A 57,074-nucleotide genomic window follows, 5' to 3' on the forward strand; every position below is an offset into this window, starting at 1 on the left:
AGCCTTCGCCAGCAGGCTGGCTCCCACCGTTGGATTTTTGCCGGGCGCGGACTTAGTGTGCGACGCCGATCCAATGTGGGAGCGAGCCTGCTCGCGAAATGGGTTGTCCCAGGCGATATCAATCGTGAATGCCAGTCAGCCTTCGCCAGCAGGCTGGCTCCCACCGTTGGATTTTTGCCGGGCGCGGACTTAGTGTGCGACGCCGATCCAATGTGGGAGCGAGCCTGCTCGCGAAATGGGTTGTCCCAGGCGATATCAATCGTGAATGCCAGTCAGCCTTCGCCAGCAGGCTGGCTCCCACCGTTGGGTGTTGTTCCGCTCTGTGCCTTCAATGCTCCAACGCATAGCGGCGACAGTGCTCCAGATAACCCTTTTCATGATTGCCGACCAATTGAACAACACTCGACCATAGCCACGAAGGTGCGTCGAGTGTCTGGGTACGGTTGGTCTGCAAATCATGAATCCAGGATCGGCGTGTGGCTTTGTCCATCTGCCGGGCATGCGCAATGCCGACCACTCGCGCCAGATAACCCGCAGCACGCATCGCGTCTCGCTGGCTCAATTGATCGAGTTCAAGCTTCATGTCTTGCGGGAGCAGCTCACGAATAAAGAATCCATTGTCGAGCAACCGTGTCGCCATCATCCGGTTACCCAGTCCAGGCGAAAGATGCTGTGCGCCCTCCACTACGCGCTTGGCGTTATCGCGTGGCATGGCGGCCCGGGCCGCGCGGGGTGCGGCGGCCGCGACCGCTTCCTTGATATCGAGCAGGCAATATTCCTCATCCTCCTCATCACCCACACCCAGTAACACCGCGTAGCGCTTCAACCCGAGCGAACTGCAGCCTTTTACCCAGTACGCCGAATCAAGCAGCTCAACGTTGTCATTCTTCGACCTGCCCTTCAGCGAGGTCACCAACGAATGAATCTCGGGCGTTGCGCACAACGATTTGAGGGCTGCACGCTCTGGGCGAGACAGCGACCAAAAATGCTTGCCCAACGGGATGGTCGGCCGTGTGTCCTCGATCCGCTCTTGCGCCAGATGCTTCCAGGTACGCTGCACGGCGCTGCGCATGCCAGCCTTCACCTGAGCCGGACGAGGTGGCTCTTCATCGACATCGTCTTCAAACGCCTGCTCGTAACCCACCATCATTTCTTCGAGCATGCGTGCCGTCGCAACGCCGGGCAAGTCCGAACCACGGGCCGCCGTGGCTAACGACAACGCCAGCCTGACCAGGTCGTGCGCGGGATTGCCGATCACCGTTTGATCGAGATCACGAATATGGATGTCGATTCGTCCCTTCGAATCGCCCGTTGGACCCAGGTTACCGGCGTGGCAATCGCCACAGATCCACACGGCCGGGCCATGCGGCAAGCGTCGGCCGGATTGGCTGTGCAGCCACTCGTAAAACTGCACCGTACTGCCGCGCACATAAGCGTGCGCAGAACGCGCCATCTTGAGGTTTCGAAGTTGCGAAAGGGGTTCGAGTCGAGCGGTCGGGCGAGGTGTTTTCATGAGCAATTCTTGGAGGGGCCGAACAGTGTTGACCCCTCGCGACGCTCAGATGTTTCAAAATATTACAGAATTATTCAAAGGCTCATCCAGTGAGCACTAAATGACCGTCAAGGATCGACCTGGCCCATCAGTTCTGCCACCGATTCCTGGCGTTTTGCGTAGCGCTGAGCCAGTACCGCACACACCATCAGTTGAATCTGGTGGAATAACATCAATGGCAAAATCAACACGCCAATCGTGCTGCCGCCGAACAGCACCTGCGCCATCGGCACGCCGGTTGCCAGGCTTTTCTTGGAGCCGCAGAAGAGGATGGTGATGCGGTCTTCCATGCTGAAACCGAAGGCTTTGCCCAGCACCGTCGCAGCAGCCAATACCAGCGCCAGCAACACACAGCAGGCAACCACCAGCCCACCCAGTTCCCACAGCGGAATCTGATGCCAGATGCCCTCGTTGACCGCCTCGCTGAAAGCACCGTAGACCACCAACAGAATCGAGCCCTGATCCACGAATTTCAGCCAGCTCTTGTTGCGCCCAACCCAGGCGCCGATCCAGCGACGGGCGATCTGCCCGGCAATAAACGGCAGCAACAATTGCATGCTGATTTTCAAAATGGCATCAACGGTCGAACCGCCATCGCCGTGCACATTCAACAACAACGTCACCAGCAACGGTGTCAGGAAGATCCCGAACAGGCTGGACGCGGCCGCGCTGCATATCGCCGCCGGAATATTACCCCGGGCCAATGAGGTAAAGGCAATCGCCGACTGCACAGTGGCGGGAAGTGCGCAGAGATAAAGCATGCCCATGTACAAATCTTTGCCGATCATGGGCGACAGCACCGGTTTAAGCGCCAGGCCCAGCAGTGGAAACAGGACAAATGTAAGCCCGAATACCAACAAGTGCAGGCGCCAGTGACCGGCGCCGGCAATGATCGATTCGCGAGACAGCTTCGCACCATGCAAAAAGAACAGCAGCGCAATCGCGATGTTGGTCAACCAGCCAAAGCCGACTGCGACTTGACCCGTGGCCGGCAGCAGGCTGGCCAGGATCACCACGCTGACCAGGGTTAGCGTGAAATTGTCGGGTAAAAAACGAGGGCGAGTCATAACGATCATCATCCGGGAGAGCCAAAAACGTAACTTGGACTCTACGCTGCATGCCGATGTCCGGCTAACGCCAATGAGCCACTAGATATCGACTAAAGGACATGCCGGCCATTGCTGCTCAATAAACAGCCCCGAATACCGTTTTTAGTTCCTCGATTGCGGCATCGCTCAACGGCGCAGGCCGTGGTTGTGTCATCAGCCACAGGCGCGCGGTTTCTTCGAGTTCTTCCAGCACATGACTGGCTTTGGAAATAGAGCTTTCCCAGACCACAGGCCCCAAGCGTTCGAGCATTACCGCCCGCACCTGGCTGGCCAGCCTTGCAACTTGTTGCGCCACACCTGGCGCGCCCGGTCGCTCATAATTGATCAGCGGTACACGCCCGACCTTCATCACTTGGTAAGGCGTGATCGGCGGCAAAATGTTGTCCTGGCTCCAGACACCGGCCAGGGTCAACGCCACCAGATGCGTGGAGTGGGTATGCACCACGCCTTGAGCCTGTGGATTGTGGTCGTAGATCTGGCGATGCAACGCCAGGGTCTTCGAGGGTTTGTCCCCACTGACCCACGAACCATCGGTGGCGACTTTGGCAATGCGCGCCGGGTCAAGATTACCCAGCGAGGCGTCTGTCGGCGTGATGAGCCAGCCATCGGCTAGCCGTGCGCTGATATTGCCCGCCGTGCCTACCGTATAACCGCGCTCGTACAGGCTACGCCCGACGGTGCATATTTCTTCGCGCAGCGCGTTTTCAATACTCATGAGGTCGCCCCTTGCATCAGGCGCAGGGCTTTACTGAAAAAGTCCACGCTGCCGAAATTTCCGGATTTCAACGTCAGTGAAATCGGGTCGGCGCTGCCCAGCGTTACCGTCAAAGGCACACCCGGATCGATCTGCCGTCCGATGCGCAGGGCCTTGACGTTAAGTGCCTTGACCACGGATCCCGAGGTCTCGCCACCCGCAACGACAAAACGACGAAAGCCTTTGTTGTACAAGCCAGAGGCAATACTGGCGAGTGCTTGCTCAACCAACGCACCGGCACGCTCGACGCCCAATCGCTCCTGAGCCGCACGCACCGCCCCTGGGCTGCCGGTCGAATAGATCAACGCAGGTTCGTTCTGTTCGGCGAAGGCGATCGCTTCGCCGACCACATCCTTGCCGTCGGCCAAGGCCAGCGGGTCAACGTGATACGCCGCATTGCCGGCCTGTAACCAATCAGCAACTTGCCCGTTGGTGGCCTTCGAAGCACTGCCCGCCAATACCACCGCCCGGCCGTTGCCGACCTCCATTTGTGCAGCGTCAAGCTGTCGCAATGTTCCTGCACGCAGGAAATTGGCGGGCAGCCCTTGGGCGATACCCGAGCCGCCGGTGATCAGCTGCAATGAGGCACACGCTTCGCCGAGGGTAATCAAATCTGCATCCGATAGCGCATCGGCGATAGCCATACGCACACCTTCGCCACGCAACTCATCGAATCGCGCGCTGACCGCAGCAACCCCTTGAGCGACCGCGTCGTATCTCACCAACCCGACTGAAGAAGGCGTTTGTTGGCTCAACACGCGAACCAGGTTGGGGTCTTTCATCGGCGTGAGCGGGTGATGTTCCATGCCCGACTCGCTGAGTAATCCGTCCTGAACGAACAGATAACCACGGAACAAGGTGCGCCCGTTTTCCGGAAACGCCGGGCACGCAATCGTGAAGTCACTGCCCAGCGCGTCCAGCAAAGCGTCCGTGACCGGACCGATGTTGCCGGCGCTGGTGGAGTCGAAGGTCGAACAATATTTGAAGAAAAACTGCGTGCAACCCCGCAGACGCAACCACTCCAAGGCCTCCAACGATTCGCGAATGGCTTCAGCGGCCGGGCTGGTACGCGATTTCAAGGCGATAACCACAGCATCGGCGTTCAGCGTCTCGGCCAGCTCAGCATCCGGTATGCCGATGGTTTGCACGGTACGCATGCCGCCGCGTACCAGAATGCTGGCCAAGTCGGTGGCACCGGTGAAATCGTCAGCGATACAACCCAGTAAGGGGGCGGTTACAGGACTCATACAGTTATCTCCAGCGGGGCCGGTCAATGGCCGGCCCGCGTAATCCCCTGCTGACACGACAACGCTCAGCAGTGTTAGAAAATGATAAAAAATCACATCGTCTGATTTGGCACGGCCAGATCATAGGGCAAAAATCCGCAATGATGTTAACCATTGTTAAATTATTTGACCTTCGTGTGAATTTATAACAAGGTGCAGAGACTCGGTAGCCACGAATCCATAACAATTATTGTTCATCCGGTGGTTGCTACCGACTTCACCCTTCACCGAGGACGAACCATGAATTTCGAATTATTGTTTGCTGACCAATCGCAACCCGTGCGCTATGCACTGACCGGTGCGAAGGGTGGATTTTCCCGAACCCTGCTGGCTCAGACATTGAAGATGCCACGTCTGGAGGCTGCGGCGCTGTGTGATCTTGATGTGGCGGGTCTGCACGCGCTGTGCCTGGAATTGGGCTTCGCTGCCGAACGCCTGATCGTCTGCACCGACGCCAAGCAAATCGCCGCCGCCCCCGCCGACGCTATTGTGTTGGTCGCGGACGTCGAACTGCTGGCCCACGCGAACTACGACATTCTGGTCGAAGCCACTGGCAACCCGGCGATCGGCTATCGCACCGCCCGCCGAGACCTCGAGGCCGGCCGACACGTGGCGATGGTCAGCAAGGAAGTCGATGCCGTGAGCGGTATCACTTTATCGCGCCTGGCGGCCAAACATGGCGTCGTCTACACCACCGCTGACGGTGATCAACCGGCCAATCTCATCGGTTGGGTCAGTTGGGCACGGGTGTTGGGCCTGGACATTGTCGCGGCCGGCAAATCCAGTGAATACGACCTGGTATTCGACCCGTCGAACGGCACCATCACCCAACTCGAAAACGTCATTCACGCACCGGCGATGGGCGATTTCCTGACCTTGAGCGACGATATTCCGGCGACCCTCGCCGCCCGCCGCGCGGCGCTGGATGGCCTGAAAACATCTGCCACTGCCGACTATTGCGAAATGTCGGTGGTCGCGACCAACACCGGGCTGATCCCAGACGTCGAGTTGCTGCATTACCCCATCGCCCGCGTCAATGAACTGGCCGACATTTATGCCCTGCGCGAAGACGGCGGCATCCTCGGGCGCGAAGGCGTGATTGAAGTGTTCAACGTGCTGCGTTTGCCGGACGAAGCCAGTTTTGCGGGTGGCGTGTTTGTGATCGTGCGTACCCATGACCAACCGACGTGGCAGCTGCTGGCTCAAAAAGGCCATGTGGTGAGCCGCGACGGCCGCTACGCGTGCATGTACCTGCCTTATCACTTCATGGGCGTAGAAACCCCGATCACCCTGCTTAACGCGGTGCTGCACAAGCGTGCTTCAGGCACCAACACGCCAAGCCAGTCCACGGTATTGGCCGGACGCGCGACGGTCGATATTGCTGCCGGCACCGTGTTGAAAATGGGCGGCCACCACCATGACGTCACCGGTGTTCAAGCCGTGCTATTGGCCGCCGCCGACGCGGACGAAGACGTCGCGCCGCTGTACCTGGCCGCTCACGCCACCGCAGCACGGGACATCAAGGCCGGGTCATTGCTGCACATTGCAGACCTCACCGGCTACGACCTGGACCTGCACAACGCGTGGTGCGCCGGTCGCCTGCAAGCCTGAGTCCGGGTGCCTCGGGGCACCTACGAGGACGCAGCATCAACATTTTTCGCGTGAGAACAGGTTCAACAAAAATATGAATAGCGAACTGTTTATTTTCTCGATGGCGGCAGGCGCCATCGTCGTGCTGATCTTTTTGATCACTCGGCTCAAGCTCAATCCATTCCTGGCGCTTACGCTGACGGCCATCGGGCTGGGCATCCTTAGCGGCGTCAGTTCGGCAGACACCATCGACAGCTTCGCCAAAGGCTTCGGCTCGGCGCTGGCCAAGACCGGTCCGGTGATCGGTCTCGGCACACTGCTCGGCGGCATTTTGCTGGGTTCCGGTGGTGCGGATCGCATCGCCAACGCCTTCATCGGCAAACGCCCGGTGCAATACGCGCCGTGGGCTATTTGCGCCGCTGCCCTGCTGATCGGCATGCCACACCTGTTTGATGTGAGCTTCATCATGCTCGCACCTTTGGTTTACACCGTGGCCAAACGCACTAACAGCCATTTGCTGTACATCGGTTTGCCGTTGGCTGCGGGCCTGTATGTATCGCACGGTTTGCTACCACCCCACCCGGCGCCGACCCTGGCGGTTGCTGCGTTTCATGCGAACACCGGCCTGACGATTTTTTACGGCCTGCTGATCGCCATTCCGGTGGCGGTCATTTGCGGCCCGGTGTTCACCAAACTGATCAGCCCATGGTTCGGCCCCGCGCCTGATTTGACCGCGGGCCCGGTCGGCGCTCGCGAGGCGGTGGAAGGTCAGCCGCAAGCGTCGCTGGCGGCGTCGATCACCAGCGTATTGTTGCCACCCGGTTTGATGTTGATCGGCACGCTGGGCATTGCCTACAGCACAAAAGGCACCGCGCTGTACGGCTTCTTCAACGCGTTGAACAACCCGATCCTGTCGTTGTTGGCTGCCGTTATCTTTGCGTTTTTTGCGCTGGGCCTGCGTTCCGGTTTCAACCTCGGCCAGGTCCAAAAAATGGCCGGCCAAGGCCTCGCGCCGCTCGGTGCAATCGTGATGATCCTGGGTGCCGGCGGCGGCTTCAAGGAAATGCTCACCACCATTCACCTGGACGTATTGATTACCCATCACGCGTCCGGCTGGGCGATCAACCCGTTGATTCTCAGCTGGGGCATTGCCGCGTTACTGCGCATTTGCCTGGGTTCGGCAACTGTCGCAACGGTGGCGGCTACTGGCATCGTTGCGCCACTGGCACTGGCTCACCCCGAACTTTCGCCAGAATTGCTGGTGCTGGCAACGGCGTCCGGCGCGGTGATGCTCTCCCACGTCAATGACTCCGGGTTCTGGCTGTTCAAGGAGTATTTCCAGCTGACCGTGGCCCAGACCTTCCGCACCTGGACCCTGATGCTCTGCCTGCAATCGCTGCTCGGCCTGATCGGGGTTCTATTGATTGAAGCGGTAATACGCTAAATTGTCGGGCCAATCGATTGATTGGCCTTACCCCTTTCAGGAGCTCAGATGCAGGACGAAGAAAACGGCGCCACTCACACCGGCTCTCCGATGATTCCTGAACAGCGCCGCGAACTGATCCTGCGCCAGTTACGCAAGCATCAAGTGCTGAGCGTTCATCATTTGATGGAAATGTTCGACTGCTCGCACATGACGGTGCGACGGGACATCGCAGTGCTTGAACAGGAGGGTAAAGCCTACTCGGTGACCGGGGGCGTCAGAATCGCCAGCCAGGTTCACCACGAGCTCAGCCATCAACTCAAGGCTGTGACTGAACTGCCCGAAAAAGAAAACATGGCGCGCCATGCGGCGCTGCTGCTGCGCGAAAACATGACGGTCTACCTCGACGCTGGCACCACCTTGCTGTCACTGATTCCGTACATTATCGAGCTGACCGGCATGACCGTGGTGACCAACGATTTCGGGATTGTTCACGCGCTGGCCGATGCCCAGCACGTCGACGTTATTCATACCGGCGGGCTGCTCGACCACCCGAACCGCTCCAGCGTCGGTGGCCTGGCCGCTGCCACCTTGCGCCAGATCGTGACCGACATCGCCTTCATCTCGACCAGCTCATGGGATTTGCAGCGCGGGGTTACCACGCCGTCGGCACTCAAGGTCGAGGTCAAGCAGGCGGCCATGCAATCAGCCACGCAAACGGTGCTGATCGCGACCAGTTCGAAGTACGCCACCTTCGGCATGTACAAAATCGCCGGCCTTAACCAGTTTGATTCGATCATCAGCGATATCAAACTGACGCAAGCGGCGGCTGATGGTATTCGCAAGCTGGGCGTTGAATTGACCCTGGCCTAGGCAACCATCATTGCCGTCGATGTTCACCATCACCTCAATGAAGTTCTCATAAAAACTGCGCGGCGTAGCATCAGCTCCATACCAACCACTAACACCCCGGAGCACACAAACATGAAACGCCAACTCTTGCTCAGCATCGCCTTCTCGGTTTTTGCAGTTAACGCTTTCGCCGCTTCCTCGGCTCACCCGGTTATCGCCGAAGGTGGCTCGGATCGCCTGATCGAAAACCGTGTTGCCGAAGGTGGTTCCGATCGCCTGATCGAAAACCGTGTTGCCGAAGGTGGTTCCGATCGCCTGATTGAAAACCGTGTCGCCGAAGGTGGTTCCGATCGCCTGATCGAAAACCGTGTCGCCGAAGGTGGTTCCGATCGCCTGATCGAAAACCGTGTTGCCGAAGGTGGTTCTGATCGCCTGATCGAAAACCGTGTTGCCGAAGGTGGTTCCGATCGCCTGATCGAAAACCGCAACGCATGAAGACATGAGTGTCCTCAACGCGATACTCAACAAAAAGCCCGGCCTGACATGCCTAATGCTGTTCACTTAGACGATCTTCAGACAAACAGCATTCTGTGGTGAGGGGATTCATCCCCGTTGGGCTGCGCAGCAGCCCCAAAAGCTGCAACCGAGGTGTAGCAGGTACACCGCGTATGCTGGGTTTACGACTGCTGCGCAGCCCAACGGGGATGAATCCCCTCGCCACAAAATGTATGGGTATCGCTTAAGTGAACAGCATTAGGCATGTCAGGCCGGGCTTTTTTTGTGCACGCCATAATCTCTATTGCGCCTGAAACGTCTGCAGGTAAGCCAGCACATCTTCAATCTTTTCAGGATCGCTGAGGCCCCAGAAGATCATGCGGGTTCCTGGAACCACTTTCTTCGGTGCTTCGAGGTACGCAGCAAGCGTTTCGTGGGTCCAGACAATGCCTGCTGATTTCATCGCGTCGGAGTACTGGTAGTCAGCTGACGTGCCCGACAGTCGCCCGAAAATGCCATTCAGTTGCGGACCAAACGAACCCCGCGCCGACTCCCCGACCTGATGGCAACCACCGCAGATTCGACCAAACAGTTTCTGCCCCGCTTCAACATCCCCGGCCGCTTGAGCCGCCCCGTTGAACAACCCCGCGCAGAGCGTGAGGGCGACAGTAAAAAACGCGGCTGTGTTCATCTGTGTTCTCTATCAGAGGTTACGTGTGGCGGGTACCTGCGGCTATTTCAGCATGGTTGGCAGCGTTACGTCGGAAAAAACTCGAACTCCGGCCATGCCGCTGTATCCAATGTGTAAGCCAACAGAGGTACGCGATATGAACAGCGATGACAGCATCAGAAACGACGGCGCACAAACCCCATCCAACGCCCCACCCACCGACACGTCAGGCAAGCCTGTGAATGTAGTGGAGCGCGACCTTGCGGACACCGACAACGATACCAAGGGTGTTGACGAGGTCATTACACCTTCCTCGACCCGCGCCAAAGAGCAGGACGTAGAAGAGCTGAACCGTAAAACTGCGGAAATCGAACGCAAGGTGGCGGATGGGAATTAGTAATGTTGCGCGCCTGATCTGAATGGGTGCAAACGTAAAACCGGCAGCGACCAACGCCTGCCGGTTTTTTTTTGCCCGAGCACCTGACTGGACCCATTTTTCGAGCGCAGACCACGCCGTTTTCTTATTCCACAAAACAAGCTTCGTGGCACTTTTTAATCTTTTATCGCTATTAATCGTTCCCCCTACAATCGTCTCCTTTGCACACAACACTAGGGACGTGACATGCCACATCGTTTTTTACTCGCCGCACTTTTCCTGGCCGTCAGCGCTTGTGCCAGCCCACCACCCGCCTCGGTCCATACCAAAAACCCCGACAGCTCGACGCTTCAGGGCGATGCGACGCGTCCGGCGCAGGCGCAGTGGGTGCGCACCGAGTTGTATTTTTCGGTAGGACCGCTAGAAGGCAAGGAAGGCGTGGTCAGCCCGGCTCGCTGGCGCGAGTTTCTCGATCAGGAAGTAACGCCGCGTTTTCCGGACGGGTTCAGTGTGCTGGATGCTTACGGACAATGGCGTGACCAAGGCGCAAAAGAGCCTGAGCGACTGAGCACCAAAGTCATCGTGATCCTGCACGAAAACGATGCCCGGCATGACCAGGACATCGAAGCGATTCGCCTGGCCTATAAACGCATTACCGGTGACCTGTCAGTGCTGCGCCTGTCGCAACCGGCGCAGGTATCTTTCTAAACGGCTGGTTCATCAAGGGTCCGCCGGGGCGGTGACGACCAGCGGCCAAGCCCCGCGAGCAACACCGCCCCCAGCAGCAACACCGCAATCCCGAGCAACGCACCGTAGCCCACCACCGTAACGCTGGAATAGACCATGTACAGGCACAAGGCGAAGAACAGCAGTGGCAACAATGGATACAGCGGCACTTTTATCGGCCGGGGGGTGTCAGGAAAACGCCGTCGCAGGATGATCAACGCCAGGCTGCTCAGGCTCAGGAACAACCAGTAGACCGGTGTCAGGTACTCAACCATGGTGTTGAAACCACTTTGGGTAAAACTGCCGAACAGCACCAGCAGCAGCGCCACCGCGCCTTCTGCCAGCAGCGCTCGACGCGGCACGCCATGGCGTTCGTCCCAGTCGCCTAGCGTGCGCAATTGCGGTACGTCACGGGCGGCGGCGTAAGTGGTGCGCGCCCCCACCAACAGCGTCGAGTTGATGCTGGCGACCGCCGCGACACCCACCATCAACACAATCAGTACGGCACCGGGCGCGCCGAATGCCCGGTCCAGTAACTCGACTGCTGGCGCATTACTGGCGGCCAGCCCCGCAAAACCCAAGCCCTGGACAAAAGCCCAATTGAGCGCCAGATAAATCACCATCAGCACGCTCAGGGCGCCGAGCATGGCGATGAAAATACCGCGCCGGCCGTCACGCACCTCGGCTGACAATGTCGCCGCATCGCTCCAGCCTCCAAATGCCAAAAACACGAAAATCATCGCAGAAGAAAACCCGGCGGCACCGGTGTGCTCTGCCGCTACCGAAACGAGGGGAACGGGCACCTCGACACCTTGCCACGCCAGCCATACACCAGCGCTGGCAATGCTCAAAAACCCCACTGCAAGCAACACCACAAGCACTGTCTGGGTGATAAAACCGATGTGTTTGCCCGTCAGATTCAGCAGCACCAGGGAGGCGATCACACCCGCGGCAAACAGCCCGGAACCGTAGGTGCCCAACGGCACAATGGCGTTGAAGTAATCGGCAAACATGAACGCCGACAAAGCAATCCAACCCGTGTGCATCACCGAAAAACGCGACCAGGCGAACACAAACCCCAAGCGCTCGCTATAGGCCGTGCGCAGGAAATGGTAATCGCCACCCGGATGAGGAAACGCGGTGGCCATTTCGGCAAAACACAGCGCCCCAACCATCGAGCACAGACCGCCCAAAACCCACACCAGGTAAAAATAGTCGGGGCCCACATTCAAGGCCACGGTGGGCGCGGTTTTCAGAATGTCAGTGGTAATCACCATGCCCAGCGTGACCAGTAGTGCCTGGAAAACCGGCAAGTGTCGCTTGGGGCCAAGCTGTTCGCTCATGGTCTATCCCGTCGGTTAACCGCCACTCGTGTGAGTGCCGCTGGACTCAAAAGCCGTAAGTGGCGCGAGCGTAGTAGTAGGCGCCGTTGGTGCCGATGGGTGACAACACGTCATACGGCAGGTTGCCTCCGTAGTTGATTTCCGACTTCGAGCGTTCCGGGTAGTTGTCGGTCAGGTTGTTGCCACCCACGGCGATGTCGAATTTGGGCGTGAATTTGTATTGCACCTCGGCGTCCAGCTGCCACACCGCGCCATAGGTTTGCTCGGGCTGCGAGTCACCGAAATCGAACACCCGTGTGGTTTCGCCCTGACGCGTCAGGCGGCCCAGCAGGCCCCAATGCTGGCTGGCCCAATTGGCGGACACCATGAAGCGGTCCTTGGGTGCGGCGTCGGTCAATGTGTTGCGCTCTTCAACGCCAACCAGCGCGTCGTTGCCAATGCCCAACGCGGTAAGTTGCGATGGTGTGCCTTTGGTGCCCGTCACCTTGGTGTGGTTGTAGGTATAAGCCGTGGTCAGGCCCAGCAATCCTTCGTACAACGGCTGGTGATAATTGAGCACCAACTCGGCACCATCGGTGCGGGTATCGGCGGCGTTGGTAAAAAAGTTCACGTCGTGCACACCGGCAACACCGAAGTTGTCGTTGATGTACTGCTCCATCGCATCACTGCCGATGCGTTGCGACAGCGTGACGCGGTCCTTGACGTCGATGCGGAACACGTCCAAAGAGGCGTCAAAGCGCTCGCTCAACTGTGCGGTCAGGCCCAGGCTGAAGTTCTTCGAGGTCTCCGGATCGAGTTTCTCCGCGCCCAATGCGCGAGCAATCGGATCGTTGACCGAGAGCACGCGAATATCGGTGAGAGTGCCGCCAGTACCGAAGTTGCTGGTGGTGTTCTGAAAGCCGATTTGCGCCAGCGATGGTGCGCGGAAGTTGTTCGATACCGCGCCGCGCAAAGCCCATTGCTCGGTCAGGCGATAGCGGCCACTGAGCTTGCCGGTAAGTTTGCTGCCGGCATCGTCGTAACGCTCCCAGCGTGTAGCGGCATCGACGAATAAGCGGTCAGTGAGATCGCCGGACAACTCGGCATAGGTACCGAACACGTTGCGGTCCAGATCCACCTCTTCACTCGGACGCAGGCCGTTGGCACCGTCAGCGCCGGTGCCGACGTACGAAGCTTCGTCGCCGGCATAAGTCAGGTAGTTCTCGTACCGGTATTCGCCGCCCACTGCCAACACGAAAGCACGATCGGCCAGGCGTAACTCGCGTGTGAAATCGAGGTTGGCGGTGGTCTGGCGCAACTCGTATTCACCGGTGTCGAAACGCGTTGGCGAATCGGCCCCAAGCGACACGTTGAGGGTGCGCCGGGTAGCCGAATCGAAGTGATTGCGGCCGTGCGTGAGGCTGCTGTCAAAGTCCCAATCATCGCCTAACAGGCCTTTGAAGCCTGCGGTGGCAGACAGGTCCTGATTGTCACCGATCGATTGCGGGAGAAAACCGTTGGGGTAAAACTGCGGCTGTTCATACGGGTAGCGATAAAACTCGGCGCCCGTGGTGTGCCGTTCGTTGTAGGTGCCGAACGAGTAAGCCTTGCCGCCAGCCAGCGGCAACTCGCCGTTGAACCAAAGGTTAACGTCCCGGGCGATGCCGTCACCCATGATGTAGTTACGCTGGCCCGGCGTGTCGGCAAAACCGTCGAACCCTGCGCGGTTGGTCGGGTCGCGGTCCTTGTACTCGGTACCACCCCGGATGAAACCGCCCTCTTCACCCAGACGCGTGCCGATCTTAGCGGTGGTCATGCTGTTCTGGCCGTCGGTGATGGTCTTGCCAATGGCGTTTTCATGCGTGTGATAAGCGCCGTAAGTGGTGGACACTTCGCCGCCCTCCGGGGCGTCGTCAAGAATGATGTTGATCACCCCGGCAATCGCGTCGGAGCCGTATTGCGCGCCCGCGCCATCTCGCAATACTTCGATGCGTTTGATTGCGCTGATGGGGATTGAGTTGAAGTCCACCGGCGCTGTGCCTCGGCCGATCTTCGACGAGTCGTTGACCAGCGCCGAGGTATGCCGGCGCTTGCCATTGACCAGCACCAGAACTTGATCGGGACTCATGCCGCGCAACTGCGCCGCCCGCACATGGTCGGCACCACCGGAGTTGGATTGCCGTGGAAAACTGAACGAGGGGAGCAGCGTCTGCAAGGCCTGCCCCAATTCACCATTGCTGGCCCCCGCGGACTTGAGGTCTTCGGCGGTCAGCACGTCTACCGGGACGGGTGAATCCAGCACGGTGCGAGCCGTGCCGCGAGTGCCGGTCACCAACACGGCGCCCAAGCGGGTGTCATCATCGGCACGGGTGGACACTTCTTCGGCTTGTGCAGGCAGTTGTGTTATTGCCATCACTGTTGCGGCGGCGAGTAAAGAACGAGAACGGTGGTACATCAAGCAGCTCCTTTTATCGCAGCTAATACCCGGCCGTACCGACCATTAAAAAATCGATAACACGTGCGCGGCAATGTCTGCTGTAGTTTTATAAATCCCAGGTACGACGAACGCCATTAAACAAAGTTAGTGGCGACTTTAAGATGTGAATAAGTCTCTGAAAGCATTCTAGAAAATTTACTGTAAATCCCCAGAGCACCGATGCTAGACGAGGCTTTAACTAATGCAAAAGAACCAATAACACTTAGGTTATACCCGACCAACAAACTGTTGCCTGAGCAGCAGTTGTGTTGATCAGGCAGCAACTAACCTTAACTAAATGACAACTAAGTACACGGCATGGAGTGAGCGCACTCCACACTAATTGCTGTTCGCCGCTCAATCCGCTGAAGGAATCCACGCTGCACGCGCGACATTGGCGGTGTCGCCGAAGGCAGGTAGCTTCTGTGCCAGGTCGCGAACATTTTTCACGTCCAGATCCAGTAGCTGCTGACGGGTGATCAGGGTGGGTGGCACCAGTACTTTGTGCCCGGGATTCTCACCGGCAATCAGCATTGCCAAACTGCGCACACTGATGGCGCCGGCCACTTGCGGGTTGACCGCAGCGGTCGCGACCCAGGCACTGTTCGCCTCCTTCATGATCTGAATATCGGCGGTGGAAATATCCGCGCTGTAGATTTTTACCTTCGGCCCCAGACCCGCCTCGTCGACGGCAATTTTTGCGCCTTTGGCGAACTCGTCGAACGGCGCGAAAATCACACTGATCCCAGGGTTGGCGCGCAACACGGCGCTGGCCTGATCGGCGACAGAGTTGGCGATGGGTGGATTGAGCGTGCCGAATCGAGCTTTTTCGATAATGCCCGGGTTCGCCGCTTTAACCTGGCTCCAGATCTCGTCCCGCAGCTCCATTGGAGTGAAACCGCTGATATAGACGTAACCGGCATCGAAGTGTGTGCCGTTGTCCTTTATCGCCTGGTCCAGTGCCAAGCGCGCCAGCGCACGATGGTCCTGCTCGACCTGGGTCACCTGCGGGCTGTTGATGTCGACGTCGAACGCCACCACTTTGATGCCCTTGGCGATGGCGCGGTCGATTGGGCCTTTGAGGGTTTCTGCCAAGCCAAGCTGAACGATGATGCCGTCAACGCCGAGGTCGATTGCCTGATCGATCATCTCCCCCTGGCTAGCCGCCTGCTGGCGCGCATCGAACACGCGCAACGTTGCGCCCAGTGCTTTGGTCTGTGTCTCCACGCCACGCAGGTAGGCTTCGGGAAAATCCCCCGAGAACAGATAACCCACCAGTGCGATTTGCACGTTACCTTTATCGAAAGGCGCTGGTGCGCCCGGCAACGCCTTGGCCTGTACACCCAATGCCACCGTCGAGAGCAACGCCGTGGCCAGGCAATGTCGAATAAAAACCTTGATTGATCCGTGCATACATCTTCCTTGGGAGAACATTCTTTGAAGAATGTAAAAACCGGCTCAACGCGCCCGATGCGCGAGGCCGAAGGTGAACATCAGGGCCAATACCAACACCAGTCCCTTGACGAAATCCTGGGCGTAGTAAGGCGCATTGAGCATGGTCAGGCCGTTCAGCAGCGTGGCCACCAGCAATGCGCCGACCAGCGTGCCGAACGCATTCGGCTTCTTCGCTCCCAGCACGGCGAAACCGATCAACGCGGCGCCCAATGCATCCAATACCAAACCGTTGCCGGAACTGACGTCGCCGCGCCCCAGACGCGCCGCCAACAACACACCGCCCAATGAGGCAAGCAGCGCCGAAAGCACATACGCCAGCTGTTTCAAACGCTGCACCGGTGCTCCCGCCAGGCGTGCGGCCTGCTCGTTGCCACCAATGGCATAGAACAAGCGCCCAATGCGCGTGCGCTCGAGAAACAGCCACACCACCATCGCAACCGCAGCGGTGATCAGCACCGGAGTCGGCACGGTGTCCCACAGCCGACCCCGACCGAGGGCAAGAAACAGTGCACTGAAAGTGCCTTCGGTCTCCTCGCCATTGGGCAGGGTCATACCGACTGCAATCGAGCGCCCGCCGGTGGGGATCAGTTGCACACCAATCACCAAGAACATGCTGCCGAGCGTCGCGAGAATATCCGGCACCCGCATCTTCACGATCAGCCAACCGTTGAGCAGTCCCACCAGGGCGCCACCCGCCAGGCTGAACAGCACGGCGGGCACGGCGCCCCAACCCAGTACCACCATCACATAACTGGCAATCATCAAACTCATCGCCGCGACGGCACCGATCGACAAGTCGAGCCCGCCGACGGCCATGGTCAGCGTCACACCAAGGGCCAGCAGCGCAACAATCGACACCGACTGCAAGATGCTGAACAGGTTGCCGACCCGCAGGAACGCCGGTTCCGCGTAGCTGAAAAACGCCACGATCAGCGCCAGTACCCAGAGCAATCCATAACGGATCAACGCGTGCAGCAAACGCTCGGAAAATGCCGGCGTGGTCGACAACAGCGAACTCGAATCAGACACTCGCTTTACTCCTCGGCGATGCGGTTAAGGGGCTCACAACGGCCGGGGCCTGCGCTTCGGTGCCAGCCAGTGCCGCCACCAATGTGGCGCGGGCGAGACCGGCACGCGGATATTCGGCAACGATAGCGCGGTCGCGCACAATCAAAATTCGGTCGGCGATGTCCAGTGCTTCATCGACATCGGCACAGATCACCAACGTCGCACGGCCGCCAGCGCTGTCACGCAGCAACTGGCCAATCTCGCGTCGGGCACGCACATCAACGCCCTGGAAAGGCTCATCAAGAATCAGCACTCGCCCTACCCCCAACAACCAGCGTCCCAGTACGACTTTTTGCTGGTTGCCACCTGATAACGCACTCATGGGTACGTCAATTCCCGAGGTCTTGATGCCCAGGGCTGCAACCTGTGCCGCGACCGCTGCCGCTTCGGCCCGGTTACGGATAAAACCTGCGCGAGTGAAGCGCTCCAGAAACGGCAAGGTCAGGGTTCGACGCAGGGAAAAGTCGGCAATCATTGACTGGCTCGCGCGGTCCTCGGCGGCGTAAAAAACCCCACTGCGAATCGCTTGGCGTGGCGAACCCGGGCGCCAGTCACGGCCATCCAGTTGCAAGCGGCCGGCCGCGGGCTCACGCAAGCCGAACAGCACCTCAGCGATGTCGCTCTTGCCGGCCCCCAGCAACCCGCTGAGCACCACCACTTCGCCTTCGTACAGGACCAGGTCGAAGGCAGGCGCGCGCGGTGCGACCTGTACTGCGCGCAGTGCCAATACTTGGCGCCCTACAGTGCGTGATTGGTACACATGAGCATCAAGCGCCTGCCCCAGCATGGCCTCTACCGCTGCGGGCAACTGCCGGGCGCTGAACTCACCGGCCAATCGACCATCGCGCAACACGATGGCCCGGTCGGCTACCCGCTGCAGGTCCGACAAACGATGCGAGATATACACAATGGCCACTCCGCGACCGCGCAGCGTGTCGATCAAGCCAAACAAACGCTGCGCCTCGACATCCGACAACGCTGCCGTGGGCTCATCAAGAATAAGCAGACGCGGTTGCAGGGCGAACGCCCGGGCCAGCACCACCAATTGCCGCTCGGCTTGCCCGAGACGCTCGATCGGTTGCTCCAATGGCAGCTCGAGGCCGAGCCCGGCAGCGATGCTCGCGGCCCGTTCGAACAGGTGCTTGCGATTGAGCCAGAAGTCCGCGCCGGGTTGGCAGAGTTCATCGAGCAGCAGGTTTTCTGCGACGCTCAATCCGGGAGCGATGCCATCGTTAACCTGCTGATGAACCGCAACAATCCCGACCCTTCGCGCAGAAAGCGGCGAGGCAAAGTTACAGGCCTGCCCGTCTACCTGAATTTCACCAGCATCGGGTGACTGACTGCCGGCGAGAATCTTCACCAGCGTCGATTTTCCTGCGCCGTTGGCACCCAGTAATGCCACCACTTCTGCGGGATAAATATCCAGGCTGATGGCGTCCAGCGCCACATTGGCACCAAAGGTTTTGCTCAGTTCACGTACACGAATCAGCGGCTCGGGTGCCACGGCAACAGGCGTACTCATACAGTATTCCGAAACAGGATGGTCGCTAAAAAAACCAGCGAGCACAAAGGGTTGAAGCGAGGATTAAAAGCAATCCCTTATAAACATTCCAATAGTTCTATCGCATAGAAAATATTTTTTGGTTATAAGCCATGCGCATCAGTCAGCTATATCGTTAGTCTGCGAAATTCTATTCCCCGCTGAAAATCCGCAGATACAGTACGTGCAATCTTTATTTCGAAAGACCCTCGGATAAGCCTGTTCGATGTACACCCGCTGAAGCGCTTCGCCGATTAATTGCAGGGACGGAAAACATGTCGAGATTGAAGAACAAATACGCACTGATTACCGGCGGCACGTCCGGCATTGGCCTGGAAACTGCTCGCCAGTTCCTGGCCGAAGGCGCGACTGTCGCGATCACCGGTCGCAGCGAAAGCGCACTGGCTGACGCTCGGCGGGAATTGGGGGATGCGGTGCTGGCGATTCAGAGCGACGCCGGCGATCTGGCGAGCCAGAAGGCGTTGGCGCGCAAACTTACCGGGGCCTGGCCTCGGCTGGACGCTTTGTTCCTGAACGCGGGTGACGTCACCCATCGCTCGCTCGAAGACTGGGACGAGACAGCATGGGACTACCTCATGCAAACCAACCTCAAGGGGCCGTTTTTCCTGATTCAGGCGTTGACACATTTGCTGGCCAACCCGTCTTCAATCATTTTGTGCGGATCGGTGAGTGCCAGGATCGGGCTGCCGCAGAGCAGCGCCTATGCTGCGAGTAAAGCAGGGCTGCTTTCATTGGCTCGCACCCTGTCTGGGGAGCTGATAGAGCGCGGCATCAGGGTCAATGGCCTGAGCCCCGGCCCGACGGAAACGGCTGCCTTGGGCAAACTGGGTTTACCTGCCGACGAACTCAAAGCATTGCGCGAAAAAATTGAGCAACTGGTACCAATCGGGCGCTTGGGTACGCCTTGGGAACTGGCGAAAGCGGCGGTGTATCTTGCCTCTGATGAATCGACATTCGTGGTGGGTACGGAATTACTGGTGGATGGCGGCGTGGGCAATGTGTGAAAGGCGCCAATGCACTGACTGCACTGTTCGATAGGTCGATATTTTTAAGGATGATGCTTTGATGCTTCAGGTTTGGGGAAGACGCAGCGCGTTCAATGTGCAGAAAGTGATGTGGCTGATCGATGAGCTGGGGTTGGCACATGAACACATCCCGGCGGGCGGAAGCTTTGGTATCAAGGACACCCCGCCATTTCTGGCGATGAACCCGCATGGGCGAATTCCACTGATCAAGGATGGCGAAACCGTGGTCTGGGAGTCGCATTCGATCCTGCGCTACCTGGCAGCGGTTTATGGTAAGCCGACGTTCTGGAGTGAAGATGCCGCCGTGAGGTCGGACAGCGACCGCTGGATGGATTGGGCACAGTGCAGCTTGCAAACAGCGTTCATCGACGGCGTTTTCTGGGGCGGCTATCGCACTCCCGAAGCGCAGCAAAACAAGCAGGCGCTGGCTGCCAGCCTGCAACGCTGTACGCACTATTTCAAGATTCTCGACCAGCACCTTCGCGACCGCAAATACCTTGCAGGCGAGCATTTCTCGCTGGCCGACATCCCCGCAGCAACCCATCTCTACCGTTACTTCGAAATGGATATCGAGCGACCCGAGATCCCCAGTGTCGAGCAGTGGTACGCGCGACTTAAAGATCGCCCGGCTTACCGCGAGCACGTGATGATTGCTTTCTCGGAACTGCGCGGCAAACTCGATTTCTAGTGCCGGCCCCCGTCATCGAGGCAGCACAATGTAATCGTTCTGCTGGGTAACGCCGCGGTGTTCGCCCTCGACCAGATGGATGTAGCGCCCGTCGACCTGATCAATCGGCAGGCAATCATCGACGTCCATCAGCGCATCCGTATGCGATTGCGACCAGGTGTTCAGCAGGTGCCGTTTGCCCTTGGCTTTCGCTTCATTTTTGCTATGGGCAACCACCAGAACGTAATGATGAGCCTCGCCGAACGCCTGCGATTCGTAACCGCCCAGGTTGATAAAATACAAACGCGGCGCATCGGGTCGCGGCGCTAGAGGACTGAGTTCGACCTTCCAGTTTTCAACGCCATCAACTCGCATCCACGAATCGATATGCACACCGGCCTGGCTACCAAACCAGCCTTGTCTAAGCTGCGCATAGGTGTCCTCAAGGCTGTCCGCCACGGCGAACACGACATCATGTACTTCGATCTTCGCCTTGGGATGTTTACCTCCCAGCATCACAACAAAAAGCATGTCTATTTCCAATGATGGTGAAAGGCGGGTAGCCGCACGATGCACCCATCGGCTGGGGGCAATCCGGTGACTGCAACGCAAGGTCCGAAACGACTCAGATTCCAGGTAACAATCACCGGCGCCTTGCGACTTATCAGGCCGGCACGCCCAGAATGATGTGGGAAGCCTTGATTACCGCAGTGGCGCTGACACCGGCCACCAGGCCAAGCTCTGCCACGGCATCACGGGTGACGATCGAATACACCTTGGAACCGCCAGCCAGTTCGATGATGACTTCAGCGTTGACCGCACCGTCGGTGACGCTCAGGACCTTGCCTTCCAGGCAATTGCGTGCCGAAAGGCGAATGTCGCTGGACTCGGTCATCAGCATGACCCACGGCGCCTTGACCAGCGCTACGGCTTCTTTACCCACCGCAATACCCAGGTTACGGATGCTTTCCATGGTGACCACTGCAACCAGTTGTTCCCCACCGGACAGGGTCAAAACCACTTCAGCATTGACCGCGCCTTCCTGCACCTGACTGACCTGGCCTTTGAACACGTTACGAGCACTGACTTTCATGAAAGAGTCCTTTTGTTGACTTTCAAGTTAGGAATTTCAGGGCATGATCAAATTTAACGTTGTGTAGAAACAACCATAGCGGATTTAAACGCGTGAAACTCAAGCGCGCACGTAAACCCAGGCCTGGGTGCCGGACTTGAACGTAGAGGGCTGCGTCTCAACCCACGCGCTTTTCAAAGTAGACGCGTTCAAATCCATCCTCGGTGCGCCGTTGCACTTCGACGTAACCAAGCCGTGGGTAAATGGCCAGGTTGTCGCTCATTTTTACGTTGGTATAGAGCTGCACGCTGCCCAGGCCCAAGAGCTTGGCCTGCGCCTCACAATACTGAACAAGTGATTTGCCAATGCCTGTGCCGCGTCCTGATTCCGAGACGGCCACGTTCTCGAGAAACATGTGCTGATCCACTGGAAAGAAAACGATGAAGCCTTGCAGTTCATCCTTTGACCCAGTGGCAAGGTACACCTGACCGGCCGCAATCTGCGCGTTGAAGTCCGCCAGCATGGGCGCAGGTTTTCGCCCTATCGCGCTCACATACTGGGCATACGCTTGCTCGGCGCACGCCCGTACAGCGTCTTCATCGCCTGCAACTGCCGGGCGGATGAACTGATGTTCGCTCATGGTCAATCCTTACGAAGCACTGTGCACGCGTTGATAACGCTGTTCGAAATCATCGGCTAACTGCTCAAGCGTGACACTTCCCAAACGCTCGATCAACAGCGCTTGCGCGGCTTCAAAGGCCTCGGTCAACGCAGCGTTAACCGCTTGCTCGACCAGGCATTCCGGGTGGTCCGTGGACAAGCCGATGGCAAACAACGAAGACGAGCCCAAGGCTTCGTGAATATTCAACAGGGTCATCTCGGCCAACGGTTTGGTCATCGTCCACCCGCCATGGTGCCCTTTCTCCGAGCGCACATACCCTTGCTCCTTGAGCAGCGCCATGGTGCGCCGAACCACCACCGCGTTGGTGCCGAGCATCTGCGCGATGGTCTCGGAGGTGGCGGGTTTTTCATGGCGAGCCATGTGGATCAATACGTGAAGCATGCGCGACAGGCGGGTGTCATTTCTCATGGACGGCGATTTCGTGAAGATGGGTGCGCCGAGTATCGCTCGACACAGCATAAGTTACGAGACCGTTGACACTGATCCATCATGTAACTTACGTTGTATCTTGAAATCTTCGAGCGGGTCGAAGGTTCAAGGAGGCTGACTCATGGTGTATGACGTGATCATCGTTGGCGGCAGTTATGCCGGCATTTCCGCTGGCCTGCAGCTGGCACGTGCGCGCCGCAACGTGTTGGTGATTGATGCCGGCCAGCGCCGCAATCGTTTCGCGCACAGCTCGCATGGGTTTCTTGGGCAGGACGGTAGCGACCCTGGCGTGATTGCCAGTGAGGCGCGGGCGCAGTTGTGCAAATACCCGGCGGTCGAATGGGTCACCGAATCGGCCGTGAGCGCGCAAAAACAAGCAGACACGCTGGTGGTCACCACGGCAAGCGGACAGCGCTTGGAGGGCCAGCGCCTGATTCTGGCAACAGGGGTAAGCGATGAGCTACCTGACATTCCTGGACTGCAACAGCGCTGGGGTATGCGAGTGTTCCACTGTCCGTATTGCCATGGCTACGAACTAGACGGCGGGCAGATCGGCGTTCTGGCGGCCTCACCGATTGCCATCCATCACGCGCTGATGTTGCCTGATTGGGGACCGACCACGTTTTTCCTCAACGATATTTTCGAGCCCGATGCAGATCAGTTGGCAAGTCTTGAAGAACGCGGCGTGACGCTTGAGCGTGAGCGGGTGAAATCGGTGGGTGGCGAACACGCCCATGTGACGCTGGCCAGCGGCCGCGTGATTAAACTTGCGGGATTGTTTACCCAGCCACGTACACGCATGGCCAGCCCCTTGGCCGCGCTGCTGGGGTGCAAATTCGAAGCCGGGCCAACGGGCGATTTCATCAAGGTCGATGCCATGCGCGAGACAAGCGTACCGGGCGTGTTTGCCTGCGGTGACGCCGCCGTGGCCGCGGGCAATGTAGCGACCGCCGTGGGAGACGGTGCACGCACGGGTGGTGCCGCGCACCAATCGCTGATGTTTCGCTGAGAACCAGTAGCCGCCTGTCCGGCCTCCTATGGGCGGGAATGCCGACCTGTATGGCGCAACACAAATCCCCAGGAAACCGGCTTGCCGGTGATGGCGATTCCGAAGACGCCATCGCTGGCAAGCCAAGCTCCTACAGTTTTGTGTGGCGCAGACATTTCTGCGTGTGAATCCAATCCCGTAGGAAACCGGCTTGCCGGTGATGGCGATCCATGCGGGCGCCATCGCTGGCAAGCCAGCCTCCTACAGTTCTGTGTGGCACAGACATTTCAGCGCTGTGAATCCAATCCCGTAGGAAACCGGCTTGCCGGTGATGGCGATCCATGCGGGCGCCATCGCTGGCAAGCCAGCTTCCTACAGTTCAGTGTGGCGCAGACATTTCTGCGTGTGAATCCAATCACGTAGGAAACCGGCTTGCCGGTGATGGCGATCCATGCGGGAGCCATCGCTGGCAAGCCAGCTTCCTACAGTTCAGTGTGACGCAGACATTTCAGCGCTGTGAATCCAATCCCGTAGGAAACCGGCTTGCCGGTGATGGCGATCCATGCTGGGCGCCATCGCTGGCAAGCCAGCCTCCTACAGTTCTGTGTGGCACAGACATTTCAGCGCTGTGAATCCAATCCCGTGGGAAACCGGCTTGCCGGTGATGGCGATCCATGCGGGCGCCATCGCTGGCAAGTCAAGCTCCTACAGTTCAGTGTGGCGCAGACATTTCACAGTGCAATCACGCATGTACGACACGCAAACAACCCGGCTCCTGCGATTGTGATGGGTAGCCACTGGGAGGTCCTGGCGGCAAATGCCAGCACTGTCGAGCGATACCTCAGAGGTATCGTACACCACCCAAATGATATTAGACCCTGGTGAGCACCGCACTTAGCCTGTGATATGGCAGGCCTGGCTTGCGCAAAAAAAATGACAAAAATGCATTTCGCCCGGAGCAGCCATGAGCATCCACTATTCCATTCCCGAGTTGATCAACAGCACGCGATTGAACACATTCCAGTGGAGAGTGTTTGGCCTGTGTTTTTTCGTCGCCATTCTCGACGGCTTTGATACTCAGGCGATTGCGTTCACCGGTCCCTCGATCATCCAGGCCTTCGGCCTTGGCCCCGGCGCGTTGGCGCCGATCCTCACCGCAGGGATTGTCGGCATGGTGCTCGGTGCCATGTCGCTGGGTTTGATGGGCGACAAATTTGGTCGACGTCCAACCATCATCGGCTCGGTAGCCTTGTTTGGTGTCGCGTCGCTGGCGACCGCATTTGCCCAGACGACTGACCAGATTCTGGTGCTGCGGTTTATCGCCGGCCTCGGAATGGGCGGTGCAACGCCGGTAGTCCTGTCGCTGGCAGCCGAGTATGGCAGTGCTAAACACCGTGGCACGATCATGACCACGGTATTGCTGGGCTTGCCTGCAGGGGCCATTCTCGGCGGGTTGCTGGCCGCCAAAATGCTGCCTTCCATTGGCTGGCAAGGCATCTTCGCCGTTGGCGGTATCGTGCCGCTGGCACTGGTAGTGGTGCTGATACTTGCACTGCCGGAATCGCTGTATTTCATGACCCGGCACCGCGCCGTTGCCAGCCGCAAGAAGATTGAACACATTGTCGCCGTCCTCACCCAAAAACCAGTCGCCGCCGGTACCACGTTCAGTGTTCCGGAAATGGACGTAAAAACCCGCGTATCGTCCTTGTTCAAGGGCGGACTTGCGCGCAATACCTTTGGCATATGGACGATCTATCTTTTTAACTGGGTGGCGTGGTTCATGTTTCTATCCTGGCTGCCCACCGTACTCAAAGCCACAGGCTTACCCACGGAACAGGCGCCGATGGGGACTGTAGCGGTCAATGCGGTGTTCGTGCTGTTTGCGATTCCACTGTCGATCATGCTGCCGAAAATCAACACCCGACTGTTGCTGCTGGCCTTGTTCGTGTTTGGCATTTTCCTGTGCCTGGGGCTGGCCTACAGCGGCACCAACTGGACACTGGTGTTCATCCTCGCCGGCTGCGCGGGCCTGGGTATTGGCGGCCAGCAAATCGTCTTGAACTACATGGTTGCCCAAGCCTACCCCACCGCACTGCGCGCAACGGCAACAGGTTGGGCGATTGCACTGGGCCGGGTCGGGGCCATTATCGGATCGGCCAGCGGCGGCTGGTTTCTGGAACATGGCGGCCCGGCGGGCTATTACTCCGCGCTGATCGTGCCACTGGTGATTGCAGCCGCCGGGCTGATGATCATTCGCCCGCAAGCCGGTGCCGTTGAAGGCGAGGCAGTCGCAGCACATTGAAAAAAACCGCCAGACAGTCTGACGCCTTGCACGTCAGACAGCCGGGCGGGGTAGTCACCCCTCGTTACGGCTTGGCAATATCGGTACGCGACACCGCTGGCGACTCCTTCGCCAGCGTACCCCTCAATTGCTTGACCTGAGCCGCGTTCACCGCTGGCGCCTGATTGCCCCAACTGCTGCGAATGAACGTCAGCAGCTGCGCCACCTCTTCATCCGACAAACGCCAGGCAAACCCCGGCATCCCGAGTTCCGACGGCGCTGTGGCGGTGGCAGGTAACTTGCTGCCCGCCAGCACCAGGCGAATCATCGACACCGGGTCTTCAGACAGCACCGACGAGTTGCCGGCGATCTTCGGGAAAACCCGTTCGTAGCCCGTGCCATCCGTGCGGTGGCAGGCAGAGCAATTGTCGACGTACAGCTCGGCACCGCGACTGCCCTCCTCCCCGGCGGCCAAGGCTTTAGCGGTAGCAGGATCAGCCTTGAAGCTGGACACCTGACGGTCGCTGGCAGGCAGCGTTTTCAAGTAAGCGGCTACCGCTTGCAGGTCGCCATCGTTGAGATGCTGAGTGCTGTGAACCACCACATCGCCCATTGCCCCGCCCAATACCGCATGCGTCGCACTGCGCGCGCTGCGCAACGTGGCAACAATGTCCTCGGTGCTCCAACTGCCCAGACCGTCCGCCGGATTGCCGCGCAAATTAACCGCCAGCCAGCCATCGATCACCGGGCCCCCAGACAGATAAACCGGACTCGATTCATCCAGCGCTTTTTCCTGAAGGGTCAGCGCACGCGGCGTGTGGCAACTGCCGCAATGGCCCAGGCCTTGTACCAGGTAAGCTCCGCGCGCAACGTGCGCCACCGGGTAACGTTCAGCCTTGAACGCTACGGCATCCGGGTCGGGTGCGAACGTCTTGCGCCAGATCGCCAGGGGCCAGCGCATGGACAATGGCCATGGCACGTCATTGGTCCGGTTCGAGGCGTTGACCGGCGCAACGCCGTGCATGAAGTACGCATACAGCGCTCGAATGTCGTCATCGCTGATCTTTGCGTACGCCGGATAGGGCATCGCCGGGTACAGACTGTCGCCATTGGCGGCAATGCCATGACGAATCGCCCGGTCAAAATCATCCAGCGAATAACCGCCGATGCCCGAAGTTTTATCCGGTGTGATGTTGCTGCTGTACAGCGTGCCGATCGGCGAGGCAATCGGCAGGCCTCCGGCAAACGCTGCGCCACCTTTTGCAGTGTGGCAGGCAGTGCAATCACCGGCGTCGGCCAGGTAGCGACCCTTCTCGATCAACGCTGCCTGCTGCGCTTCAGGCGCGGGTTGCAATACTCTCGAGTGCGTTGGCCACGCGGCAAACACCAGCAACAAAACCAACACCACCACCCCTAATCCGATCAGGCTCAAAAGAAACTTTTTCATGGGCTTCTCCTTATGCCTGAACCAGCGGGGCGGGGTTTTTCAGGTACTGCTCGCGAATGGCTTTGGCTGACCAATAGGCCAGCGCACCGACCATGCCGGTCGGGTTATAGCCGTTGTTTTGCGGGAACGCATTGGCGCCGATGGCGAACACGTTGTGCACGTCCCACGATTGCAGATAGCGGTTCAGCGCCGAGGTTTTCGGGTTGCTGCCCATGATCGCGCCACCACAGGTATGGGTGCTTTGGTACTTGGTGATGTTGTAGTGCTCGCCGGGCTTCTTGGCGTCGCCGGCCACGGCGGTCGGGTTGAGAATTTTCGACATCTCCAGCGCCTTGCCCACCAGAAATTGCGAAGCCTTGATCTCATTGTCGTGCCAGTCGAAGTTCATCCGCAGCAGCGGCCGGCCAAAGCCGTCCTTGTAGGTCGGGTCCAAGCTCAGGTAATGCTGACGGTACGACATGCAGGCGCCCTGCACTTCGAAGTAGAACGAATGACGGAAAGCGTCGCTGGCGGCCTGTTTCCACTGCGTGCCCCAGGCCGGCGTGCCCGGCGGCACGTTGATCCCGCGCACCGGCCCGGCGCCTGGCTGCCGGGCCCAGATGATGCCGCCGCCGACAAAACCGGCCTTGGCATTGTCCAGTTGATTGCCGTTCAGGTTGTCCATGGTGGTGCCTGCGCCACCAATGCCAATGAATGGGTTGGCCTGCACTTCCTTGCCGAAAAACAGCACCACGCGGTTGAGGTTCTGGTACGAGTAGTTACGGCCGATGGTGCCTTCGTTCGTCTGTGGGTCGTACGGTTTGCCGATACCGGAAAGCAGCATCAAATGCACATTGAACAAAGAAAACGCGCACAACAGAACCAGGTCGGCTGGTTGTTCGACTTCGCGCCCCTGAGCGTCCAGATACGTGACACCGGTGGCCTTCTTGCCATCGCTGTCGAGGTTGACTTTCAGCACTTGCGCATGGGTGCGCAACTCGAAGTTTTTGCGTTGGCGCAACACCGGCAAGATGCTGATGTTGGGGCTGGCTTTCGAGTAGTTCAGGCAACCGTAATCGCTGCAGAACCCGCACGCATTGCACGGCCCCATCTGACACCCGTAAGGGTTGACGTAAGGCGCCGACGCGTTGGAGGCCGGGATTGGATACGGGTCCCAGCCCATCTCGCGGGCCGCCCCGTAGAACATTTCCGCACCGAGGTAATTGGGGTTGGGACCTAAAGGAAATTCACGTGAGCGCGAACCTTCAAACGGGTTGCCGCCAGGCTGTTTGGCCCCCTGAATCACGCCGGCCTTGCCAGAGGTGCCGCACACATACTCGAAGTGATCGAAGTGCGGTTCCAGGTCTTCGTAGGTGACCGGAAAATCCTCAATCGTCATGTCTTCGGGAATGAATTTGGCGCCGTAGCGCTGCTCGACATTGCTGCGCAGCTTGAAGTCTTCCGGCAGCGCGCGAAAGTGACAACCCGACCAGTGACTGCCCGCGCCACCGACGCCGGTGCCTGGTTTGAACGAGCCCATTTGCCGATACGGCACGGCCGTTGACGTCAGGTTATGCCGCGCGGTGACGGTTTCCTGGGACAGGCTTTGCAGGTACCGCCGATGCACTGAACCTTCAAGTTCATCCACCACTTTGGGGTAGGCAAAATCGGGTTGCGTGTCACGGTCTGCACCGCGCTCCAGCACCACCACATTCAGGCCTGCATCGGTGAGTTCCTTGGCCATGATCGCCCCGGTCCAGCCCATGCCGACAATCACTGCGTCTACTTTTGGTTTAGTGTTCGCCATGCTCAACCCCTCCTTCCAGCCAGATCGACCGGGGGCAGCGGGTATGGCTTGTCGCGCACCGTTATCCAGTCCATGTAATCAGCACGCATGCCGGGATAGCCGATCATCTTCCATGCGCCCATGTTCTTGTTGCCGCCGTGGGATGGGTCGGCGAAATAGCCGTTGCGCACCTCGTTAAGCAAGTTGCTGAAGAACAGCTTCGATGAGATGTCTTCCAGCGCCAGCTTGCCGCTCTCTGCGTTTTTCAGCAGATCTTCCTGCTGCTCCGTCGACAGTTGTGCGAAGGTTTTTGCGGAGTAATTCTTCTGGCAACTGGCATCAAAAGCCTTGATGCCTATCCGCAGGATTTCCCGCAGCGTCAGGCGTCCCTGATAACCAAACTCAGGCACTGCTTCCAAGAACGGCCCCTGCATGTACCAGATGCCGCCGTTGGCATAGGGCGTCTGCATGTGACGGTCAAGAAACTCGGGCACGCCCAGCTCCACGGCGCCCGGCCCCACCTGATCGGCCGGAATCAGACGGTCGCAGGCGGCAATGAGAAAGGCCCATTCCTGCGGGGTGAACCAGGTGGGTTTGTAATCATCAACGCGCGGTGGGGATGGCGTGCCGGGCTGTGCATCGCTCGCTGGAGTCTGAGCAAAGGCTCCGGTGGAAACACCGGCACTGGCCAGGGTTACGACAGGAATAAGCGTCAACGACTTGCGTAAAAAGTCGCGACGTCCAGGGGAAGTATCGTTATCAGACATGGTTCAGTCACTCCTGGGTCTAAACACGGGTGTGCTTGTACTTTCTTATGGGTACAGCGAACTTCACGAAGCGGCTTGCGCCTTGCTCATCTGCCTGAATCGGTGCAACAACGGTTCGGTATAGCCGTTCGGTTGCCCGGCGCCTTCAAACACCAACGCGCAGGCCGCAGTGAACGCGAGCGAATGTGCGGGGTTCTTCGACATCGGCTGATAAGCCGGATCGCCTGCGTTCTGTGCATCCACGACCACCGCCATCCGTTCGAGTACCGCCATGACGCGTGCGTTGGTCACTACGCCATGCCTGAGCCAATTGGCCATATGCTGGCTGGATATGCGCAAGGTTGCCCGATCCTCCATTAACCCCACGTCATGAATATCGGGCACCTTGGAGCAGCCAACGCCCTGATCGATCCAGCGCACCACGTAGCCAAGCAGGCCTTGCGCGTTGTTCTCCAGCTCCTCGGTGATGGCCTGCTCGTCCCAATCGCCGACCCGGCCCACAGGGATATCCAGCAACTGATCCTGTAGGGCGGCGTATTCGTCGGCAGTGGCTTGCCGGGCTATCTGGTTTTGCACCGCGGTGACGTCGACCTGGTGATAGTGCATGGCGTGGAGCGTAGCGGCTGTGGGCGATGGCACCCATGCGGTATTGGCGCCGGCCAACGGATGGGCGATTTTTTGTTCGAGCATTGCACTCATCAAATCCGGCATGGCCCACATGCCCTTGCCGATTTGTGCCCTGCCCTGCAGTTGGCATTCCAGCCCCACCAACACGTTATTGCGCTCGTAGGCCTTGAGCCATGAGCTGGCTTTCATCTCACCTTTGCGCAGCATCGGCCCCGCTTCCATGGCGCTGTGCATTTCGTCACCGGTGCGATCCAGAAAACCGGTATTGATGAACACCAAACGCTCGGTTGCCTGGGCAATGCACGCTTTGAGATTGAGCGTGGTGCGCCGCTCTTCATCCATGATGCCCATTTTCAGCGTATTAGCCGCAAGCCCGAGCATCTGCTCGACGCGGCCGAACAACTGACTGGTAAACGCCACTTCATCCGGACCGTGCATTTTCGGTTTAACGATGTAAACACTACCCGTACGCGAGTTACCGCCCGATTTGCGGTCGTGCATGGCCGCAAGGCTGGTGACCACGGCATCAAGAATGCCTTCGGGCACTTCGCGACCTTCATGATCGAGCAAGGCTGGCGTCGTCATCAGGTGCCCGACATTGCGCACCAACATCAGCGCTCTACCGGGCAGCGTGATGGAGGAGCCATCGGCACGCGACCACAGGCGATCAGGATTAAGTTTGCGCGTAAGGCTGCGGCCATTTTTTTGCAGGGTTTCGCTGAGATCGCCCTTCATCAATCCCAGCCAGTTGCGATACACCACGACCTTGTCTGCGGCGTCGACCGCGGCCACCGAATCTTCACAATCCATGATGGTGGTCAGCGCGGCTTCCAACACCACGTCTTTGATATGCGCGAGATCGGTACGGCCAATGGCGCTGGTGGCGTCGATTTGAATCTCGATGTGCAGGTCGTTGTTCAACAGCAAAATGGCGCTGGGCGAGTTCATCTCACCCTGAAAACCAACCCACTGCTGCGGTTGCTCCAGCCCGGTTGTCGAACCATCGCCCAGGGTCACCCGCAGCACGCCATCGACAACGCCGTAGTGTGTGGCTGCAGCATGCGAGCCTGCTGCGAGTGGCACCGCTCGATCAAGAAAGGCGCGGGCATACGCCACGACTTTCTGCCCGCGAGCCGCATTGAACCCCGCGAGTTTGAGCGCCCCTTCTTCGTCGGTAATCACGTCAGTGCCATACAGCGCATCGTACAAAGAACCCCAACGTGCATTCGCGGCGTTCAGCGCGTAGCGCGCATTCATCACCGGCACCACCAGTTGAGGGCCGGCCTGCCGAGCGATTTCGCTGTCGACATTGGCCGTAGTCACCGTCACTGCAGCGCGCACGGGTTGCAGGTAGGCAATCGATTGCAGGAAGGCGCGATAGGCGTTTTTGTCCTGAACAGGTCCTGGGTGGTTGCGGTGCCAGGCATCAAGTTGCGCCTGCAACACGTCGCGCTTTTGCAGCAAGGCGCGGTTGCGGGGGGCGAGGTCGTGGACCAACTGGTCGAAGGCTTTCCAGAATTCACCACTGTCCAGGCCGGTGCCGGGCAGCGCTTCTTCATCGATGAAGTGCAGTAATTGCGGGGCGACGGTCAAGTTACCCCTGCGCAGAAAATCAGTCATGGCGTCCTCGTTTTCCGCCACCAGGACGGAGTTCTTCTTGTTGTGAGGACTGCAGTGTTACCGATTTTGTATTTTGAATTCAATATTCATTATTTGCCGAACACGGAATATCGTAGGGACTAGCCCGCCAATCCGCTCAGCAAATACTTGATCTGATCCAGGGAAACAGAGGTTTCAACAGCGTGCCGCGACTGCAGGCGCCCACAGGAACCAACCTGCAACACCCGAGCAAGCAAACGCGCCACGTCCGGCATGTGGGCGGCTTCAAGGCCTTGTCGGGTGATGAACTGAGTGCCAAGACGCAGTGCATGATGACCGGCCAGCGAAGGATCGACACAGGTGCCAATGAGGATGCCATGCGCCTGTAGCGCGGCCATCACCACACGGGAATCGACCTGACCTGAAAGCGGCAACAACAGCTGATGGGTATGAACCTCGCCTGGGTTTGCCGCAAGCACCGGCAAGCCTGCGTTTAGCAAACAGCGATGCAACGCCGCACTGTTGGCGAGGATCTTTGCAGCGTAATCGGCACCGTGGGTTTGAGCTTCGGTCAGGGTGACCAGCAGTGACGGCAAACGCCCCGCGTCATAGTTGGCGAGCATGCGCGTATCGAGCAGCTCCCGCAGCGGTGGCGCATCTGCAAGGACGCGCCCCAGCACCAGGCCTTGTGGCCGGCCGGGCAAGGTTTTGTAAGTGGAACTGCTGATCAGGTCGACGCCGGCGTCGAACGGATTGGGGTAAACACCACCGGCAATCAAACCCAGCACATGCGAGGCATCGAACAACGTTTTGGCGCCCACGGCATGCGCCGCTTGTACCACCGGTGCAATGTCATCGGGCTTGATCATGATGCTGCGGCCCAGCACCACTAGCCTGGGCCGGTATTGATCAATCAGTTCGACCGCCGCCGCGCTGTCCAGCCGGCAGGCCGTGCGATCAAACGGCAGATCCTCGACCACCAGACCCGCCATCTGCGGGGTGCCACCTCGGCGCTGGCTCAGATGACCGCCATGCTCGGCCGCCGGGGCCAGCACCCGATCGCCCGGCCGGCAGTACGCATGGAAAATGGCCAGGTTGGCCAACGTGCAACTCGCCAGCCGAACCTCCGCCCACGCCGCGCCGAACAAAGACATGGCCGCTGCGCTGGCCCGGCGTTCAAGTTCGCTGACCAGTTCGGTTTCGGGTTGCTCCTTGTACCCGGTCGGGCCCATTGCCGGGTACGCACTGAGTGCCGGGCTGTAGGCCGCCATCGCTCGGGCGCTGGGCAGATTGGCCCCGGCATAGAGCATCAGGCGTTGCTGCTGGAGTTGCGGCAGGCGATTGGCGCAGTCGGCCAACAAAGCGTCGAGGTCATGCGCCATGAACCAGCTCCTTTAGCGGCGGATGGAGTTGGGGTGCTCGGAGTCGTCGCGGACCATCAGCATGATGGCGTCGCGTTTTTCCAGAAGGTGATGACGAAGAATGCTGCTCAAGCGTTTGCCGTCTCGCGCCTGCAACGCCTCAATCATCTCTTCGTGATCATGCAGCGCCCTTTCCCACTTCGGCGCCTGCTGGTTGGACAGGAAACGCAACGCCTGAATGCGACGGTTCAACGACAGGTACACCTGGCGCAATGCCGAGTTGCGTGCGGCCAGGTTGATCATGTCGTGAATTGCCCGGTTGCGCTGGTAATAGCCCGGCAAATCATTCTGGTTCTTGCTGACCACCATGGCGTAGTGCAGCGCCTTGATCTCTTCCAGCTCTTGGGGCGTGATGCGCTCACAGGCCAGCTCGCCGGCAAACGCTTCAATGCCACTCATCAGCTCGAACGTCTCGCGAATCTCCAGCTCAGACATGCGCGCAACGCTGGCGCCGCGATTGGGATTGATCTCGATAAGCCCTTCAACCGCCAGCACCTTGAGTGCTTCGCGCAAAGGCGTGCGGGAAATGCCCAGGGTCTCGCAAAGCTCGCGCTCGTTGAGCTTCTTGCCCGGCGCCAGCACCCCTTCAGTAATAAAGCTGCGCAGGTGCTCGACCACCATGTCGTGCAGACGCTGGCGCTCGACCTTAGGCATCAGTCGGGGACTGTCGAGTTCGCCCGACTCTTCAATATTTTGCATTCAAAATCCTCTTTTGCACCGCTCTAGCGCCATGCTTTATACGAAAACAGCTCAACCATTGCCGAATATTAGCGCAATTATTACGTTTGACACAGCAAGATGACGTGCTAACGTATTTTGAATTCAAAATACAAAAACAAGGAGTCACCCCATGCTGAAGCTTGATTTCCATCCCGCCGGCCGTCACTTTCTGCAAATTCCCGGCCCTAGCCCGGTACCGGATCGCATCTTGCGCGCCATGAGTTATCCCACCATTGATCACCGTGGCCCGGAGTTTGGCGAGTTGGGGCTCAAGGTGTTGGATGGCATCAAGAAGATCTTCAAAACCAAACAGCCTGTGGTCATTTACCCAGCGTCCGGTACCGGCGCCTGGGAAGCTGCACTGTGCAATACGCTGAGCACTGGCGATGAAGTGCTGATGTTTGAAACCGGCCACTTCGCCACCCTCTGGCAAAAAATGGCACTCAGCCTGGGGCTCAAGCCGCAGTTCATCGGCCGCCCAGGCATCGAAGGTTGGCGTGGCGGTGTCGATGCCTCGATGATCGAATCCCATCTGCGAGCCGACAGCAGTCATCGCATCAAAGCAGTGTGCGTGGTGCACAACGAAACCAGCACCGGTGTGACCTCCGACATCGCTGCCGTACGCAGGGCCATCGACGCTGCCGGCCACCCGGCGCTGCTGTTGGTAGACACCATTTCCGGCCTCGCCTCTGCCGATTATCGTCATGATGAATGGGGCGTGGACGTCACAGTCTCCGGCTCGCAAAAAGGCCTGATGCTGCCGCCAGGCATCAGCTTCAACGCCCTCTCGCCGAAAGCATTGGAGGCCAGCAAAACCGCCGGCCTGCCGCGCAGTTTCTGGGCGTGGGACGAAATCGTCGAGATGAACAAAACCGGCTACTGGCCGTACACCCCCAATACCAACCTGCTGTACGGATTGTCCGAAGCGCTGGACATGATCCTCGGCGAAGGGCTGGAGAACGTGTTCATTCGCCACAATCGTCTGGCCCATGCCTGCCGCACCGCGGTGAACGCTTGGGGCCTGGAAATCCAGTGCGCGGATCCTTCGGTGTACAGCCCGGTCCTGACCGGTGTGATGACCCCCGAGGGCATCGATGCCGACGCCGTGCGCAAGACCATTTACGAGCGTTTCGACATGTCGCTGGGCACTGGCCTGGGCAAAATGAAAGGCCGCATGTTCCGCATTGGCCACTTGGGCGATTGCAACGATCTGACCCTGATGGCAACACTCACCGGGTGCGAAATGGGCCTGCAAATGGCCGGCGTGAAACTGCAATCCAGTGGCGTACTGGCGGCCATGGATTACCTGGGAGGGCAATCCGTGCCGCTGCGGCGCGAGTGATGTGCAAGGCGCTGCGGCCCATGCCGCAGCGCCACAGAAGCGACTAACTATCCCGAATCATCGCGTTTGTCAGCGAGCACAATAAGAAACTGGAGATAGAACATGAAGTTTTTACGTCTGCGCCCCACCACGGTGGTGCTTTTCATGCTGTGCGCCATGTATTTCATCACCTACCTGGACCGCGTCAATGTCAGTACGGCGGCGGTCGGTTTCGGTAAGGAATTCAACCTCACAAAAACTGAAATTGGCATCGTCTTCTCTGCTTTTGCATACCCCTACCTGGTGTTTCAAATCATCGGCGGCTGGGTCAGCGACCGCTTCGGCGCCAAGCGCACGCTGGTGGTCTGCGGCCTGATCTGGGCCGCCGCCACCGTCCTCACGGGACTCGCTGGCGGTTTCGTCTCGTTGATCATCGCGCGCGTGCTGCTCGGTCTCGGCGAAGGCGCGACCTTCCCGGCTGCAACGGCGGCGATGTCACGCTGGGTGCCCAAGGAAAAACGCGGCTTTGCCCAAGGCATTACTCACGCCTTCGCACGCCTGGGCAATGCCTTGGCGCCGGCCGCGATGATCGCGGTGATGGCGACTTACGGTTGGCGAGAATCGTTCTACGTGTGCGCGGCCATCAGTTTTGCCTGGGTTGCGATCTGGGCGCTGGTGTTCACTGAACTGCCAAAGGACCACCCGCGCATCTCGCAACAAGAGCTGGACACGTTGCCGCCACCCAAGGCGAAAAACAAAGAGCCGTTGGCCTGGGGACGCTTGTTCAAACGCATGGCGCCGGTGACCATCGTTTATTTCTGCTACGGCTGGACGCTTTGGCTGCTGTTGAGCTGGGTGCCGATGTACTTCATGAACATGGGCCTCGACCTGAAGGGCACCGCCATTTTTGCCTCCACGGTGTTTTTCGGTGGCGTCGTTGGCGATACCTTGGGCGGCATCGTCAGTGACCGCATCTACGCCCGCACCAAAGACCTGAACAAGGCACGCAGCCTGATGGTTGCGGTGTGCCTGGGGTTGACGCTGCTGTCGCTGGTGCCACTGATGTTCACCAAGGACATGCACATTTCCCTGGCGTGCCTCGCCATCGGCTTCTTCTTCTCCGAAATGACAATCGGGCCGATGTGGGCCATCCCGATGGACATCGCACCCGACCATTGCGGCACAGCAAGCGGCATGATGAACACCGGTTCGGCCATGGCGGCCATCGTCAGTCCGGTAGCGGCAGGCTTGTTGATCGACAAGTTTGGCAACTGGCAGCTGCCATTCCTGGTCAGCATCATCTTGCTGGCGATTGGCGTGATCCTGTCGTTTCGCATGAAGCCGCAGAATAAATTCGAGTACACCAAACCGACTGTACCGGTGACGCCCGATGCGCAGTCTTCGACTGTCATCGTCAAATAATCTGTACCGAGCCTTCGCCTGAGGGCGCAATGCTATTCACTTAAACAAGTCATGCACGCTGCGGTGAAGGGTTTATCTCCCCTCACCACAGCGTCTTGAACAATGGAGCGACACCTTGAATTCAGCATCCACTTCTTCGCGCCTGGCGCAACTGATCGTCGAAGCGCAACGTACGCGCAGCCCGCTGGGTGAACTCGACAAAGACGTGTACCCAACCGACATGGCGAGTGCGTACCTCACCCAACAAGAGATTTTTCGCTTGCGCGGGGCCAAGCCCGGCGGCTGGAAGATAGGTTCGAAATCCCACACAGGACCGATTCAGGGATCGCCGCTACCCAGCGACTGCCTGTTTGCCTCCGGCAGCGAATTTGATCGTGGCGCTTATCCACCGGTCGGTCTGGAGCTGGAAATTGCCTTTCGCTTCAACCGGGCGTTCAGCCCGAGTGATCAGGACTACAGCGACGAAGAAGTACTGGCCGGTGTCGGCGAAATGGCCTCGACCATTGAAATCGTCTCCAGTCGATTTGCCGATTGGCCGCGGGTCGAACCGCTGACCCAGTTGGCAGATTTGCTTAACCACGGTGCCTTGATAGTGGGCGAATTCGTGCCTTACGACCCACAGTTCAATTTCGCTCAACCCGAGCTTGAATTGACCTTCAATGGCGACAACATCGTGCCGTCGGCGGTGGCTAATCCGGCGGGCGATCCAAGACGCCTGTTGCCCTGGCTGGTGAACCATTACACCCGCCAGGGATTGAGCGTGCCGCAGGGTTTGGTCATCACCACGGGGTCCTTTACCGGCATGTTCTTCGCCGAAGGCCCGGGCCAAATTAACGGGCAAATACAGGGTTTGCCTGCGATCTCCCTGTCGCTGGTTTAACGTCGAACCCAATACCCGGGGCGGCTATAAACCTCCTTGAGGAAGGCGATGAAAAAACGCACCTTGGCCGGTAAGTAGTGCTGCTGCGGGTACACGCCCTGAATGTCATAGCTGGGCAAGGCGAACTCATCGAGCACGGTGGTGAGTTCGCCGCTGAGCAGCTCGCTCTGGATTTCCCAGACCGAGCGCCAGCAAATGCCCAGGCCGCGCTTGGCCCAGTCGAATAACAATTCACCATCGTTGCAATAGAGGTTGCCGGCAACCTTGACCGCTACCGGCCTGCCGTTCTTCTGGAAGGTCCAGCCACGGTGCTGTCCACCTTGCAGGTTGAATGCCAGGCAGTTGTGCCGGGCCAGATCCTCCAGGGTTCGCGGAATGCCATGCGTAGCGAAGTAGCTGGGTGCGCCGCAGACCACGCGACGGTTGGCGGCCAGGGTAATTGCCACGTAATTGGGGTCCATGACTTCGCCAATACGAATGCTCATGTCGTAGCCCTCACGCACCAGGTCGATGACGTTATCGGTCAGGTCGAGCGACACCTTGAGCTCCGGAAATCTGGCCTGAAATTCGGGAGCATGCGGCGCCACGTGGCGTCGCCCAAACCCGGCCGGCGCGGTAATCATCAGATGGCCACGCACCGCACTGCGGTTCTCGCTGATGCTGGCGTCAATCTCGTCAAACGACTGCAGCAACACCTTCGCCTGTTCGAGGTAGGCCTCACCCAGCTCCGTGAGCGTCAGGCCACGGGTTGAGCGATGGATCAGCTTAACCCCAAGACGCTGCTCCAGGGCGGTCAAGCGCCGGCCCATGATCACCGGCGTTACGCCATCAACCAGGGCCGCGGCGGCAAAGCTGCCGCGGGACGCTATGAGTACGTAGCTGCGCAATTCCGTGTAACGGTCCATCCGATACTCCTGATACCGACAGAAACGATAAAACTGGCAATTCACAAAGCAGGCTAGCAAACGGATGCTTGTGATGTACAAAAAATATCGAATCAAGGAGAGTTCCATGCCCCTCATGAAAGCTATCGAAGCGGCCGTTCTGGTGATGCGCCGCGAAGGCATCGACACTGCATTCGGCATTCCCGGCGCGGCGATCAATCCGCTGTACGCCGCGTTGAAAAAACTGGGGGGCATTGATCACGTACTGGCCCGTCACGTGGAAGGCGCCTCGCACATGGCCGAGGGCTACACCCGCGCCGTGGCGGGCAACATTGGGGTGTGCATCGGCACCTCCGGCCCGGCGGGCACCGACATGATCACCGGCCTGTACTCGGCCTCCGCCGATTCGATCCCCATCCTCTGCATCACCGGGCAGGCGCCACGCGCACGCCTGCATAAAGAAGATTTTCAGGCCGTGGACATCGCGAGCATTGCCGCGCCCGTCTGCAAATGGGCGACCACCGTGATGGAGGCCGGCCAGGTGCCCTACGTTTTTCAAAAAGCCTTTCAGATCATGCGTAGCGACCGTCCAGGGCCAGTGCTGATCGACTTGCCGTTCGACGTGCAAATGGCCGAGATCGAGTTCGATATCGACGCTTATGAACCACTGCCGGTGGTCAAGCCCAAGGCCAGTCGCCAACAGGCTGAAAAGGCCATGGCCTTGCTGAATCAGGCAGAGCGCCCGTTGATTGTCGCGGGCGGCGGCATCATCAATGCCGATGCGTCGGCATTACTGGTGGAGTTCGCCGAATTGACCGGCATCCCGGTCATTCCGACGCTGATGGGTTGGGGTTGCATCCCTGATGATCACCCGCAAATGGCGGGTATGGTCGGCCTGCAAACAGCCCACCGCTACGGCAACGCAACGATGCTCGAATCGGACGTGGTAATCGGCATCGGCAACCGCTGGGCCAACCGTCACACCGGTTCCATTCCCGTGTACACCGAAGGTCGGCGCTTCATTCACATCGACATCGAACCGACCCAGATCGGCCGCGTGCTGATGCCGGAACTGGGCATTGTTTCGGATGCTGGCAGTGCCTTGATCATGCTGTTGGAGGTGGCTCGCGAGTGGCACACGGCCGGTCGCCTGAAGAACTTCGGCGCCTGGTTGAGCAGTTGCCAGCAACGCAAAAGCGCCCTGCAACGCAAGACCCACTTCGACAACGTGCCGATCAAGCCGCAACGGGTGTATGAGGAGATGAATCGCTTCTTCGGCCAGGACACGTGCTACATCAGCACCATCGGGCTGTCACAGATCGCCGGTGCGCAGTTCTTGCACGTCTACAAACCAAGGCACTGGATCAATTGTGGCCAGGCCGGGCCGCTTGGCTGGACGATCCCGGCAGCCCTCGGCGTCGTGAAAGCAGATCCACATCGCCAGGTCGTCGCGTTGTCCGGCGACTATGATTTCCAGTTCATGATTGAAGAGCTGGCGGTCGGTGCACAGTTCAAGCTGCCCTACATCCATGTGGTGGTGAACAACGCCTACCTCGGCTTGATCCGTCAGGCGCAACGTGGCTTCGACATGGATTATTGTGTGCAACTGGCGTTCGATAACATCAACGCTTCAGAGCTTGAAGGTTACGGCGTCGACCATGTAGCGGTTGCCGAAGGGCTGGGTTGCAAAGCGCTGCGCGTGACGGACCCGGCGCTGTTGCAAGCTGCCTTCGCCGAAGCCCGCGCACTGATGGCCCAACATAAGGTGCCGGTGGTGGTCGAGGTTATTCTGGAGCGCGTCACCAATATCGCCATGGGCACCGAGATCAACGCAATCAACGAGTTCGAGCCGTTGGCCGAATGCGCCGCCGACGCCCCGACTTCCATCAGCCTCATGGGCTGAGCATCTTTTGTACACGGAGAAAACTAATGACACGTCTTTGCGCCAATCTGTCGATGTTGTTCACCGAACAGCCGTTTCTGCAACGGTTCGCCGCCGCTGCCAACGCCGGTTTTACCGGGGTGGAATACCTGTTTCCGTACGATTTCAGTTCAGCCGACATCAAGGCGCAACTGGAGACGCATGGCCTGACCCAAGTGCTGTTCAACTTGCCTGCCGGTGATTGGGAGAAAGGTGAGCGAGGCATCGCCTGCCATGCCGACCGGGTTGAGGAGTTCAAGGCCGGCGTCGACTTGGCCATCGAATACGCCAAGGTCCTGGGCAATACCCAAGTCAACTGCCTGGCGGGCAAAGCGCCTGAAGGCGTGGAGGCGGCACATGTGCGACAAACATTCATCGACAACCTCAAGTACGCCAGCGCAAAGCTTGAAGCGGCGGGCATTCGTCTGGTGATGGAGATGATCAACACCCGTGACATCCCAGGTTTCTACCTGAACACCACGGCTCAGGCGCTGGAGATTCGCCAGCAGGTCGGCAGTGCCAATCTGTTCCTGCAATACGACATCTACCACATGCAAATCATGGAGGGTGATCTGGCGCGCACGCTGGAGGCTCAACTGGCCGTTATCAACCACGTGCAACTGGCGGACAACCCAGGCCGTCATGAACCAGGAACGGGCGAGATCAACTACCGCTTTCTGTTCGAGCACCTCAACCGCATCGGCTACAACGGCTGGATTGGCTGCGAATACAAGCCGCTGACCACCACCGAAGCTGGCCTGGGCTGGCTGAACACCCACAACGTTATTTGAACAAAGAGGCATTCAGCATGGCGACTATCGGATTTATCGGCACCGGCATCATGGGCTTGCCAATGGCCCTCAACCTGATCAAGGCCGGCCACCAGCTGTTCTTGTCAAACCATCACAGCACGCCTCCCAAAGCCCTCACCGACGCTGGTGCCGAAGTGTTGAGCTGCCCACGGGAAATCGCGCAGCAAGCAGAGTTCATCATCGTCATGGTGCCGGACACTCCATTTGTAGAAGCAGTATTGTTTGGCGAAAACGGCGTCGCCGAAGGCGCCGGTCCAGATAAGGTGGTGATCGACATGAGCTCGATTTCACCTTCGGCAACGAAAGCGTTTGCCAAGAAAATCGTTGCCACCGGCGCGCGTTATCTGGATGCGCCGGTATCGGGCGGCGAAGTCGGCGCCAAAGCCGGCACGCTGAGCATCATGGTCGGCGGCGATCAGCCAGTGTTCGATCGCGCCCTGCCATTGCTGCAGAACATGGGCAAGAACATCACGCTGGTCGGTGGCAACGGCGATGGCCAGACCGCGAAAGTGGCCAACCAGATAATTGTCGCGCTGAACATTCAAGCGGTGGGTGAAGCCTTGCTGTTTGCCGCCAGGAACGGGGCCGACCCGGCCAAGGTGCGCGAAGCATTGATGGGTGGATTTGCCTCATCGAAGATTCTCGAAGTGCACGGTGAACGCATGATCAAAGGCACATTCGACCCGGGTTTCCGCATCAGCCTGCACCAGAAAGACCTGAACCTCGCCCTGGAAGGTGCTCGCGAGCTGAACCTCAACCTGCCCAACACCGCTAACGCGCAACAGGTATTCAGCACCTGCGCCGCATTGGGAGGCAGCCAGTGGGACCACTCGGCCCTGATCAAAGGCCTGGAACACATGGCCAGTTTTTCCATCCGTGATTCCAAGGCCTGAGTTCTAACAGCCAAAAAAAGCCTCGCCAGTCTTGCTCAAGACTGATCAGCCAAGACGAAATACCGCTCCCCGTGGCAAGGGAGCTTGCTATAAACCAGCCGCCAGAAGTGCTGCCAGATAGACGCCCGCAAGCCAAACCCGTGGCGAGGGAGCTTGCTCCCGCTGGGCTGCGCAGCAGCCCCATTTCTGGTGCCGCTTCCGACCCATCGGGGATAAATCCCCTCACCACAATGTGCGGTATACCTCCTTAACCAGCGTTCACTTCGGACGCCTCAAGTATTGGCGATAAACCGACTGCCAAAAGTGCTGCTCAATAGACGCCCGAAAGCCAAACCCGTGGTGAGGGGATTTAGCGAAACGTCGCACTGCCCCGATGGATTGCGTAGCACCCCCATTTCTGGGGCCGCTTCGCGACCCAACGGGAGCAAGCTCCCTCGCCACAGATTTTTCGTTGCTCTTAACTCGTCAACATAGCGCCAAACTTGCGGTGTTTTTCACTCCGAACGCCGCACGTATTGGCGATAAACCGGCTACCAAAAGTGCTGCTAGATAGACGCCCGCAAGCCAAACCCGTGGCGAGGGGATTTATCCCCGATGGGCTGCGAAGCAGCCCCTCTTTCAGGACCGCTGCGCGACACCAATGTGTCACGAGGGGATTTAGCGAAACGTCGCACTGCCCCGATGGATTGCGCAGCAGCCCCATTTCTGGGGCCGCTTCGCGACCCAACGGGGATAAATCCCCTCACCACAATGTGTAGGACATCCCCTTAACCACCGTCCACTCCGGACACCTCACGTATTGGCGATAAACCGGTGGTGTTTTTTGCCCGGAGGTTCACTCCGAACGCCGCACGTATTGGCGATAAACCGGCTGCCAGAAGTGCAGCTCGATAGAGGCTCGCAATGCGTCCTCAGCCATAGGAGCGGCAACCCCATCGTGCTGGGCCGCCATGCCAACCGCAAAAGCGATGCGCTTGCTGACTGCTTGCACTTCACGCAGCGGCGGCAACATCTGCCCTGCCCCGGCGCTCTCGGCCAGTGCCTTGGCCGAGGCCATGAGCATGCCATCGGTAATGCGGGTTGCCTTGCTTGCAATCGCGCCCAGGCCAATACCGGGGAAGATATAAGAGTTGTTGCATTGGGCGATGGGAAAGGTTTTGCCCAACAGTTCAATCGGCAAAAACGGACTGCCGGTTGCTACCAGAGCCTGCCCGTCAGTCCACTGCAAAATGTCCTTGGGATGAGCTTCAATCTGCGATGTCGGGTTGGACAACGGCATGATGATCGGTTGAGCACAGTGAGCATGCATGGTCTGAATGATCTGTTGGGTAAACAGACCGGCCTTGCCCGACACACCAATCAATACAGTAGGTTTGGCATTGCTCACAACCTCGTGCAGCGACGGCCAGTCACCGCCGAAATCCCATTGCGCCAGCGACTCGCTGGTGTGCGACAGACGCTGCTGGAAGTCGTAGAGACCAGGCTGACGATCCGTCAGCAAGCCTTTGCTGTTGAGCAGGTACACCCGGCTTCGCGCCTGGGCTTCAGTCAAGCCTTCCAGCTGCATGGCGGCAATGATTTGCTCGGCGATACCACAACCCGCGGAGCCTGCGCCGACGAACGCAACGGTCTGTTCCGAAAGGCGCTGCCCTTTGACCTTGCAGGCCGCCAGCAACGTGCCGACAGTCACGGCGGCAGTGCCCTGGATGTCATCGTTGAAGCAGCACAGCTGATCGCGATAACGCGCCAGCAGCGGCATGGCATTGGTCAGGGCAAAGTCTTCAAACTGCAGAATCGCTTCCGGCCAGCGGCGCTGTATACCCTCGACGAATGCTTGCAGGAACGCATCATATTCGGCCCCGCGAATGCGCTCTTCACGGCGACCGAAGTACAACGGGTCTGCCAGCAACGCTGGATTATTAGTGCCCACGTCCAGTACCACCGGCAGCGTGTAAGCCGGGCTGATGCCACCGCACGCCGTGTACAGCGACAGCTTGCCGATGGGAATGCCCATGCCGCCGACGCCTTGGTCACCGAGCCCGAGGATGCGCTCGCAATCGCTGACAACGATGACTTTCACGTTGTCCTTGGTGACATTGTTGAGAATCTGATCGATGCGATCCTGGTCGCCAATGCTGATGAACAGACCACGATGGCTGCGGTAGATTCGCGAAAACTCCTGGCAAACCTTGCCCACGGTAGGCGTGTAAATGATTGGCAGCATTTCATCGAGATGGTCATCGACCACCCGATAAAACAAGGTTTCGTTGGAGTCTTGAATGGAACGCAACAGAATGTGCTTGTCCAGATCAGTGCCGCAGGCCTGGTACTGCTGATAGGCGCGCTGTGCCTGCTGGTCGATGGTTTCAACTTGCTGCGGTAACAGCCCGCGCAAATGCAAGGCATCACGTTCCTGCAAACTGAAAGCGGTGCCCTTGTTCAGCAGCGGCGTGCCCAATAAAGTAGGACCTGCGAAAGGCACTTCTACGGGGCGTTGAAGAGGATTACTCATGTTCATCTCCTGTGCTTTTGTATTTTGAATTCAATATACACTTAAGTGCACGCTTGAACACCACTCACAAACAACCTCATGAAACGATCCCCTTCACCGGACTTTGATGCAAACAGTTTCATCATCACCCGGGATGAAACCGCTCCCGGCCGATGCTTGGCGCGCCACAAAACCGCCATCCACAGAAATCGACTGGCCGGTTACCGATCCGCCAGCACCCCATCAAAAAACGAGCTGACAAGTCGACTGGAACGGCGCTCCGCCAGGCAATAAAGATAGGTTTCGGTGTACAGCGAATCGTCTTCGATTCGGATCGTGCAAAGACGAGGATCAGCGATGAACTCGGCTTCGGACACCACACCCAATCCAATCCCGCGCACCACCGCTTCACGCAGTGCTTCACGCAGTGCTTCACGGCTGCCTATTTCCATGGCGATGCGCGGCACGACCCCCGCCGCGCTCAAGGCTTGCTCCAACACCAGGCGAGTGGTTGAGCCGGGTTCTCGTTGCAACAACCGCTGGCCCTCCAGTTCTTCAAGTCGCACGCAATCGCGTCCTGCGAAAGGATGCTGATGATGGGCAAACAGGATGATGGCGTGACGCGCGTAATGCACGGCACACAGTCCCGGATCGTCGTGCCTGCCCGCAAGTACCGCAATATCGGTGACGTAACTTTCGAGGTCGGCGAGAACCTGCGCCGAGTTGCCGACCCGTATCGAAACGTCGATGCGCGGATGACGCTGAAGGTAGTTGTCGACCATCTCTATCACATGAAAAGGCCCTACGGCGCCAATCTTCAGTTGGCCACTGTCAAGCTGACCCGAATCGCGCAACAGGTTATGCGCGTCCAGATCGAGCGCTGCCATCGCCTGGGCGATGGGCAGTAACTGCCGACCGACGTCGGATAACTCGATACGCCGCCCGCGACGATGAAACAGCTCCAGATTGTACTGGCGCTCCATGCTTTGCACCTGGGTCGTCAGCGTTGGCTGGCTGAGCCCCAGCGCCCTCGCCCCGGCACTGAAACTGCCGTGACGGGCCACGGCAAGAAAGGCACGCATCCTGGCGGTCGACATCCATAGACTCCATCAATAGTTAGCTGCAAAAACCCATATTGAATTGATCGTATGACTGTCACGTGACATTTCTAGCCTGAGGCAACTTCAACCAACCTCCTGGATTGCCATGAATAATTTCTCCAGATTCTTGCGTGTCGCCGCTATTGCCTGCCTCTCGATAAGCGCCGCCTGCCAAGCCGCGGCAAACGACACACTAAGAATTGGTCTGATCCCCTCCGAAGACTCTCAGGCAATGATCGAGTCCAGCAAGCAGGTGCTGAGCAGCCTTGAAAGCAAACTGGGCATGCCGGTCGAACCCTTTGTCGCGACCGACTACAACGGCATCATCGAAGCACTGCGCGCCGGCAAACTGGACGTGGCTTACCTCGGCCCTTTTTCCTATGTCTTAGCCACCTCGGTTGCCGATGTTGAAGCCTTCGCTGTTGCCGTCACCAAAAAAACCGGCCAAAGCGCCTACAAGAGCCTGATTATTGCGCGCAAGGACAGCGGCATTGCTCAATTGTCCGACCTCAAGGGCCGTACCTTCGCGTTTGTCGACCCAAGCTCCGCCTCTGGTCATCTGTTCCCTAAAGCAGGGTTGGAGCAGGCAGGATTCGATCCGGCAAACCTGTTTTCACGGGTGATTTTCTCCGGGTCCCACGACGCCAGTATTCTCGCGGTGGCAAACCAGAAAGTTGATGCCGCTGCGGTAGCCGACCGTATTCTTGCAAACGCCGTAGCCAGGGGACTGGTGAAGCCAGATGACTTCCAGGTGGTGTGGAGCTCTCGCCCGATACCGGAATCGCCGATGGTCTGGCGCAAAAACCTCGACCCGCAATTGAAGCAAAAAGTCGCAGCCGCCCTGGCATCGATCAAGGATGTGCCGTGGGGTGACCAAGGCCAGCTCGATGGCTTCCAACCCACCACCGACGCGGCTTACGACGTGGTCCGCGACACCGCCAAGGTGCTCGATCTCGATCTGCGGAGGCTGAAATGATCAGCATCCGCCAGTTGACCAAGCATTACGGTGACAACCCGGTATTGCGCGGCATCGACCTTGACGTTTGTGCAGGAGAGTTTGTGGTGGTGCTGGGCCAGTCCGGCGCCGGTAAATCCACCTTGCTGCGGTGTATCAATCGACTAGTGCAGGCCGATTCCGGGACCCTGAGCGTGGCGGGAATTGACGCCATTGCCTGCCGCGATACCAGCCTGCTGCGGCGTCAGGCCGCCATGATTTTCCAACACCACAACGTCGTGCCACGCCTCAGCGTTTTGAAAAATGTGCTCACCGGTCGCCTGGGCGCGGTGCCAACGCTGACCTCAATCTTGCAGTTGTTTCGTCGTGAAGATGTCGCGCTGGCCATGCAGTGCCTGGAACGCGTAGAGCTGGCTCATAAAGCAGGCGAGCGCACCGACTCGTTGTCTGGCGGGCAGATGCAACGCGTCGGCATTGCCCGTGCCCTGGCGCAACGTCCCCAAGTGATATTGGCGGACGAACCGGTGGCCAGTCTCGACCCCAAGACTGCGCGCCTGGTGCTGCAATACCTGCGCGACGCCACACGAGAGCTGGGCATCACCGTGCTGTGCAACCTGCATCAGGTGGATTACGCCCGCGAATTTGGTGATCGCATTGTCGGCCTCGCCCACGGCAGGCTGGTGTACGACGGTGACGCGTCAAACATGACCGACGCCGATTTGCAGCGCATCTATCCGGGCCAGGCAGCGGAGTTGCAAAGCGCTTCAGCGACACCGCCGAAACCGATCGTCCACGCCGCGCAACAGAGGGTTGGAGCATGAAACAGCAAAGTTTTGCATGGACGGTGGATTTGCCTCGTGGAAGCCGTGGCTGGCTGACCACCGGTGCGATTGTGTTGGTAGTGATTTTCACACTGCACTGGAGCGCCAAAGGCGCGCAACTCAGCGTGGGTGAACTGGCGGCCGGTTTGCCACAAATCGGCGACTTTCTATCGCGCACGGTGCCACCCGATCTGAGCATCCTTCCTCGACTGCTGGCGCCCGCCGTCGAAACGCTGCAAATCGCACTCTGGGGCACATTGCTCGGGGTACTAATGGCCGTGCCGCTGTCATTTCTCGCCGCACGTAACCTCAGCCGAAATCGGCTGGTTTTTCACGCCACACGCCAATTTCTCAACTTCACCCGCAGCATCAACGAACTGATCCTGGCGCTGATCTTCGTCTCGGCGGTAGGCCTGGGGCCGTTTCCCGGCGTATTGGCGCTGGCGCTGCATGGCTTGGGCATGCTCGGAAAATTCTTTGCCGAGAGCATCGAGGAAATTGACCAAGGTCCGATCGAGGCGTTGCAGGCAACCGGTGCGCGGCCGTTGCAGGTGATCGTATTCGGGGTGTTGCCACAAGTCATCACGGCGTGGATTGCAGTGGTGCTGTACCGCTTTGAAGTCAATCTGCGCTCAGCCACGGTGCTTGGGATGGTGGGTGCTGGCGGACTCGGGTTTGAGTTGGTGAGCAGCCTCAAACTGTTCAAATATCAGGAAACCGCCACCTGCATCATTGTCATCACATTCATGGTGATCGTTGCCGATTTAGTGTCCGGCAGGTTGCGCAACGCCATCCAGCGCGGCGCGCATCAATAAAAAATACCGTTGCCGTTCATGCTGCTGCGGATTTGGTATCGGTTCAGCCGATTAAAGCCTGCGAATTAACGATTTGAGCTGTTGTTGCACGGCGCCGAGTATGGGGCCACTTCCAACAACAAAAACAAGGGATCCACCATGCCTGCCCGATTTCACAATCCAGTTGATACCCGCTTCGGCTGGGGTAGCCTGCTTGAGCTTGCCTCTATCACCGAGCATCAAAAAGTTGCCCTTGTCACGTTTCCCGAAGCGCGAGGCCTTGGCTTGGTTGATCGCATTCAAGACTTGCTGGGCGAGCGCTTGGTGTACATCGTCGAGGATGTGCAACCCAACCCCGACGTGGCCCAATTGCGCGACACTTACGAGCGCTTTTGGCAGGAAGCGAGCGATTGTCACACCGTCATCGCGGTCGGCGGAGGCAGCGCAATCGATACCGCCAAAGCGTTGATCGTCGGCACGCAATCCGGTCGCTTCGACGAATTGCTCGCATTGCTGGCAACCGGTAAACCGTTCGTCCCGGCACGCAGCAAGCTACTGATTGCCGCCCCGACCACGGCGGGCACTGGCAGTGAAGTCACGCCTTGGGCGACCATCTGGGACTCTGCCAGCCACAAGAAATACTCGCTGCACCTGGACAGTACCTGGCCGACCGTGGCGATTATCGATCCACAATTGATGCTGACAGTGCCGGCCGGCGTGACTGTTTCCACGGGGCTGGATGCCTTGTCGCATGCGCTGGAATCGATCTGGAACATCAATGCCAACCCGGTTTCAGACACCTTCGCCATCTCCGCCATCGAAGACATCCTGGAATGCCTGCCGCTGCTGCGCCGTGACCTGTCCAGCAAGGAACTGCGCTCGCGCATGGCACTGGCTGCACTCAAGGCCGGGCTGGCGTTCTCCAATACCAAAACCGCACTCGCCCACTCCATCTCCTACGAGATGACGCTGCGCTATGGCTTGCCACACGGTATCGCCTGCTCCTTTACCTTGCCACTGGTACTCGGCCTGGCCTGGGGTCACGACGAAGCACGTGACCGAACCCTGCAGCGGGTTTTCGGCAGCGACCTGCAAAAGGCGCAGGATCAGTTACGCGAATTCCTGCATAGCCTGGACGTGAAAACCGAGTTCACTGACTACGGCGTCACGGCACAGGAAGCCGAACAGATGATCAATTTCGCGATGCAAGGCGCACGAGGCAAGAACTTCATCGGTTCTCAAGCCGCTTAGTTATTTCATCACTCAAGCACTGCCAGCGACGTGACGCGCCGCGACGATTTCCTGCTGCCCTCCGAAGCATTCGGCGGGAACAAACAATAAGAAGGAAAAGATCATGAATCGTGCCCAAACCATGCCTGATATAGCAATACGCACCTCATCATTTCGGGTTGCCCAGTGGCGGATGCTGCTGGCGGCCATGTTCTGTTATTTGTTTTTCTACACCGGCCGGCAGACATTCGGTTTTGCCATCCCGGGCATCCAGGCCGAGTTCGGTTTTACCAAGGAACACCTTGGATGGGCCTCGGCCGCCATGCTCTGGGCCTATGCCATTGGCCAAGCCATCAACGGCAACCTCGCCGACAAATTCGGCGGCCGGCGCATCATGACCCTGGGTGCCGTACTGTCCTGTGGCGCCAACTGGGCGACCAGTTTCGCCGGTAATTTTGCAGCGCTGATTTTGCCGTGGGGCATCAACGGGTATTTCCAGGCATTGGGTTGGGCGCCGGGCAGCCGACTGATCTCCAATTGGTGGAGTGCCGGCGAGCGCGGCAAGGTATACGGCTTCTACGTATTCGCCGCCGGTTGCGCCTCGATTCTCTCCTACGTGACCTCAATAGTGGTGCTGGAGGTGATGCACCTGGAATGGCGCTGGATCTTCCGCCTGCCAGTCTTGCTGATGCTGGCAGGTGGCATCATTTTCTATCTGGTGGCACGTGAGCGCCCACAAGACATGGGGTTTGAGCCACTGGCCGATACCGGCGTCGCCAACGCCGAAGACAAAAATCATGAAGTGGCACACGGCGAAGTGGAAACTTCAGCGCAACGCTATAAAGCCGTGTTGAAAAACGCTCGCCTGATCATCGCCGCCGTCTCCCTGGGCTTCCAGAACGCTGCCCGCTACGGTTTGATCGTCTGGGTGCCGGTGCACTTTCTGGGCGCCAACTGGAAAAGCGGCGACAGCATGATCGATCCTAAATGGATCACCGTCGCGCTGCCGGTCGGCATGGCCATTGGCGCGCTCAGCAATGGCTGGATATCAGACAAACTGTTCGGCTCCAAACGCTACCTGGCGATCATGCTTTACATGGTCCTCGGTGCCGCCACCAGCCTGTGGATGTGGACCCTCGCACCGCACAGCGCAACCGGCCTAGTGGCGTTGTTCCTCTGCGGTTTCTTCGTGTATGGCCCGGCATCGAGCTTCTGGGCGCTGTGCCCGGACCTGGTCGGTGCCAAGCGCGCGGGCACCGCAACCGGTGTGATGAACTTCTCGTCCTACTTGTTCGCCGGACTGGCGGAGCCACTGATCGGCGGTATGCTCGACAGTACCGGCAATACCTCTCTGATCTTCATCGTGGTGACCGCAGCGTGCCTGTGCAGTGCGGTAGTTGCGCTGTTCATCAGGCGTTGATGGCTCAGGAACAGGACTTTTTATGTACCAGTACCACAAGTGGCTACGTTCGTTTCATGCGGTAGCGAAGACCGGCAGTTTCACCCTCGCCGCTGAGTACCTGAGCGTTGGCCAGCCGACCGTCAGCGAACAGGTCAATGCGCTGGAGAAAACGTTCTCGGTGGAGCTGTTCCATCGCCGTGGCCGCTTTATCGAGATGAGTTCGGCGGGGCACAAACTGTATGCGATCACCCAGGGCCTCTTCGGCCAGGAGGATGAAGCCGTGCAATTGCTGCAAAGTTTCAAGCAACGCAAAACAGGCATGTTGCGCCTGGGTGCCGTGTCTCCACCCATTGCAATGAACCTGACTTATGAGTTGATGCAGCGTCATCCGGACATAGAACTGGAAACGTCATTCTCTCCGGAAAAAGAGACGCTGGGCCGCCTGTTCAATTTTGATATCGACGTGGCGATTCTTGCGCTTTCAGAGTTTGACCAGCGCTTTGATACCCAGCTCTACCGGCGTTATCCAATTATCGCCGTGGTGCGCGACGACCACCCTTGGGCCCGTCAGAAAGAGGTTCACGTCGAGCAGATCAGCAGCGAAAAATGGGTACTTCGTGAAAAAAGCTCACGCACCCGTCAGTTAGTGGAAGAAAGCTGCAAGCGCCTCGGTGTGTCGCTCAATTGCGTCATGCAATTGAACAGCCGCGAAGCCATCGTGCACGCCATCGCCAAAGGCATCGGCATTGGTTTTGTGTCAGCCGTCGAGTACGCCGAAACACCAGGCACCACGCCGATTACCTTTGTTAATCACCCATTTTCCATCGACTACCACCTGTGTTGCCTGGGCATTCGCAGGAACCGGCCGATGATCGCGGAGTTGTTCGACTCAAGCCCAACGCCTGCGAACTGACCCAATAACGTGTTTCACCCCTCAAATGCCTTCTTCTCACCGACGAGAGGGACGGCCAACCCCTACCCCAAGTGGAGACTTACCATGAATTACCAACAACCCGATCAACTGCAAGCCGTGGTCCTGGACTGGGCAGGCACCGTCGTGGATTTCGGCTCCTTTGCGCCAACGCAAATTTTTGTCGAGGCGTTTGCCGAGTTTGGCGTAGCTGTTTCGCTGGAAGAGGCGCGTGGCCCGATGGGCATGGGCAAATGGGACCACATCCGCACGCTGTGCAATCAGCCGCAGATTGCCGAGCGCTACCGCGCGGTATTCGATCGCCTGCCCACCGATGAAGACGTGACCCAGTTGTACGAGCGATTCATGCCGCTGCAGATCGAAAAAATAGCGCTGCATTCGGCCGTGATTCCAGGTGCACTGGAAGCCATCGAGGCCTTGCGCGACAAGGGCCTTAAAATTGGTTCGTGCTCGGGTTATCCGGCCGTGGTGATGGCCAAGGTGGTAGAGCTGGCGCGCCACAACGGTTACGTCGCCGACCACGTGGTTGCCACCGACGAAGTGCCCAATGGCCGCCCGCACCCGGCTCAGGCCCTGGCCAACGTGATCGCCCTTGGGGTCAGTGACGTCGCCGCTTGCGTCAAGGTCGATGACACCTGGCCCGGCATTCTGGAAGGTCGCAGCGCCGGCATGTGGACGGTCGCGCTGACCTGCTCTGGCAACGCACTCGGCTTGACCTACGAGCAGTACAAGGCGCTGCCTGCTGACAAACTGGCGGCAGAACGGGCACGCATCACCAAGATGTTCGAAGGCTCTCGCCCGCATTACCTGATCGACACCATCACCGATTTACCGGCCGTGATCGAGCAGATCAATGCCCGACTGGCCCGAGGTGAAACCCCGCAGGGTTGCTGATGCAATAGCGCTGATCATCCTGGCTGCCTCTGCTAGTCTGCCGAGTCAGCCAGTCAACCCTTTAGGCGCACCTCATGTTCAGCATCAGAGTCATGACCATCAACGATTACGATGCAGTGATCGACCTGATGAACAATACGCCAGGCATTTCCCTGCGCGATGCCGATGCTCGTGAATCGACCTCGACGTACTTGCAGCGCAACCCAGCCCTCAGTTTCGTCGCTGAAGCCGATGGCGTTCTCTGCGGTTGCATCATGAGCGGCCACGACGGGCGCAGAGGCTATCTGCAACATCTGATTGTGCTACCCGGGTACCGACGCCAAGGCATGGCCACCTCATTGGTGGAGCACTGTCTTGCGAGTCTTGAGCTGCACGGAATTCTTAAATGTCATCTCGAAGTTTTCAAGACCAATACCAGCGCCGCGCACTTTTGGCAAAGCCAGGGCTGGCAGCTCAGGACCGATATTGATCGGTATTCGTTTACCCGCCCGGGCGCTGAAAACGCCTGATGCATGTAAAAATCGGCCTCATGCGTTTAAACCAGAACACCTTCGGTGACCTACACCATGCTCAAGAAAACACTGCTTGCAGCCTTGATCGGTTTTGCGTTATCGCTCGCTACCCATGCAGCATGGGCCGCCAGTTTCGACTGTGACCGGGCAACTGCCGTCGACGAAAAAACGGTGTGTGCACACCGTGCGTTGAACGATATGGACGTTTCGATGGCGTTGCTCTACAGCCTCGACAAGAAATTTCTACCGATGGGAGGGCGTGACGATTTGATCGGCCAACAAAAAGCGTGGCTGAAAAGCCGAAGCGCGTGCGCTGCGAATGTGGCTTGTTTGTCAGCGCTGTATGAACAACGAATCCAGGCACTGCGACAGATCATCGATACCCGCGTAGTGACGCACGGGCCGTTTTAACAGACCGCTTTCACGCCTCACTGATTTTATTGACGCTGGTGATCTGACCGTTCCAGATCATCTCGTAATGAGCGGCCTGGATGATCGATGAGACCGCTCGCGGGGTCATCAACGCCCAGCAGAACCTGCCCGGCAAACGAACGGATCGATAGCGCAGGCCGGGGCTTGCGGCCTTTTTGACTTCCCTGCCCAGTTGATGCGAATGGCTGTAATCGTCCGGGTCGTAGACGGGATCCGTCATCGGGATCGACCCAGCGTCCTGCATACCGGTGTCGTGGAATGTGCAGGCAAGCCCGCGGAACACAAATCGCTCGTAATTCAGCTTCTGCACGTTCGACCAGTACCGATTCTGGTGGTACTGAACCTCGGCCAACGCGGTTTCCAGGGTGTCCGCCAAGTACAACACACCGTAACTGCCATCGCTGAATCGCGAGCCAGCCGGATTCACGTGGGTGAACGGTGCCGTGGCGTAGGAGCAACCGGGAATACCGAAGGGGATCTCTGTGCGCGGTATCAACTCAAGGCGTCCGACTTCGTTGTGCAGACGCGGATTGGTCAGGGCCTGTATTTGATACAGCGCTTCAAACTCATCCGCTGCGGCAACGTCATCAAATAACGCGATGGGCGGAAACCTTGAATTGACCAAGCGGTAAGCCTGCAATTTCTGACCCGCCAGCGTCGCCAACCGGTCGATTCTCACCATTGCGCGCCTCGTAGCACGTCGATTCGGCGGAATGTCTCGTACAGTGAAATCATGTCGCCTTGGGACATCACGTCCAGCGGGCTGCGCCCGTTGAAAAAATCATTGTCGTTAGCCATCGACGTAAAGCCATAGACGTTCTCGGGGTTATCAAACACCAGGCGTAAAGTCGCATGAATGTTCAGCACAAAGCTGATGCGCTGCATCTGGTCGGAATCCAGCGCTACGGACCATTCGGGATCGCCCTGTCGGGCGCGGGTGTAAGTGCTGCGAGAAATTCGCAAGATGCGACAGGCCTGGTCGCTGCTAGCACTCCATTTTTCGAGAATACCCACCGCAGCGCGCAAACCGGTGACGCATTGGCTCTTGGTGAGGCCCTGTGCTTGCAAAACCTGGGTCATGATTACCACCTGCCATCAAATCTATAGATTCAAATATAGTCATACAGCGTCTATAGATCAAGCAGGCATCAGTGACGGGACATCAGGCCATGCAGTACGCCAACCCTTAATCCGGCTTCGGAAGGCGTCATCTGCGAAATGCCAAACACCTTGAACGCCGCCAGCATGACCACCAGGCCTCCGGGCAAAATGCTCAGGCGATGGGTCTGCAGACCGGCCAGTTTCAAATGTTCAACGTGCCCTGCTTCCAGCAATCGCAGCGACAGGCGCAGCAGACCACCGTAGGTAATGCCGCACTGGCCATAATCATTGAGGCCATTGGCCTTGAGCACTTTGGCCAGCATCCGCGCGGTTCCCGAAGAACCTATCGCCTGCTGCCAACCGAGTGCGCGGTAGCGACGGGCAACCTTTTCAAATTGGACAGTGGCCACACGTTCGGCTTCCAGCAGCGCCGCAGCGGTAATCACACCCGATTGAAAGTACCGTGCACCAAACGTGCCGCTGCCGATGGCAATGCTTTCGGTCAACAGTGGTTCGGCGCCCTGCCCCAGAATCAGTTCAGTCGAACCGCCGCCGATATCCACCACCAGCCGCATGCTGCCCGCACCGGGAATTGAATGCGCAACACCGGCGTAAACCAGTTGCGCCTCTTCATGCCCCGAGATGACGTCGATGCTAAAGCCCAGATGGCGCTCGGCACTGGCCAGGAACAGTTGTGCATTATCGGCTTCGCGCACCGCGCTGGTCGCCACTGCCCGCACACGTCCAGCCTCGAAGCCGCGCAACTTCCTGCCAAACCTTGCCAGCGCTTGCCAGCCTCGATCCAGCGCCATTTCGTCCAGTGCCCCGCCGCGAAAACCCTCCGCCAGGCGCACCGGTTCACGCAGGGTTTTGACTTCCTGGACCACGATCTGCTGGTTACGCCTGACCGATTGCCCAATCACCATGCGAAACGCATTGGAGCCCAGGTCAATGGCGGCAAACAGGGAGGTGTCACCTTTCATGGTGGGGATTCCTGGCAAATTCATCAGCCGGCGGATGGGGTTCCGCCAAGCCTGCAAACGGTTTGCCTGAATCCTGCCTGCACAAGGTGACACGATGATGACACCGGGCATTTTCAACAGGCCGTGTGCATCGTCACCAGCCCGTCATATGCCCAAGCCACGATGAGCACTTCCACCTGGGTCGGGAGTTTCAACCGTGCTGCTAACCAACGATACCTTGATGCAACGCATCCATCGCGAGCTCCTTGATCACAGTGACGAAGAGCTGGAACTGGAATTACTCGAGGACGGACACGACCTCAATGCGCTGTTTGATGATCACGTCAGCGACAGCAGCGAGAAAGAGCAAAGAAGACGTTACTTCAGTGAACTGTTCCGCTTGCAAGGCGAACTGGTGAAGCTGCAGAGCTGGGTGGTGAAGACTGGTGCCAAAGTGGTCATTCTGTTCGAGGGGCGTGACGCTGCCGGCAAGGGTGGCGTGATCAAGCGCATTACCCAGCGCCTCAATCCGCGCGTATGCCGAGTGGCTGCGTTGCCGGCCCCGAACGACCGCGAACGCACTCAATGGTATTTTCAGCGCTACGTTTCGCACCTGCCGGCGGCGGGCGAGATCGTGCTGTTCGACCGTAGCTGGTACAACCGCGCGGGCGTCGAGCAGGTCATGGGGTTTTGCAACGCCGACCAATATGAAGAGTTTTTCCGCACCGTACCGGAATTCGAACGGATGCTCGCGCGCTCCGGCATTCAGTTGATCAAGTACTGGTTCTCGATCTCGGATCAGGAACAGCATCTGCGCTTTCTCAGCCGTATTCATGACCCGCTGAAGCAATGGAAACTCAGCCCCATGGACCTCGAGTCTCGCCGGCGCTGGGAAGCCTACACCAAGGCCAAGGAAATCATGCTGGAGCGCACCCACATCAGCGAGGCGCCGTGGTGGGTGGTGCAGGCCGACGACAAGAAAAAGGCCCGACTCAATTGCATCAATCACCTGCTGACTCAAATGCCGTATGAGGAAGTGGAACAGGCTGCAATCGAATTGCCGCAACGGGTGCGTCAGGAAGATTACTCGCGCAGCCCGACGCCACCGGAA

At 58.6% G+C, this 57,074-nt stretch carries 52 protein-coding genes (1 of these 52 running past the window's edge); 26 read left to right on the plus strand and 26 right to left on the minus strand.

What is annotated here, in order from left to right; all coding sequences use genetic code 11:
- Nucleotides 1–328 precede the first annotated feature (328 nt).
- The 4 genes from ACQR3R_RS11840 to otnK form a co-directional block, all read right to left on the minus strand.
- The gene (locus ACQR3R_RS11840; protein WP_428272359.1) at nucleotides 329–1,513 is read right to left on the minus strand and encodes a DUF2252 family protein; all 1,185 of its coding nucleotides are present in this window, start codon (nucleotides 1,511–1,513) and stop codon (nucleotides 329–331) included.
- A gap of 107 nt (nucleotides 1,514–1,620) precedes the next feature.
- Nucleotides 1,621–2,619, minus strand: coding sequence for a bile acid:sodium symporter (locus ACQR3R_RS11845; RefSeq protein ID WP_428272360.1), 999 nt, complete (start codon nucleotides 2,617–2,619; stop codon nucleotides 1,621–1,623).
- 118 nt (nucleotides 2,620–2,737) lie between these two features.
- Nucleotides 2,738–3,376: a 3-oxo-tetronate 4-phosphate decarboxylase gene (locus ACQR3R_RS11850; RefSeq protein ID WP_428272361.1), complete on the minus strand. Its 639-nt coding sequence runs from the start codon at nucleotides 3,374–3,376 to the stop codon at nucleotides 2,738–2,740.
- Nucleotides 3,373–4,662, minus strand: a complete 1,290-nt coding sequence (otnK, locus tag ACQR3R_RS11855) for a 3-oxo-tetronate kinase (protein WP_428272362.1) — start codon at nucleotides 4,660–4,662, stop codon at nucleotides 3,373–3,375. Before otnK ends, ACQR3R_RS11850 begins: the two co-directional genes overlap by 4 nt.
- Before the next feature lie 279 nt (nucleotides 4,663–4,941).
- On the opposite strand from otnK, the gene ACQR3R_RS11860 reads away from it, so the two are divergent.
- The 4 genes from ACQR3R_RS11860 (at nucleotide 4,942) to ACQR3R_RS11875 (ending at nucleotide 9,061) form a co-directional block, all read left to right on the plus strand.
- Nucleotides 4,942–6,312 carry a hypothetical protein gene (locus tag ACQR3R_RS11860; protein ID WP_428272364.1) on the plus strand — a complete coding sequence of 457 codons (1,371 nt, stop codon included), beginning with the start codon at nucleotides 4,942–4,944 and terminating at the stop codon, nucleotides 6,310–6,312.
- 73 nt (nucleotides 6,313–6,385) lie between these two features.
- Nucleotides 6,386–7,735, plus strand: coding sequence for a GntT/GntP/DsdX family permease (locus tag ACQR3R_RS11865; protein ID WP_428272365.1), 1,350 nt, complete (start codon nucleotides 6,386–6,388; stop codon nucleotides 7,733–7,735).
- Between the two features lie 48 nt (nucleotides 7,736–7,783).
- Nucleotides 7,784–8,587: a DeoR family transcriptional regulator gene (locus ACQR3R_RS11870; RefSeq protein WP_428272366.1), complete on the plus strand. Its 804-nt coding sequence runs from the start codon at nucleotides 7,784–7,786 to the stop codon at nucleotides 8,585–8,587.
- A gap of 111 nt (nucleotides 8,588–8,698) precedes the next feature.
- Nucleotides 8,699–9,061 (plus strand): hypothetical protein, encoded by a 363-nt coding sequence (locus ACQR3R_RS11875; RefSeq protein WP_428272367.1) that lies wholly within the window; start codon nucleotides 8,699–8,701, stop codon nucleotides 9,059–9,061.
- Nucleotides 9,062–9,362: 301 nt separating this feature from the next.
- On the opposite strand, the gene ACQR3R_RS11880 is transcribed toward ACQR3R_RS11875, so the two are convergent.
- On the minus strand, nucleotides 9,363–9,752 hold the full coding sequence (locus ACQR3R_RS11880; RefSeq protein WP_428272369.1) for a c-type cytochrome: 390 nt from the start codon (nucleotides 9,750–9,752) through the stop codon (nucleotides 9,363–9,365).
- A gap of 136 nt (nucleotides 9,753–9,888) precedes the next feature.
- Between ACQR3R_RS11880 and ACQR3R_RS11885 the strand changes: the two genes are divergently transcribed.
- A complete protein-coding gene (locus ACQR3R_RS11885; protein ID WP_428272370.1) occupies nucleotides 9,889–10,128 on the plus strand; it encodes a hypothetical protein in 240 nt (79 codons plus the stop codon).
- A 225-nt stretch (nucleotides 10,129–10,353) separates the two neighbouring features.
- Nucleotides 10,354–10,815: a DUF3574 domain-containing protein gene (locus ACQR3R_RS11890; RefSeq protein ID WP_428272371.1), complete on the plus strand. Its 462-nt coding sequence runs from the start codon at nucleotides 10,354–10,356 to the stop codon at nucleotides 10,813–10,815.
- Here the strand turns inward: ACQR3R_RS11890 and ACQR3R_RS11895 are convergent.
- The 5 genes from ACQR3R_RS11895 to ACQR3R_RS11915 all read right to left on the minus strand — a co-directional run bounded on the left by ACQR3R_RS11895 (nucleotide 10,812) and on the right by ACQR3R_RS11915 (nucleotide 18,676).
- The gene (locus ACQR3R_RS11895; protein WP_428272372.1) at nucleotides 10,812–12,176 is read right to left on the minus strand and encodes an amino acid permease; all 1,365 of its coding nucleotides are present in this window, start codon (nucleotides 12,174–12,176) and stop codon (nucleotides 10,812–10,814) included. The two genes, ACQR3R_RS11890 and ACQR3R_RS11895, sit on opposite strands and share 4 nt — an antisense overlap.
- A gap of 46 nt (nucleotides 12,177–12,222) precedes the next feature.
- Nucleotides 12,223–14,610 (minus strand): TonB-dependent receptor domain-containing protein, encoded by a 2,388-nt coding sequence (locus ACQR3R_RS11900; protein ID WP_428272373.1) that lies wholly within the window; start codon nucleotides 14,608–14,610, stop codon nucleotides 12,223–12,225.
- 378 nt (nucleotides 14,611–14,988) lie between these two features.
- Nucleotides 14,989–16,044 (minus strand): substrate-binding domain-containing protein, encoded by a 1,056-nt coding sequence (locus ACQR3R_RS11905; protein WP_428272375.1) that lies wholly within the window; start codon nucleotides 16,042–16,044, stop codon nucleotides 14,989–14,991.
- Nucleotides 16,045–16,089: 45 nt separating this feature from the next.
- Complete coding sequence (locus ACQR3R_RS11910; RefSeq protein WP_428272376.1) at nucleotides 16,090–17,115, minus strand: ABC transporter permease subunit; 1,026 nt, start codon at nucleotides 17,113–17,115, stop codon at nucleotides 16,090–16,092.
- Entirely contained in the window at nucleotides 17,108–18,676 is a 1,569-nt protein-coding gene (locus ACQR3R_RS11915; RefSeq protein WP_428272377.1) for an ATP-binding cassette domain-containing protein, read from the minus strand. The genes ACQR3R_RS11910 and ACQR3R_RS11915 overlap by 8 nt, the downstream gene beginning before the upstream one ends.
- Before the next feature lie 293 nt (nucleotides 18,677–18,969).
- Between ACQR3R_RS11915 and ACQR3R_RS11920 the strand changes: the two genes are divergently transcribed.
- Entirely contained in the window at nucleotides 18,970–19,719 is a 750-nt protein-coding gene (locus tag ACQR3R_RS11920) for an SDR family oxidoreductase (protein WP_428272378.1), read from the plus strand.
- A gap of 61 nt (nucleotides 19,720–19,780) precedes the next feature.
- Nucleotides 19,781–20,428 (plus strand): glutathione binding-like protein, encoded by a 648-nt coding sequence (locus tag ACQR3R_RS11925; protein WP_428272379.1) that lies wholly within the window; start codon nucleotides 19,781–19,783, stop codon nucleotides 20,426–20,428.
- Nucleotides 20,429–20,440: 12 nt separating this feature from the next.
- Here the strand turns inward: ACQR3R_RS11925 and ACQR3R_RS11930 are convergent, their stop codons facing one another.
- The 4 genes from ACQR3R_RS11930 to ACQR3R_RS11945 all read right to left on the minus strand — a co-directional run bounded on the left by ACQR3R_RS11930 (nucleotide 20,441) and on the right by ACQR3R_RS11945 (nucleotide 22,569).
- Nucleotides 20,441–20,938, minus strand: a complete 498-nt coding sequence (locus tag ACQR3R_RS11930; protein ID WP_428272380.1) for a DUF1543 domain-containing protein — start codon at nucleotides 20,936–20,938, stop codon at nucleotides 20,441–20,443.
- A gap of 133 nt (nucleotides 20,939–21,071) precedes the next feature.
- Complete coding sequence (locus ACQR3R_RS11935) at nucleotides 21,072–21,500, minus strand: TOBE domain-containing protein (protein ID WP_428272382.1); 429 nt, start codon at nucleotides 21,498–21,500, stop codon at nucleotides 21,072–21,074.
- A 157-nt stretch (nucleotides 21,501–21,657) separates the two neighbouring features.
- Nucleotides 21,658–22,119, minus strand: a complete 462-nt coding sequence (locus ACQR3R_RS11940) for a GNAT family N-acetyltransferase (protein ID WP_428272383.1) — start codon at nucleotides 22,117–22,119, stop codon at nucleotides 21,658–21,660.
- 9 nt (nucleotides 22,120–22,128) lie between these two features.
- On the minus strand, nucleotides 22,129–22,569 hold the full coding sequence (locus tag ACQR3R_RS11945; protein ID WP_428272384.1) for an Rrf2 family transcriptional regulator: 441 nt from the start codon (nucleotides 22,567–22,569) through the stop codon (nucleotides 22,129–22,131).
- 142 nt (nucleotides 22,570–22,711) lie between these two features.
- On the opposite strand from ACQR3R_RS11945, the gene ACQR3R_RS11950 reads away from it, so the two are divergent.
- Complete coding sequence (locus ACQR3R_RS11950; RefSeq protein ID WP_428272385.1) at nucleotides 22,712–23,599, plus strand: FAD-dependent oxidoreductase; 888 nt, start codon at nucleotides 22,712–22,714, stop codon at nucleotides 23,597–23,599.
- 943 nt (nucleotides 23,600–24,542) lie between these two features.
- On the plus strand, nucleotides 24,543–25,880 hold the full coding sequence (locus tag ACQR3R_RS11955; protein ID WP_428272387.1) for an MFS transporter: 1,338 nt from the start codon (nucleotides 24,543–24,545) through the stop codon (nucleotides 25,878–25,880).
- Nucleotides 25,881–25,944: 64 nt separating this feature from the next.
- Here the strand turns inward: ACQR3R_RS11955 and ACQR3R_RS11960 are convergent, their stop codons facing one another.
- From ACQR3R_RS11960 to ACQR3R_RS11985, 6 genes are all read right to left on the minus strand, one after another.
- A complete protein-coding gene (locus ACQR3R_RS11960; protein WP_428272388.1) occupies nucleotides 25,945–27,306 on the minus strand; it encodes a c-type cytochrome in 1,362 nt (453 codons plus the stop codon).
- Nucleotides 27,307–27,316: 10 nt separating this feature from the next.
- Nucleotides 27,317–29,092, minus strand: coding sequence for a GMC oxidoreductase (locus tag ACQR3R_RS11965; RefSeq protein WP_428272389.1), 1,776 nt, complete (start codon nucleotides 29,090–29,092; stop codon nucleotides 27,317–27,319).
- Between the two features lie 2 nt (nucleotides 29,093–29,094).
- The gene (locus ACQR3R_RS11970) at nucleotides 29,095–29,838 is read right to left on the minus strand and encodes a gluconate 2-dehydrogenase subunit 3 family protein (RefSeq protein ID WP_428272390.1); all 744 of its coding nucleotides are present in this window, start codon (nucleotides 29,836–29,838) and stop codon (nucleotides 29,095–29,097) included.
- 63 nt (nucleotides 29,839–29,901) lie between these two features.
- Nucleotides 29,902–32,085, minus strand: a complete 2,184-nt coding sequence (locus ACQR3R_RS11975; RefSeq protein WP_428272391.1) for a malate synthase G — start codon at nucleotides 32,083–32,085, stop codon at nucleotides 29,902–29,904.
- Between the two features lie 119 nt (nucleotides 32,086–32,204).
- Nucleotides 32,205–33,446 carry a hypothetical protein gene (locus ACQR3R_RS11980; RefSeq protein ID WP_428272392.1) on the minus strand — a complete coding sequence of 414 codons (1,242 nt, stop codon included), beginning with the start codon at nucleotides 33,444–33,446 and terminating at the stop codon, nucleotides 32,205–32,207.
- A gap of 12 nt (nucleotides 33,447–33,458) precedes the next feature.
- Nucleotides 33,459–34,184, minus strand: coding sequence for an FCD domain-containing protein (locus ACQR3R_RS11985; protein WP_428272393.1), 726 nt, complete (start codon nucleotides 34,182–34,184; stop codon nucleotides 33,459–33,461).
- A gap of 151 nt (nucleotides 34,185–34,335) precedes the next feature.
- On the opposite strand from ACQR3R_RS11985, the gene ACQR3R_RS11990 reads away from it, so the two are divergent.
- From ACQR3R_RS11990 to ACQR3R_RS12000, 3 genes are all read left to right on the plus strand, one after another.
- On the plus strand, nucleotides 34,336–35,547 hold the full coding sequence (locus ACQR3R_RS11990; protein ID WP_428272394.1) for an aminotransferase class V-fold PLP-dependent enzyme: 1,212 nt from the start codon (nucleotides 34,336–34,338) through the stop codon (nucleotides 35,545–35,547).
- Nucleotides 35,548–35,649: 102 nt separating this feature from the next.
- Nucleotides 35,650–36,948 (plus strand): MFS transporter, encoded by a 1,299-nt coding sequence (locus ACQR3R_RS11995; RefSeq protein ID WP_428272395.1) that lies wholly within the window; start codon nucleotides 35,650–35,652, stop codon nucleotides 36,946–36,948.
- A 115-nt stretch (nucleotides 36,949–37,063) separates the two neighbouring features.
- Nucleotides 37,064–37,828, plus strand: a complete 765-nt coding sequence (locus ACQR3R_RS12000) for a 2-keto-4-pentenoate hydratase (RefSeq protein WP_428272396.1) — start codon at nucleotides 37,064–37,066, stop codon at nucleotides 37,826–37,828.
- On the opposite strand, the gene ACQR3R_RS12005 is transcribed toward ACQR3R_RS12000, so the two are convergent.
- The gene (locus ACQR3R_RS12005; protein WP_428272397.1) at nucleotides 37,825–38,733 is read right to left on the minus strand and encodes a LysR substrate-binding domain-containing protein; all 909 of its coding nucleotides are present in this window, start codon (nucleotides 38,731–38,733) and stop codon (nucleotides 37,825–37,827) included. The genes ACQR3R_RS12000 and ACQR3R_RS12005 overlap by 4 nt on opposite strands.
- A gap of 106 nt (nucleotides 38,734–38,839) precedes the next feature.
- On the opposite strand from ACQR3R_RS12005, the gene gcl reads away from it, so the two are divergent.
- The 3 genes from gcl to ACQR3R_RS12020 are packed head-to-tail and all read left to right on the plus strand — an operon-like array spanning nucleotide 38,840 to nucleotide 42,338.
- On the plus strand, nucleotides 38,840–40,615 hold the full coding sequence (gene gcl / locus ACQR3R_RS12010; protein WP_428272398.1) for a glyoxylate carboligase: 1,776 nt from the start codon (nucleotides 38,840–38,842) through the stop codon (nucleotides 40,613–40,615).
- Between the two features lie 26 nt (nucleotides 40,616–40,641).
- Nucleotides 40,642–41,424, plus strand: coding sequence for a hydroxypyruvate isomerase (gene hyi / locus ACQR3R_RS12015; protein ID WP_428272400.1), 783 nt, complete (start codon nucleotides 40,642–40,644; stop codon nucleotides 41,422–41,424).
- A 17-nt stretch (nucleotides 41,425–41,441) separates the two neighbouring features.
- Nucleotides 41,442–42,338, plus strand: a complete 897-nt coding sequence (locus ACQR3R_RS12020) for a 2-hydroxy-3-oxopropionate reductase (RefSeq protein ID WP_428272401.1) — start codon at nucleotides 41,442–41,444, stop codon at nucleotides 42,336–42,338.
- An 835-nt stretch (nucleotides 42,339–43,173) separates the two neighbouring features.
- On the opposite strand, the gene ACQR3R_RS12025 is transcribed toward ACQR3R_RS12020, so the two are convergent.
- Entirely contained in the window at nucleotides 43,174–44,850 is a 1,677-nt protein-coding gene (locus ACQR3R_RS12025) for an oxaloacetate-decarboxylating malate dehydrogenase (RefSeq protein WP_428272402.1), read from the minus strand.
- A 200-nt stretch (nucleotides 44,851–45,050) separates the two neighbouring features.
- Nucleotides 45,051–45,926, minus strand: a complete 876-nt coding sequence (locus tag ACQR3R_RS12030; RefSeq protein ID WP_428272404.1) for a LysR substrate-binding domain-containing protein — start codon at nucleotides 45,924–45,926, stop codon at nucleotides 45,051–45,053.
- Nucleotides 45,927–46,035: 109 nt separating this feature from the next.
- Between ACQR3R_RS12030 and phnD the strand changes: the two genes are divergently transcribed.
- From phnD to ACQR3R_RS12075, 9 genes are all read left to right on the plus strand, one after another.
- Nucleotides 46,036–46,905: a phosphonate ABC transporter substrate-binding protein gene (gene phnD, locus ACQR3R_RS12035; protein ID WP_428272405.1), complete on the plus strand. Its 870-nt coding sequence runs from the start codon at nucleotides 46,036–46,038 to the stop codon at nucleotides 46,903–46,905.
- Complete coding sequence (gene phnC, locus ACQR3R_RS12040) at nucleotides 46,902–47,705, plus strand: phosphonate ABC transporter ATP-binding protein (RefSeq protein WP_428272406.1); 804 nt, start codon at nucleotides 46,902–46,904, stop codon at nucleotides 47,703–47,705. Before phnD ends, phnC begins: the two co-directional genes overlap by 4 nt.
- The gene (gene phnE / locus ACQR3R_RS12045; RefSeq protein WP_428272407.1) at nucleotides 47,702–48,520 is read left to right on the plus strand and encodes a phosphonate ABC transporter, permease protein PhnE; all 819 of its coding nucleotides are present in this window, start codon (nucleotides 47,702–47,704) and stop codon (nucleotides 48,518–48,520) included. Before phnC ends, phnE begins: the two co-directional genes overlap by 4 nt.
- 138 nt (nucleotides 48,521–48,658) lie before the next feature.
- Entirely contained in the window at nucleotides 48,659–49,750 is a 1,092-nt protein-coding gene (gene psrA / locus ACQR3R_RS12050; protein ID WP_428272408.1) for an iron-containing alcohol dehydrogenase PsrA, read from the plus strand.
- A gap of 103 nt (nucleotides 49,751–49,853) precedes the next feature.
- Nucleotides 49,854–51,149 (plus strand): MFS transporter, encoded by a 1,296-nt coding sequence (locus ACQR3R_RS12055; protein ID WP_428272409.1) that lies wholly within the window; start codon nucleotides 49,854–49,856, stop codon nucleotides 51,147–51,149.
- A gap of 22 nt (nucleotides 51,150–51,171) precedes the next feature.
- Nucleotides 51,172–52,044: a LysR substrate-binding domain-containing protein gene (locus ACQR3R_RS12060; protein WP_428272410.1), complete on the plus strand. Its 873-nt coding sequence runs from the start codon at nucleotides 51,172–51,174 to the stop codon at nucleotides 52,042–52,044.
- Between the two features lie 84 nt (nucleotides 52,045–52,128).
- Nucleotides 52,129–52,956 carry a phosphonoacetaldehyde hydrolase gene (phnX, locus tag ACQR3R_RS12065; RefSeq protein ID WP_428272411.1) on the plus strand — a complete coding sequence of 276 codons (828 nt, stop codon included), beginning with the start codon at nucleotides 52,129–52,131 and terminating at the stop codon, nucleotides 52,954–52,956.
- Nucleotides 52,957–53,030: 74 nt separating this feature from the next.
- A complete protein-coding gene (locus ACQR3R_RS12070) occupies nucleotides 53,031–53,465 on the plus strand; it encodes a GNAT family N-acetyltransferase (RefSeq protein ID WP_428272412.1) in 435 nt (144 codons plus the stop codon).
- 57 nt (nucleotides 53,466–53,522) lie between these two features.
- On the plus strand, nucleotides 53,523–53,879 hold the full coding sequence (locus ACQR3R_RS12075) for a lysozyme inhibitor LprI family protein (protein ID WP_428272413.1): 357 nt from the start codon (nucleotides 53,523–53,525) through the stop codon (nucleotides 53,877–53,879).
- 10 nt (nucleotides 53,880–53,889) lie between these two features.
- Here the strand turns inward: ACQR3R_RS12075 and ACQR3R_RS12080 are convergent, their stop codons facing one another.
- The 3 genes from ACQR3R_RS12080 to ACQR3R_RS12090 all read right to left on the minus strand — a co-directional run bounded on the left by ACQR3R_RS12080 (nucleotide 53,890) and on the right by ACQR3R_RS12090 (nucleotide 55,984).
- A complete protein-coding gene (locus ACQR3R_RS12080; RefSeq protein ID WP_428272414.1) occupies nucleotides 53,890–54,582 on the minus strand; it encodes an RES domain-containing protein in 693 nt (230 codons plus the stop codon).
- A complete protein-coding gene (locus ACQR3R_RS12085) occupies nucleotides 54,576–54,980 on the minus strand; it encodes an antitoxin Xre-like helix-turn-helix domain-containing protein (RefSeq protein WP_428272415.1) in 405 nt (134 codons plus the stop codon). The genes ACQR3R_RS12080 and ACQR3R_RS12085 overlap by 7 nt, the downstream gene beginning before the upstream one ends.
- 68 nt (nucleotides 54,981–55,048) lie before the next feature.
- Complete coding sequence (locus ACQR3R_RS12090) at nucleotides 55,049–55,984, minus strand: Ppx/GppA phosphatase family protein (RefSeq protein WP_428272416.1); 936 nt, start codon at nucleotides 55,982–55,984, stop codon at nucleotides 55,049–55,051.
- Between the two features lie 196 nt (nucleotides 55,985–56,180).
- Here ACQR3R_RS12090 and ppk2 point away from each other — a divergent pair, with 196 nt between their 5' ends.
- Nucleotides 56,181–57,074, plus strand: partial view of a polyphosphate kinase 2 gene (gene ppk2, locus ACQR3R_RS12095; protein WP_428272417.1) — the 5' portion only. 24 nt of this gene lie beyond the right edge of the window; 894 of the gene's 918 nt are visible here — the first part of the coding sequence; it begins with the start codon at nucleotides 56,181–56,183; its stop codon lies beyond the right edge, outside the window.

The sequence above is a fragment of the Gordonia sp. IEGM753 genome, assembly GCF_050321825.1.
Taxonomy (GTDB): domain Bacteria; phylum Pseudomonadota; class Gammaproteobacteria; order Pseudomonadales; family Pseudomonadaceae; genus Aquipseudomonas.

Bases quoted from the DNA above. Each gene is read 5' to 3' on its own strand.
- ACQR3R_RS11960 (WP_428272388.1), bottom strand. From the start codon at position 27,306: ATGAAAAAGTTTCTTTTGAGCCTGATCGGATTAGGGGTGGTGGTGTTG.
- ACQR3R_RS11840 (WP_428272359.1), bottom strand. From the start codon at position 1,513: ATGAAAACACCTCGCCCGACCGCTCGACTCGAACCCCTTTCGCAACTT.
- ACQR3R_RS11900 (WP_428272373.1), bottom strand. From the start codon at position 14,610: ATGTACCACCGTTCTCGTTCTTTACTCGCCGCCGCAACAGTGATGGCA.
- ACQR3R_RS11890 (WP_428272371.1), top strand. From the start codon at position 10,354: ATGCCACATCGTTTTTTACTCGCCGCACTTTTCCTGGCCGTCAGCGCT.
- ACQR3R_RS12070 (WP_428272412.1), top strand. From the start codon at position 53,031: ATGTTCAGCATCAGAGTCATGACCATCAACGATTACGATGCAGTGATC.
- ACQR3R_RS11905 (WP_428272375.1), bottom strand. From the start codon at position 16,044: ATGCACGGATCAATCAAGGTTTTTATTCGACATTGCCTGGCCACGGCG.
- ACQR3R_RS12075 (WP_428272413.1), top strand. From the start codon at position 53,523: ATGCTCAAGAAAACACTGCTTGCAGCCTTGATCGGTTTTGCGTTATCG.
- ACQR3R_RS11985 (WP_428272393.1), bottom strand. From the start codon at position 34,184: ATGCAAAATATTGAAGAGTCGGGCGAACTCGACAGTCCCCGACTGATG.
- ACQR3R_RS11925 (WP_428272379.1), top strand. From the start codon at position 19,781: ATGCTTCAGGTTTGGGGAAGACGCAGCGCGTTCAATGTGCAGAAAGTG.
- gcl (WP_428272398.1), top strand. From the start codon at position 38,840: ATGCCCCTCATGAAAGCTATCGAAGCGGCCGTTCTGGTGATGCGCCGC.
- ACQR3R_RS11975 (WP_428272391.1), bottom strand. From the start codon at position 32,085: ATGACTGATTTTCTGCGCAGGGGTAACTTGACCGTCGCCCCGCAATTA.
- ACQR3R_RS11980 (WP_428272392.1), bottom strand. From the start codon at position 33,446: ATGGCGCATGACCTCGACGCTTTGTTGGCCGACTGCGCCAATCGCCTG.
- ACQR3R_RS11860 (WP_428272364.1), top strand. From the start codon at position 4,942: ATGAATTTCGAATTATTGTTTGCTGACCAATCGCAACCCGTGCGCTAT.
- phnC (WP_428272406.1), top strand. From the start codon at position 46,902: ATGATCAGCATCCGCCAGTTGACCAAGCATTACGGTGACAACCCGGTA.
- ACQR3R_RS11920 (WP_428272378.1), top strand. From the start codon at position 18,970: ATGTCGAGATTGAAGAACAAATACGCACTGATTACCGGCGGCACGTCC.
- otnK (WP_428272362.1), bottom strand. From the start codon at position 4,662: ATGAGTCCTGTAACCGCCCCCTTACTGGGTTGTATCGCTGACGATTTC.
- ACQR3R_RS11845 (WP_428272360.1), bottom strand. From the start codon at position 2,619: ATGACTCGCCCTCGTTTTTTACCCGACAATTTCACGCTAACCCTGGTC.
- ACQR3R_RS11935 (WP_428272382.1), bottom strand. From the start codon at position 21,500: ATGAAAGTCAGTGCTCGTAACGTGTTCAAAGGCCAGGTCAGTCAGGTG.
- ACQR3R_RS11995 (WP_428272395.1), top strand. From the start codon at position 35,650: ATGAAGTTTTTACGTCTGCGCCCCACCACGGTGGTGCTTTTCATGCTG.
- ACQR3R_RS11970 (WP_428272390.1), bottom strand. From the start codon at position 29,838: ATGTCTGATAACGATACTTCCCCTGGACGTCGCGACTTTTTACGCAAG.
- ACQR3R_RS12090 (WP_428272416.1), bottom strand. From the start codon at position 55,984: ATGAAAGGTGACACCTCCCTGTTTGCCGCCATTGACCTGGGCTCCAAT.
- ACQR3R_RS11865 (WP_428272365.1), top strand. From the start codon at position 6,386: ATGAATAGCGAACTGTTTATTTTCTCGATGGCGGCAGGCGCCATCGTC.
- phnE (WP_428272407.1), top strand. From the start codon at position 47,702: ATGAAACAGCAAAGTTTTGCATGGACGGTGGATTTGCCTCGTGGAAGC.
- ACQR3R_RS11915 (WP_428272377.1), bottom strand. From the start codon at position 18,676: ATGAGTACGCCTGTTGCCGTGGCACCCGAGCCGCTGATTCGTGTACGT.
- ACQR3R_RS12030 (WP_428272404.1), bottom strand. From the start codon at position 45,926: ATGTCGACCGCCAGGATGCGTGCCTTTCTTGCCGTGGCCCGTCACGGC.
- ACQR3R_RS11870 (WP_428272366.1), top strand. From the start codon at position 7,784: ATGCAGGACGAAGAAAACGGCGCCACTCACACCGGCTCTCCGATGATT.
- ACQR3R_RS11965 (WP_428272389.1), bottom strand. From the start codon at position 29,092: ATGGCGAACACTAAACCAAAAGTAGACGCAGTGATTGTCGGCATGGGC.
- ACQR3R_RS11990 (WP_428272394.1), top strand. From the start codon at position 34,336: ATGCTGAAGCTTGATTTCCATCCCGCCGGCCGTCACTTTCTGCAAATT.
- ACQR3R_RS12085 (WP_428272415.1), bottom strand. From the start codon at position 54,980: ATGACCCAGGTTTTGCAAGCACAGGGCCTCACCAAGAGCCAATGCGTC.
- ACQR3R_RS12060 (WP_428272410.1), top strand. From the start codon at position 51,172: ATGTACCAGTACCACAAGTGGCTACGTTCGTTTCATGCGGTAGCGAAG.
- ACQR3R_RS11930 (WP_428272380.1), bottom strand. From the start codon at position 20,938: ATGCTTTTTGTTGTGATGCTGGGAGGTAAACATCCCAAGGCGAAGATC.
- ACQR3R_RS11940 (WP_428272383.1), bottom strand. From the start codon at position 22,119: ATGAGCGAACATCAGTTCATCCGCCCGGCAGTTGCAGGCGATGAAGAC.
- ACQR3R_RS11880 (WP_428272369.1), bottom strand. From the start codon at position 9,752: ATGAACACAGCCGCGTTTTTTACTGTCGCCCTCACGCTCTGCGCGGGG.
- phnX (WP_428272411.1), top strand. From the start codon at position 52,129: ATGAATTACCAACAACCCGATCAACTGCAAGCCGTGGTCCTGGACTGG.
- ACQR3R_RS12080 (WP_428272414.1), bottom strand. From the start codon at position 54,582: ATGGTGAGAATCGACCGGTTGGCGACGCTGGCGGGTCAGAAATTGCAG.
- ACQR3R_RS12020 (WP_428272401.1), top strand. From the start codon at position 41,442: ATGGCGACTATCGGATTTATCGGCACCGGCATCATGGGCTTGCCAATG.
- psrA (WP_428272408.1), top strand. From the start codon at position 48,659: ATGCCTGCCCGATTTCACAATCCAGTTGATACCCGCTTCGGCTGGGGT.
- ACQR3R_RS11850 (WP_428272361.1), bottom strand. From the start codon at position 3,376: ATGAGTATTGAAAACGCGCTGCGCGAAGAAATATGCACCGTCGGGCGT.
- ACQR3R_RS11955 (WP_428272387.1), top strand. From the start codon at position 24,543: ATGAGCATCCACTATTCCATTCCCGAGTTGATCAACAGCACGCGATTG.
- hyi (WP_428272400.1), top strand. From the start codon at position 40,642: ATGACACGTCTTTGCGCCAATCTGTCGATGTTGTTCACCGAACAGCCG.
- ACQR3R_RS11875 (WP_428272367.1), top strand. From the start codon at position 8,699: ATGAAACGCCAACTCTTGCTCAGCATCGCCTTCTCGGTTTTTGCAGTT.
- phnD (WP_428272405.1), top strand. From the start codon at position 46,036: ATGAATAATTTCTCCAGATTCTTGCGTGTCGCCGCTATTGCCTGCCTC.
- ACQR3R_RS12055 (WP_428272409.1), top strand. From the start codon at position 49,854: ATGAATCGTGCCCAAACCATGCCTGATATAGCAATACGCACCTCATCA.
- ACQR3R_RS11885 (WP_428272370.1), top strand. From the start codon at position 9,889: ATGAACAGCGATGACAGCATCAGAAACGACGGCGCACAAACCCCATCC.
- ACQR3R_RS12025 (WP_428272402.1), bottom strand. From the start codon at position 44,850: ATGAGTAATCCTCTTCAACGCCCCGTAGAAGTGCCTTTCGCAGGTCCT.
- ACQR3R_RS11945 (WP_428272384.1), bottom strand. From the start codon at position 22,569: ATGAGAAATGACACCCGCCTGTCGCGCATGCTTCACGTATTGATCCAC.
- ACQR3R_RS12005 (WP_428272397.1), bottom strand. From the start codon at position 38,733: ATGGACCGTTACACGGAATTGCGCAGCTACGTACTCATAGCGTCCCGC.
- ACQR3R_RS11895 (WP_428272372.1), bottom strand. From the start codon at position 12,176: ATGAGCGAACAGCTTGGCCCCAAGCGACACTTGCCGGTTTTCCAGGCA.
- ACQR3R_RS11950 (WP_428272385.1), top strand. From the start codon at position 22,712: ATGGTGTATGACGTGATCATCGTTGGCGGCAGTTATGCCGGCATTTCC.